This is a genomic window from Aminobacter anthyllidis (assembly GCF_018555685.1).
In the GTDB taxonomy this organism is placed as follows: domain Bacteria; phylum Pseudomonadota; class Alphaproteobacteria; order Rhizobiales; family Rhizobiaceae; genus Aminobacter; species Aminobacter anthyllidis.
On the sequence record NZ_JAFLWW010000014.1, the window covers coordinates 1 to 55,750 of the forward strand.

Annotated in this window: 56 protein-coding genes, 5 pseudogenes and 1 riboswitch; of the genes and pseudogenes, 41 read left to right on the plus strand and 20 right to left on the minus strand. The window is 60.5% G+C overall.

Going from position 1 to position 55,750, the window contains the following annotated elements:
* Positions 1–479: 479 nt before the first annotated feature.
* The 4 genes from J1C56_RS30020 to J1C56_RS30035 all read left to right on the plus strand — a co-directional run bounded on the left by J1C56_RS30020 (position 480) and on the right by J1C56_RS30035 (position 2,741).
* Positions 480–1,205, plus strand: coding sequence for a LuxR family transcriptional regulator (locus J1C56_RS30020; RefSeq protein ID WP_214393610.1), 726 nt, complete (start codon positions 480–482; stop codon positions 1,203–1,205).
* 100 nt (positions 1,206–1,305) lie between these two features.
* Complete coding sequence (locus J1C56_RS30025) at positions 1,306–1,938, plus strand: acyl-homoserine-lactone synthase (RefSeq protein WP_214393611.1); 633 nt, start codon at positions 1,306–1,308, stop codon at positions 1,936–1,938.
* Between the two features lies 1 nt (position 1,939).
* Positions 1,940–2,191: a transcriptional regulator domain-containing protein gene (locus tag J1C56_RS30030; RefSeq protein ID WP_064987292.1), complete on the plus strand. Its 252-nt coding sequence runs from the start codon at positions 1,940–1,942 to the stop codon at positions 2,189–2,191.
* 121 nt (positions 2,192–2,312) lie between these two features.
* A complete protein-coding gene (locus J1C56_RS30035; RefSeq protein ID WP_246592158.1) occupies positions 2,313–2,741 on the plus strand; it encodes a DUF2285 domain-containing protein in 429 nt (142 codons plus the stop codon).
* Positions 2,742–2,770: 29 nt separating this feature from the next.
* Here J1C56_RS30035 and J1C56_RS30040 read toward each other — a convergent pair whose 3' ends face one another.
* A complete protein-coding gene (locus J1C56_RS30040; protein WP_027033327.1) occupies positions 2,771–3,022 on the minus strand; it encodes a DNA -binding domain-containing protein in 252 nt (83 codons plus the stop codon).
* Positions 3,023–3,147: 125 nt separating this feature from the next.
* Between J1C56_RS30040 and J1C56_RS30045 the strand changes: the two genes are divergently transcribed.
* The 3 genes and pseudogenes from J1C56_RS30045 (at position 3,148) to J1C56_RS30055 (ending at position 4,169) form a co-directional block, all read left to right on the plus strand.
* Positions 3,148–3,360 carry a helix-turn-helix domain-containing protein gene (locus J1C56_RS30045; protein ID WP_027033328.1) on the plus strand — a complete coding sequence of 71 codons (213 nt, stop codon included), beginning with the start codon at positions 3,148–3,150 and terminating at the stop codon, positions 3,358–3,360.
* 215 nt (positions 3,361–3,575) lie between these two features.
* Entirely contained in the window at positions 3,576–3,821 is a 246-nt protein-coding gene (locus J1C56_RS30050) for a helix-turn-helix domain-containing protein (RefSeq protein ID WP_080680407.1), read from the plus strand.
* Between the two features lie 68 nt (positions 3,822–3,889).
* Positions 3,890–4,169, plus strand: a pseudogene (locus J1C56_RS30055) (helix-turn-helix transcriptional regulator).
* Here the strand turns inward: J1C56_RS30055 and J1C56_RS30060 are convergent.
* Both J1C56_RS30060 and J1C56_RS30065 read right to left on the minus strand, forming a co-directional pair.
* Positions 4,127–4,427, minus strand: a pseudogene (locus J1C56_RS30060) (transposase); the annotation flags it as partial. The pseudogenes J1C56_RS30055 and J1C56_RS30060 sit on opposite strands and share 43 nt — an antisense overlap.
* 341 nt (positions 4,428–4,768) lie before the next feature.
* Positions 4,769–4,906 (minus strand): hypothetical protein, encoded by a 138-nt coding sequence (locus J1C56_RS30065; protein WP_214393614.1) that lies wholly within the window; start codon positions 4,904–4,906, stop codon positions 4,769–4,771.
* Positions 4,907–5,104: 198 nt separating this feature from the next.
* On the opposite strand from J1C56_RS30065, the gene J1C56_RS30070 reads away from it, so the two are divergent.
* The 4 genes from J1C56_RS30070 (at position 5,105) to J1C56_RS33365 (ending at position 9,733) form a co-directional block, all read left to right on the plus strand.
* Positions 5,105–6,442: a serine hydroxymethyltransferase gene (locus tag J1C56_RS30070; RefSeq protein WP_214393615.1), complete on the plus strand. Its 1,338-nt coding sequence runs from the start codon at positions 5,105–5,107 to the stop codon at positions 6,440–6,442.
* Between the two features lie 58 nt (positions 6,443–6,500).
* Positions 6,501–7,676 carry a methionine adenosyltransferase gene (metK, locus tag J1C56_RS30075; RefSeq protein ID WP_214393616.1) on the plus strand — a complete coding sequence of 392 codons (1,176 nt, stop codon included), beginning with the start codon at positions 6,501–6,503 and terminating at the stop codon, positions 7,674–7,676.
* Positions 7,677–7,776: 100 nt separating this feature from the next.
* Positions 7,777–8,769, plus strand: a complete 993-nt coding sequence (locus J1C56_RS30080) for an adenosine kinase (protein ID WP_214393617.1) — start codon at positions 7,777–7,779, stop codon at positions 8,767–8,769.
* Positions 8,770–9,133: 364 nt separating this feature from the next.
* Complete coding sequence (locus tag J1C56_RS33365) at positions 9,134–9,733, plus strand: cold-shock protein (protein WP_214393618.1); 600 nt, start codon at positions 9,134–9,136, stop codon at positions 9,731–9,733.
* Positions 9,734–9,990: 257 nt separating this feature from the next.
* Here J1C56_RS33365 and J1C56_RS30090 read toward each other — a convergent pair whose 3' ends face one another.
* Positions 9,991–10,455 (minus strand): Ros/MucR family transcriptional regulator, encoded by a 465-nt coding sequence (locus tag J1C56_RS30090; protein WP_214393619.1) that lies wholly within the window; start codon positions 10,453–10,455, stop codon positions 9,991–9,993.
* 244 nt (positions 10,456–10,699) lie between these two features.
* Here J1C56_RS30090 and J1C56_RS30095 point away from each other — a divergent pair, with 244 nt between their 5' ends.
* Together J1C56_RS30095 and J1C56_RS30100 are read left to right on the plus strand one after the other, a co-directional pair.
* Entirely contained in the window at positions 10,700–11,002 is a 303-nt protein-coding gene (locus J1C56_RS30095) for a DUF982 domain-containing protein (protein WP_214393620.1), read from the plus strand.
* 271 nt (positions 11,003–11,273) lie between these two features.
* The gene (locus J1C56_RS30100) at positions 11,274–11,522 is read left to right on the plus strand and encodes a DUF982 domain-containing protein (protein ID WP_214393621.1); all 249 of its coding nucleotides are present in this window, start codon (positions 11,274–11,276) and stop codon (positions 11,520–11,522) included.
* 722 nt (positions 11,523–12,244) lie between these two features.
* Here J1C56_RS30100 and metE read toward each other — a convergent pair.
* From metE to J1C56_RS33825, 6 genes and pseudogenes are all read right to left on the minus strand, one after another.
* Positions 12,245–14,575: a 5-methyltetrahydropteroyltriglutamate--homocysteine S-methyltransferase gene (gene metE / locus J1C56_RS30105; RefSeq protein WP_214393685.1), complete on the minus strand. Its 2,331-nt coding sequence runs from the start codon at positions 14,573–14,575 to the stop codon at positions 12,245–12,247.
* A gap of 116 nt (positions 14,576–14,691) precedes the next feature.
* A riboswitch (cobalamin riboswitch) is annotated at positions 14,692–14,891 on the minus strand.
* 274 nt (positions 14,892–15,165) lie between these two features.
* Positions 15,166–15,459 (minus strand): annotated as a pseudogene (locus J1C56_RS30110) (cytochrome P450); the annotation flags it as partial.
* Positions 15,426–16,658 (minus strand): cytochrome P450 family protein, encoded by a 1,233-nt coding sequence (locus J1C56_RS30115; RefSeq protein ID WP_214393622.1) that lies wholly within the window; start codon positions 16,656–16,658, stop codon positions 15,426–15,428. The pseudogene J1C56_RS30110 and the gene J1C56_RS30115, both read right to left, overlap by 34 nt.
* Positions 16,659–16,755: 97 nt before the next feature.
* Entirely contained in the window at positions 16,756–17,448 is a 693-nt protein-coding gene (locus J1C56_RS30120) for an OmpW/AlkL family protein (RefSeq protein WP_214393623.1), read from the minus strand.
* 124 nt (positions 17,449–17,572) lie between these two features.
* On the minus strand, positions 17,573–17,890 hold the full coding sequence (locus J1C56_RS30125) for a hypothetical protein (RefSeq protein WP_246592160.1): 318 nt from the start codon (positions 17,888–17,890) through the stop codon (positions 17,573–17,575).
* A gap of 7 nt (positions 17,891–17,897) precedes the next feature.
* Positions 17,898–17,996, minus strand: a pseudogene (locus J1C56_RS33825) (IS5-like element ISRso1 family transposase); the annotation flags it as partial.
* Between the two features lie 231 nt (positions 17,997–18,227).
* Between J1C56_RS33825 and J1C56_RS30130 the strand changes: the two are divergent.
* The 4 genes from J1C56_RS30130 (at position 18,228) to J1C56_RS30145 (ending at position 22,407) form a co-directional block, all read left to right on the plus strand.
* A complete protein-coding gene (locus J1C56_RS30130) occupies positions 18,228–19,103 on the plus strand; it encodes an AraC family transcriptional regulator (protein ID WP_214393625.1) in 876 nt (291 codons plus the stop codon).
* Positions 19,104–19,175: 72 nt separating this feature from the next.
* Complete coding sequence (locus J1C56_RS30135) at positions 19,176–20,267, plus strand: threonine aldolase family protein (RefSeq protein ID WP_214393626.1); 1,092 nt, start codon at positions 19,176–19,178, stop codon at positions 20,265–20,267.
* Between the two features lie 381 nt (positions 20,268–20,648).
* The gene (locus tag J1C56_RS30140; RefSeq protein ID WP_214393627.1) at positions 20,649–21,104 is read left to right on the plus strand and encodes a GNAT family N-acetyltransferase; all 456 of its coding nucleotides are present in this window, start codon (positions 20,649–20,651) and stop codon (positions 21,102–21,104) included.
* 334 nt (positions 21,105–21,438) lie between these two features.
* Positions 21,439–22,407 (plus strand): omptin family outer membrane protease, encoded by a 969-nt coding sequence (locus J1C56_RS30145; RefSeq protein WP_214393628.1) that lies wholly within the window; start codon positions 21,439–21,441, stop codon positions 22,405–22,407.
* A 122-nt stretch (positions 22,408–22,529) separates the two neighbouring features.
* Here the strand turns inward: J1C56_RS30145 and J1C56_RS30150 are convergent, their stop codons facing one another.
* Genes J1C56_RS30150 through J1C56_RS30160 form a run of 3 tightly spaced genes read right to left on the minus strand, consistent with a single transcriptional unit; the run spans position 22,530 to position 23,370 of the window.
* Positions 22,530–22,934: a hypothetical protein gene (locus tag J1C56_RS30150; RefSeq protein ID WP_214393629.1), complete on the minus strand. Its 405-nt coding sequence runs from the start codon at positions 22,932–22,934 to the stop codon at positions 22,530–22,532.
* A 5-nt stretch (positions 22,935–22,939) separates the two neighbouring features.
* Entirely contained in the window at positions 22,940–23,152 is a 213-nt protein-coding gene (locus J1C56_RS30155; protein WP_214393630.1) for a hypothetical protein, read from the minus strand.
* A 50-nt stretch (positions 23,153–23,202) separates the two neighbouring features.
* Complete coding sequence (locus tag J1C56_RS30160; protein ID WP_214393631.1) at positions 23,203–23,370, minus strand: hypothetical protein; 168 nt, start codon at positions 23,368–23,370, stop codon at positions 23,203–23,205.
* A gap of 1,288 nt (positions 23,371–24,658) precedes the next feature.
* Here J1C56_RS30160 and J1C56_RS30165 point away from each other — a divergent pair.
* Complete coding sequence (locus J1C56_RS30165; protein ID WP_214393632.1) at positions 24,659–25,114, plus strand: GNAT family N-acetyltransferase; 456 nt, start codon at positions 24,659–24,661, stop codon at positions 25,112–25,114.
* 282 nt (positions 25,115–25,396) lie between these two features.
* On the opposite strand, the gene J1C56_RS33830 is transcribed toward J1C56_RS30165, so the two are convergent.
* The 5 genes from J1C56_RS33830 to J1C56_RS30190 form a co-directional block, all read right to left on the minus strand.
* Positions 25,397–25,852, minus strand: coding sequence for an aldehyde dehydrogenase family protein (locus J1C56_RS33830; protein ID WP_420797447.1), 456 nt, complete (start codon positions 25,850–25,852; stop codon positions 25,397–25,399).
* 100 nt (positions 25,853–25,952) lie between these two features.
* On the minus strand, positions 25,953–26,909 hold the full coding sequence (locus J1C56_RS30175; RefSeq protein WP_214393633.1) for an ImmA/IrrE family metallo-endopeptidase: 957 nt from the start codon (positions 26,907–26,909) through the stop codon (positions 25,953–25,955).
* Positions 26,906–27,433, minus strand: coding sequence for a helix-turn-helix domain-containing protein (locus J1C56_RS30180; RefSeq protein WP_214393634.1), 528 nt, complete (start codon positions 27,431–27,433; stop codon positions 26,906–26,908). The genes J1C56_RS30175 and J1C56_RS30180 overlap by 4 nt, the downstream gene beginning before the upstream one ends.
* Positions 27,434–27,449: 16 nt before the next feature.
* On the minus strand, positions 27,450–28,097 hold the full coding sequence (locus J1C56_RS30185) for a hypothetical protein (protein ID WP_010913796.1): 648 nt from the start codon (positions 28,095–28,097) through the stop codon (positions 27,450–27,452).
* Positions 28,094–28,300 (minus strand): ribbon-helix-helix protein, CopG family, encoded by a 207-nt coding sequence (locus J1C56_RS30190; RefSeq protein ID WP_010913797.1) that lies wholly within the window; start codon positions 28,298–28,300, stop codon positions 28,094–28,096. The genes J1C56_RS30185 and J1C56_RS30190 overlap by 4 nt, the downstream gene beginning before the upstream one ends.
* 147 nt (positions 28,301–28,447) lie before the next feature.
* Between J1C56_RS30190 and J1C56_RS30195 the strand changes: the two genes are divergently transcribed.
* From J1C56_RS30195 to J1C56_RS30205, 3 genes are read left to right on the plus strand one after another with little or no spacing between them, the layout of a single operon-like run.
* Positions 28,448–29,104, plus strand: a complete 657-nt coding sequence (locus J1C56_RS30195) for a multiubiquitin domain-containing protein (protein ID WP_246592161.1) — start codon at positions 28,448–28,450, stop codon at positions 29,102–29,104.
* Positions 29,079–30,269 carry a ThiF family adenylyltransferase gene (locus tag J1C56_RS30200; RefSeq protein ID WP_214393636.1) on the plus strand — a complete coding sequence of 397 codons (1,191 nt, stop codon included), beginning with the start codon at positions 29,079–29,081 and terminating at the stop codon, positions 30,267–30,269. The genes J1C56_RS30195 and J1C56_RS30200 overlap by 26 nt, the downstream gene beginning before the upstream one ends.
* Positions 30,269–30,670: a ubiquitination-like system serine protease family protein gene (locus J1C56_RS30205; RefSeq protein WP_246592162.1), complete on the plus strand. Its 402-nt coding sequence runs from the start codon at positions 30,269–30,271 to the stop codon at positions 30,668–30,670. Before J1C56_RS30200 ends, J1C56_RS30205 begins: the two co-directional genes overlap by 1 nt.
* Here J1C56_RS30205 and J1C56_RS33535 read toward each other — a convergent pair whose 3' ends face one another.
* Positions 30,671–30,889: an aldehyde dehydrogenase family protein gene (locus tag J1C56_RS33535; RefSeq protein ID WP_338001534.1), complete on the minus strand. Its 219-nt coding sequence runs from the start codon at positions 30,887–30,889 to the stop codon at positions 30,671–30,673. It lies immediately after the preceding gene.
* Between the two features lie 907 nt (positions 30,890–31,796).
* On the opposite strand from J1C56_RS33535, the gene J1C56_RS30215 reads away from it, so the two are divergent.
* From J1C56_RS30215 to J1C56_RS30285, 16 genes and pseudogenes are all read left to right on the plus strand, one after another.
* Positions 31,797–32,687: an ArdC family protein gene (locus J1C56_RS30215; protein ID WP_214393638.1), complete on the plus strand. Its 891-nt coding sequence runs from the start codon at positions 31,797–31,799 to the stop codon at positions 32,685–32,687.
* Positions 32,688–32,804: 117 nt separating this feature from the next.
* Entirely contained in the window at positions 32,805–34,037 is a 1,233-nt protein-coding gene (locus J1C56_RS30220) for a tyrosine-type recombinase/integrase (RefSeq protein ID WP_214393639.1), read from the plus strand.
* The gene (locus tag J1C56_RS30225; protein WP_214393640.1) at positions 34,034–35,398 is read left to right on the plus strand and encodes a tyrosine-type recombinase/integrase; all 1,365 of its coding nucleotides are present in this window, start codon (positions 34,034–34,036) and stop codon (positions 35,396–35,398) included. The genes J1C56_RS30220 and J1C56_RS30225 overlap by 4 nt, the downstream gene beginning before the upstream one ends.
* A gap of 26 nt (positions 35,399–35,424) precedes the next feature.
* Complete coding sequence (locus tag J1C56_RS30230) at positions 35,425–36,399, plus strand: tyrosine-type recombinase/integrase (RefSeq protein WP_246592163.1); 975 nt, start codon at positions 35,425–35,427, stop codon at positions 36,397–36,399.
* Positions 36,400–36,483: 84 nt separating this feature from the next.
* Positions 36,484–36,612: pseudogene (locus J1C56_RS30235) on the plus strand (antirestriction protein ArdC); the annotation flags it as partial.
* 199 nt (positions 36,613–36,811) lie between these two features.
* Positions 36,812–37,231, plus strand: coding sequence for a DUF2958 domain-containing protein (locus J1C56_RS30240; RefSeq protein WP_214393641.1), 420 nt, complete (start codon positions 36,812–36,814; stop codon positions 37,229–37,231).
* Positions 37,232–37,310: 79 nt separating this feature from the next.
* The gene (locus J1C56_RS33190; protein ID WP_246592164.1) at positions 37,311–38,282 is read left to right on the plus strand and encodes a ParB/RepB/Spo0J family partition protein; all 972 of its coding nucleotides are present in this window, start codon (positions 37,311–37,313) and stop codon (positions 38,280–38,282) included.
* A complete protein-coding gene (locus J1C56_RS33195; protein WP_246592165.1) occupies positions 38,212–39,042 on the plus strand; it encodes a hypothetical protein in 831 nt (276 codons plus the stop codon). Before J1C56_RS33190 ends, J1C56_RS33195 begins: the two co-directional genes overlap by 71 nt.
* 227 nt (positions 39,043–39,269) lie before the next feature.
* The gene (locus tag J1C56_RS30250; RefSeq protein ID WP_214393642.1) at positions 39,270–40,244 is read left to right on the plus strand and encodes a hypothetical protein; all 975 of its coding nucleotides are present in this window, start codon (positions 39,270–39,272) and stop codon (positions 40,242–40,244) included.
* Between the two features lie 417 nt (positions 40,245–40,661).
* Positions 40,662–41,843 (plus strand): 5-demethoxyubiquinol-8 5-hydroxylase UbiM, encoded by a 1,182-nt coding sequence (gene ubiM / locus J1C56_RS30255; RefSeq protein ID WP_214393643.1) that lies wholly within the window; start codon positions 40,662–40,664, stop codon positions 41,841–41,843.
* Between the two features lie 425 nt (positions 41,844–42,268).
* Positions 42,269–42,877 carry a nodulation methyltransferase NodS gene (gene nodS / locus J1C56_RS30260; protein ID WP_214393644.1) on the plus strand — a complete coding sequence of 203 codons (609 nt, stop codon included), beginning with the start codon at positions 42,269–42,271 and terminating at the stop codon, positions 42,875–42,877.
* 979 nt (positions 42,878–43,856) lie between these two features.
* Positions 43,857–44,453: a NodA family N-acyltransferase gene (locus J1C56_RS30265; RefSeq protein WP_214393645.1), complete on the plus strand. Its 597-nt coding sequence runs from the start codon at positions 43,857–43,859 to the stop codon at positions 44,451–44,453.
* Between the two features lie 55 nt (positions 44,454–44,508).
* Complete coding sequence (gene nodC, locus J1C56_RS30270; RefSeq protein ID WP_027033365.1) at positions 44,509–45,783, plus strand: chitooligosaccharide synthase NodC; 1,275 nt, start codon at positions 44,509–44,511, stop codon at positions 45,781–45,783.
* A 49-nt stretch (positions 45,784–45,832) separates the two neighbouring features.
* A complete protein-coding gene (gene nodI / locus J1C56_RS30275) occupies positions 45,833–46,855 on the plus strand; it encodes a nodulation factor ABC transporter ATP-binding protein NodI (protein WP_006328887.1) in 1,023 nt (340 codons plus the stop codon).
* A gap of 3 nt (positions 46,856–46,858) precedes the next feature.
* Positions 46,859–47,647, plus strand: coding sequence for an ABC transporter permease (locus J1C56_RS30280; RefSeq protein WP_010913823.1), 789 nt, complete (start codon positions 46,859–46,861; stop codon positions 47,645–47,647).
* A gap of 302 nt (positions 47,648–47,949) precedes the next feature.
* Entirely contained in the window at positions 47,950–49,971 is a 2,022-nt protein-coding gene (locus tag J1C56_RS30285; protein ID WP_214393646.1) for a carbamoyltransferase family protein, read from the plus strand.
* Positions 49,972–50,408: 437 nt separating this feature from the next.
* Here J1C56_RS30285 and J1C56_RS30290 read toward each other — a convergent pair whose 3' ends face one another.
* Entirely contained in the window at positions 50,409–50,711 is a 303-nt protein-coding gene (locus J1C56_RS30290) for a PLP-dependent transferase (protein ID WP_246592166.1), read from the minus strand.
* A gap of 320 nt (positions 50,712–51,031) precedes the next feature.
* Between J1C56_RS30290 and pdxR the strand changes: the two genes are divergently transcribed.
* From pdxR to J1C56_RS30310, 4 genes are all read left to right on the plus strand, one after another.
* Positions 51,032–52,501, plus strand: a complete 1,470-nt coding sequence (gene pdxR / locus J1C56_RS30295; protein WP_010913827.1) for a MocR-like pyridoxine biosynthesis transcription factor PdxR — start codon at positions 51,032–51,034, stop codon at positions 52,499–52,501.
* A gap of 504 nt (positions 52,502–53,005) precedes the next feature.
* Positions 53,006–53,665: a chitooligosaccharide deacetylase NodB gene (gene nodB / locus J1C56_RS30300; RefSeq protein WP_214393647.1), complete on the plus strand. Its 660-nt coding sequence runs from the start codon at positions 53,006–53,008 to the stop codon at positions 53,663–53,665.
* A gap of 497 nt (positions 53,666–54,162) precedes the next feature.
* Complete coding sequence (locus tag J1C56_RS30305) at positions 54,163–54,786, plus strand: FMN-binding negative transcriptional regulator (RefSeq protein WP_214393648.1); 624 nt, start codon at positions 54,163–54,165, stop codon at positions 54,784–54,786.
* Between the two features lie 27 nt (positions 54,787–54,813).
* Positions 54,814–55,464, plus strand: a complete 651-nt coding sequence (locus J1C56_RS30310; protein WP_027033372.1) for a LysE family translocator — start codon at positions 54,814–54,816, stop codon at positions 55,462–55,464.
* Positions 55,465–55,750: the final 286 nt, after the last annotated feature.

Here is a 55,750-nt window from a genome sequence, read left to right on the forward strand (position 1 = left end):
CAAGATCTTCGGCCGCCGCGGCACCGCTTAACTCGGCGACCATATCGCCCCTCGCATGTTCCAATGTCATGGCGCGAAAACTCCATGTTCATCGGCCTATTGCAAGGTGCCTTGGCGCATCGCTTACGGTGTACCTCCCCGCCGGCAGGGCGCCTTTTTTGACGCGCTGGATCAGGGTGATTGTCGCGCGCCCGCAATCGAGAGTTCGAGAAGGAGGTCAGCAGCATGTCTGGATGGCACATCGAACTTCGATATTTCTATTACACCATGGCAACCACCCGACAATCGCAGCTTCCGACGCGCGGATACGGCAGCCGGCGTCGAGGTCGCACGCACCTCGTTTCATATGATCGAAGGTCCGGGGAGTAGCCACCGCGGTGAATTTTCTCCAGCGTCAAATTCTCAGGGCGAGCCTTTTCGCCTTAGCTGGCAAGAACCCCGAAAGTCCCAAGTTTAATTGAAAACAGCCGCAGGAGAAAATGCAGCTCGTCTTCGAAACTTTGCTGGAACAGTTGTCTTTGAGCGTTGATGAAGTCGACTTCCACAACGCACTGGCCAGCGCCGCCGGCGCCTTCGACATTCCCGCATTCGCCTATCTGTCTCTGGTGTCTGATCGCGTCACAAAACCCAGGCTGATATCGAACTATCATTCTGGCTGGACGTCGCACTACTTGCGCCACCAATATGAAAGGATCGACCCGGTCATAGAATGGGCAAGATGCAGCGAATATCCCTTTCAGTGGGGACCGGATTTCGGCCATGCCGGCATTTCAACGCGACAGCAACAGCTTTTCGATGAGGCTGCCGAATTCGGCATCTGCTGCGGACTGACGATACCACTTGTTGATCGCCGCGGCGGTGTCGCTGCGATGACTTTCGCGGCAGACAGGCTCGATCCGACCTTCCTGCGCGTCGCCGAGAAGTATGAGCAGGCGCTCGAGATTATGGCGATGTGCTTTCACATTGGCGTTCGCCGCAAGCTTTCGGGTGGTCTGGCGGTGGATGGTGTTTCGTTGACGCCCCGTGAGTACGAATGCCTGGAGTGGACGGCGAAGGGCAAGTCCGCCTGGGAGATCGGCTGTATCTTGGGGATCAAGGAGCGCACGGCCGCTTTCCATTTGGACAATGCCAAGAAGAAGCTCGGCGTGCGCACCAAAAATCAGGCAGTGACACTGCTGGCCTCCTCACGATCATCAATTCTCTGAGGGACAGAATCCCTCTTTGATCTACCTGTGCAAATGCACAGGCAGTCGCGGCATGAAGGTTCGCCTCCAATGGCAGGGTCATACCTGCGAGGAGACCATCATGATTGAGCTTATTGCGCCCGGCTGGTACGGCGCCTTTGCCGACGAACTTCCCGAAATGCACCGCCTGCGCTACCGCATCTTCAAGGAGCGGCTCGACTGGAACGTCCGCACGACGGGCGGCTTCGAGATCGATTCATTCGATTCCCTGAAACCGCACTATCTTGTGTTGCGCGATTCCGCCAGTCGCGTCGGGGGCTGCGTACGCCTCCTGCCCTCGACAGGGCCGACGATGTTGCGAGATGTCTTTTCGAGGCTGTTGGAGGGGAGAACGGCACCCGAGCAACCGAGTGTCTGGGAAAGCAGCCGATTCGCCCTTGATCTTCCACCGTCTGCACCGAAGGGCAGTGGGAGTATTGCTGTCGCGACCTATGAACTCCTCGCTGGCATGATCGAGTTCGGTCTGTCGCGGCAGCTCACCCATATTGTCACGGTTACGGATTTGCGCATGGAGCGAATCCTGCGTCGCGCCGGATGGCCGCCGGCCCGGATCGGTCCGCCCCCGACAATCGGCACCACGCGCGCCGTTGCCGGCTGTTTGGATGTCTCAGAGGCGAGCCTTGCTGCGGTCCGCCACAGTGGCAGTCTTGGCGGTCCCGTCGTGTTGGCGCCGGTGCTCTGCACGGGCGCCTGACATGGCTATGATAGGTAATGACGCCGACTGGCCGGACTGGCAGGATGAGAAATCTTATCGCTATACGCGGCACCTGACGCGACGCGGCTGGGCCTGGGAATTCCTGCGGCGCAATCCGGCCTTTCAGCGTGACTGCAGGCACGCGCTTGAGCACGCAGAATTTGCAGAAAGGTGGTTCGAGGTAGAAGTGGTGAGATCGTCGCTCGATCTCACGCAGTGGGGACTCCTGTTTCGCAAGCTCGTTGAGGCCTGATGCGGTTGTGTTCTGGTGCTCCCGCCAATGCCCGCATGTCCTGCCGGTCATTGCGAAAAAGGCACTGTCGCCCGAAACGCTTTCGTTTGATCTCGCTACATTGCCATGTCGGGCGTCACTCATGATCTCGGCGGACGGTCGACAGCACGTCATGCTGCGAAATGCTCACCGGGACCTCCAACTTGTCGTGGAGGGCGCGGAGGTTTTGCGCCCCGTTCGGCTTTCCGTCGACGCGATCTGGCCCGCCGATCGGATGAGGCAGCACCTGAATGCGCTCGAATGCCTCAATGCTTTTCACGCGACCGGACAACTTCCCGACAGGCTGTTTCCGCCCGAAGCGCGCGCCAGCCGTCTGCGCTTTGTTCTTCAGGCGCTCGACGGCTCGCTAGGCGGGGCATCGCATCGCCAAATCGCAATGGCCCTGTTGGCTCGACAACGCGTCCAGGCCGACTGGACGGATCCGCGCAACCACCTTCGCGATCGAATCCGCCGTGCCGTCCGGCGCGGTCACATGCTCATGGATCGTGGCTATCGGGATTTCCTCGTCTAAGATGATTGGAATAGCTCACCTGGAGCCGGTCAGCGCGCGAACAGTTCTTTGTATCCAGTCGTAACCATCCAGTTTGCCCGATCGAGATGGCTGCGAACCGCCATTCGGGCACGTTCAGGTTCTCGCATCGGATCGATGCCGAGGACGAGCTGTGCCATCTCGTCTTCGCTGGCATCGTCGGCGGACGCGTCCAGGAGTCTCATATAGATGGTGAAGTGCTCATTGTCGTAAGCGGTCAGGCTGTCCGACCAGGGGACTTCGTCTTGGACTTTGCGTTTCATCGCGACCCTCTTGCCGGTTTGGGGTTTGTTGTGATCGGGCACGGTTTCTCCTCGGTTGGCTCACCATAGCGAATAGGAACGATCGTTCCTAGAACGATAGTTCCGGTTCTGGTCCCTATCTCGCCATGGACCTCACGGAAGTCATGGCGATCAACATGCGTCGTTTGCGCCATGATCAGGACCTGACGCAGGAAGAATTGGCTGCCCGCGCAGAGCTGAGCATGCGCTATGTGGGCTCGATCGAGCGTGCTCGGGTTTCCGCAAGTGTCAGTGTGCTTGGCCGGCTCGCAAAAGCGTTTGACGTTGATCCTTGTGAGTTGATTAGGCCGCCGCAGTAACAAAGGCGATCAGTCCATCCCGGATTGCCGAAATCGATCTGGATGACGCGCAACCGCCGCCCATGAACTGAGCCCGCTTTTCTTCGACATGGTCTCGACCATACAGTTTGCTCCATGGCGCGGCTTGCCTTGTGGATTGCAAATATCTCCTAAAATGGGATAATCCGAAACTGGGATTAGTCGATGAGCCGGTTCCCTTCTGGCCGGTTCATCTGATGCCGAAATCCCTTCGATCGCCCCGCCAACGCCGGCTGCTGGAACAGCTGATAGCGGCGCGCAAGAACAAGGGCTTAACCCAGGCCAAGGTTGCCGAAGCGCTTCGCCGCCCGCAGTCTTTCGTGGCCAAGTATGAGGGCGGTGAACGTCGCATGGACGTCATTGAGTTCCTCGATGTAGCGGAAGCGCTCGAAATCGACCCTTGCGAGGTTCTCGCACGTGTGCGTCGCTTGCGTGACCGATAGCTTGTGCTGCTTGGCAAGCGACAAGTCACCAAAATCGTAGCCCTGGATTTGCTGCCCCCCGGCGGCAGATGGTTCGGGCACATCGATGGCATAAACTCAATGCACGCAGGATCAGGGAGAAGGCCGGCTTGACGTAGGAGCAGCTTGCCGAGACCTCCGGCTTCAGCCAGCAGTACATCAGCGGGCTGGAGAAGGGCAAAAGGAACCCACCATCGTCACGCTTTATGAAATGGCCCAAGCCCACGGTGTCAGCCATTCGACCTGGTGCGACCTGACAGACCAGGACTAAGCGCTATTTGGAAATGGCGTCGACGCGCCGCCGACATTTCGACCGCATCCGTCGTGTAGATGATGCTGCGCACACTCTCGGGATAGGCGAAGAACGGCACGACGTGCTGCCAGTTGCGTCGCTGGGTCTGAGTGATCGCCGGTCGCCGACCCCAGTCGCCCGCCCCCAAATCCTCCGGAGCCTTCATGCCGGCTTCGGCGTCCGCGGCCCGGTCAATGGCGCTGAGCGTCGGCACGACGGGTTCGCGACTTCCGGGACACGAACTCAAGCAGATGGCGGATCAGGTGCACGATGCTGGTTAGCACTGGGAGAGGTGGCGCCGATTCCCTCCCGCTTGGCCAGGCAGTTCGCCAGCTTGCCGTCTTACCAGCACCTCGCCAATCTCGTTGCGTTCTTGTTTAGGTTGTAACAGATCCTTCAAAGAAATTCATCGAATCTTTGCGACCACAAATCGCTGTAAATGGTACGCTCACCACAACTTTCAAGTTCAGTAGCGGCAGAAATCTGGTGTGTTTATATTCCGCTGCCGAACAGAATTTGCGAAGAGCCCGACATGACAAAGCGAGCAGGACGAGGGGTTCGGTTCTTCTATTTGGCGCCGTGCTGACCAATGATGATACTTGTCGATCGCCTAATGACAGCAGCACATCTTGATCGCCTACGGATCCTGGGCCTTTGCGCGCATGCCGACCTGACTGTCCGCGAACTGGCGGAGATTCTCGATCTTCGTCGGGAGCGTGTTGCGCGACACGTCCGGATGCTCGCCAGAGCCGACTTTCTTTGCGGCAACGGACAACGTCCTTTGTCCTCATATCATCTCAATGCAGGGGGCAAGGACGGAGGGTTGGTTCAATTCTTGGTCGATCTCCTGCCCCACGACGATGGGTGTCATAAGCGGGACCTGGAGCGGCTCGAGGCGGTACAAGACGCGTGGTCGAAGGAGACCGCTGCTTGATCGTGAAAAGATCTGCCCAGATGGGAGCGCGAAACTACCATGAAGAACTCCACTGACCTAGCCATCGCAGAGCCCGGCAAATCTGGATGGTCTTCCTTGGTCCACGTCGATTGCCATGTTCACGAACTGCTTCTGAGACAGGAGCGGCAGGAGCGGACGACGCTCAAACTCATCGCATCTGAGAATTTTGCCTCCTCAGCCGTACTGGAAGCGACCGGCTCGATCTTCGCGAACAAGTATGCCGAGGGGTACCCGGGTGTGCGCTACTACGCCGGAAACGAGATCGTCGATGAGCTTGAGACCCTTGCGATCCAGCGCCTGAAGACGCTATTTGGCAGTGAACACGCCAATGTGCAGCCTTATTCCGGCTCGCCGGCCAATCAGGCTGTCTATCGTGCGCTTTTGAGCCCCCATGACAAAGTCATGGGCTTGCCTCTCCCCGAAGGCGGCCATCTGACTCATGGTTGGTCCGTCAACTTTTCCGGCACTGATTATCAACGCGTCCCCTATGGGCTGCACGAAAAGACGCAGCAAATCGACTATGACCGCTTGCGCGAGACAGCCAGGCGGGAACGGCCGAAACTGATTTGGGTCGGCGGAACGGCCTATCCGCGTGCCTTTGACTACGCGGCAATGGCAGAAATCGCTCTGGAGGCCAACTCCTATCTCGTGGCCGACATTGCGCACATCAGCGGCCTGATTGTCGCCGGAGCGCATCCGAATCCCGTGGCCCATTGCGACGTCGTCACCAGCACGTCTCACAAGTCGATCCGCGGCCCCCGTGGAGGCTTTATTTTATCAAAGAATGAAGATCGCTATCAGGCGCTCTATCATCCCACGAGCAAACACAATCTCGCCAAACGGATTGATCGCGCGGTGTTTCCTCAACTGCAAGGTGGGCCGCACATGAATATCATCGCCGCGCTAGCTGTTGCTTTGCAGGAAGCCGCGACCCCCTCTTTCCGCACCTGCGGTCACCAGATCGTCAAGAATGCCAAGGCACTGGCCGAGGCGCTTGTGGATCGTGGTTATGACCTGGTCACCGGCGGGACCGACAATCACATGCTGATCCTTGATCTTCGGGACCGGCCGCTGTCAGGCAAAGCCTATGCCGAGCGCCTGGCAAGGGCAGGCATCATTACGAACTTTAATATGGTGCCGGGCGACCCGCGCGACCCGACAGTCACAAGCGGGATCCGCTTGGGGTCGCCGGCAGTGACGTCCATGGGCATGCGCGAGGGGGAAATGGTGCAGATCGCCGCTTTTATTGATTTGGTCTGCCGCCAGCCCGACGACCAGGAAGTTCATGCGCGCGTACGAAGAGACGTTGCCGACTTCTGCACTGCGTTCGACGTTCCCGGCATCAGCGACCGGTAAGGCCGCCCCAATCCCGAAACTCCCACCTAACTCCAAAAACTTGAAGCGAGGACATTCCATGACCAGGCAGTTCGTGTTCTCTTCCGAATCCGTCGGCGCGGGACACCCCGACAAGATGGCAGACAACATCTCCGATGCCGTCCTCGATGCCATCCTCCGCACCGACCCGAAGGCGCGCGTCGCCTGTGAAACATTGGTGAAGACAGGGATGGTCGTTCTGGCTGGCGAGATCACCAGCCACGCGCAGATCGATTACAGCCAAGTTGCCCGCGATACGATTCTCGATATTGGATATGATGACGATGCGATCGGCTTTGACGGTCGTCGTTGTGCCGTCGTTCTGGCCCTTACCGAGCAGTCGCCCGACATAAGCCAGGGCGTTGACGAAGGACGAGGGCAGGATCTCGAGCAGGGGGCGGGGGATCAGGGCCTCATGTTTGGATTCGCATGCAACGAGACGGATACATTGATGCCCTTGCCGATCCAACTCGCTCACCATTTGACGAAAAGACAGGCAGAGGTCCGGAAAACGGGACAGCTTGGCTGGCTGCGTCCGGACGTGAAATCTCAAGTGTCCGTACGCTACGAGGGTCTCCGCCCGCTGGCGCTGGACACCATCGTCCTCTCAACGCAACATGACGCGGCGGTCTCCCAAGATACAGTCCGCGAAGGCGTCATTGAGGAGATCATAAAACCGGTCCTGCCAACCCATCTGGATACTTCGGAGATCAGATTTCTGGTCAACCCAACAGGGCGGTTCGTGGTCGGTGGGCCTGCCGGCGACTGCGGCCTCACTGGACGCAAGATCATCGTCGATTCTTACGGTGGAACGGGGCGTCACGGCGGCGGCGCCTTTTCGGGCAAGGACCCATCCAAGGTTGACCGCTCGGCGGCCTATGCGGCGCGGTACGTCGCGAAGAATATCGTTGCCAGCGGACTTGCGGAGGTCTGCGAGGTTCAGCTTGCCTACGCGATCGGCGTGGCCAGTCCGGTTTCTGTGATGGTCAACACCTTCGGAACCGCAAGAATCGAGGAAAAAAGGATCGAGTGCCTTGTTCTTGAGCTTTTCGATCTCCGACCGAAAGGCATCATCAAGATGCTTGATCTCTTGCGCCCGATATACCGCAAGACCGCGACGTACGGACACTTCGGCCGTGAAGAGCCTGAGTTCACCTGGGAGAAGACGGACAGAGCCGACGACTTGCTGCGTGGAGCAGGACCGGCAGCTGCGTGAGGGCCGCTGGATCAAGCGCATGCGGCAACCCATTTCAACTCGCTAGACCCGCGCCTGGCCGGCATAGCAGAAAGCCGGTGGGTAGTTGGCGGAGACATTGATGCCGGATTATGACGTGCTTTGCATCGGCAATGCCATTGCCGACATCATCGCCCAGTGCGACGAGGAATTCCTCGAGACCAACGGCATCATCAAGGGCGCGATGAACCTCATCGACACCCATCGCGCCGAACTACTCTACAGCCGTATGGGCCCGGCGATCGAGGCCTCCGGCGGCAGCGCCGGCAACACGGCGGCCGGCGTTGCCAGCTTCGGTGGACGTGCCGCCTTCTTCGGCAAGGTTTCGAACGATCCGCTCGGCGAAATCTACGCCCATGACATCCATGCCCAGGGCGTTGCCTTCGACACCAAACCGCTCGAGGGCCAGCCGCCGACGGCGCGCTCGATGATCTTCGTCACCCCCGATGGCGAGCGTTCGATGAACACCTATCTCGGCGCCTGCGTCGAACTCGGGCCGGAAGACGTCGAGGCCGACAAGGCGTCGGGCGCCAAGGTTACTTATTTCGAGGGCTATCTGTGGGACCCGCCGCGCGCCAAGGAGGCGATCCGACAGACGGCGAAGCTCGCACACGAGGCCGGACGCGAAGTGTCGATGACGCTGTCTGATTCGTTCTGCGTCGACCGTTACCGAGATGAGTTCCTCGACCTGATGCGCTTGGGCACCGTCGACATCGTCTTTGCCAACAGCCACGAGATCAAGTCGCTCTACCAGACATCGTCCTTCGACGAGGCGCTGGCCAGGATCCGCAAGGACTGCAGAATAGCCGCCGTGACGCGATCGGAAAAAGGCTCGGTCATCGTGCGCGGCCACGAGACCGTGGTCATCCAGGCAACCGCCATCAGGGAGCTGGTCGACACAACGGGCGCCGGCGACCTCTATGCCGCCGGTTTCCTCCATGGCTACACACAGGGCCGCGACCTTAAGACCTGTGGCGACCTTGGCTCACTGGCGGCCGGACTGGTCATCCAGCAGATCGGTCCGAGACCACGGCAGAATTTGCGCCGCGAGGCCGAGCAGGCGGGGTTGATCTAGCCGGACGATCCAACGACGAGCTGCCGTCTCCTCTCCTGCAGGCTGTGCGCGGAAAGTGCGTGTAGATCGAAATGTCGGATGCGCATCCGCGTGAGACGCAGCCGCTGAATGTCACGATCGAACGGTCGATGACACCCTCCTGCGAACCTTCTGCCGTGAGATGTAGAGAAGCGTTCGGATCAGCAGCTCGACCTGTCGCATATATTGCGCACCCGCAATGGTCCACCTCGTGTGGCAAAGGTCGGCCGGATCGTGATGCGATTGAGCGGATTAGCGGCCAACTGATGAATTGACATCAACGCATCGCCCGATTGAGATTATCCTGCCGGGAGCGCAGGGCGTTGTTCAAGCCAGTCGGACGATCATGGGCAAATATAAGGACCATCGTGAGCCACGCCGGCATCGTCATGACGATGAGACGGTTTCTTTTTCCGAACGATCTGCCGAGCCAAGCTACTTTCAGCGTTCGTCGATCGTAACCGCGGACCCTGTCGACGCCGAAGTGGTGTGGTTCAACACCAGCAAGGGTTTTGGCTTTGTCAAACTGCCGGAGGGCACCCAGGCCTATCTGCACATCCGGGTGCTGGAGGCGGCCGGGAGCCGCGGTGTTTCCGAGGGAACGCGTCTCAGGGTCATAGCGGAAGAAAGTCCAAGAGGTCATCAGGTCGCGCAAGTGCTGGAGGTAGGCGGTCAGACCGCGAAACCTCAGGTACCTACGCGTTGCACTAGAGAGTCCACCGCCGGGACGAGCGCCCAGTTGGAGAGCGAGGGCACGGTCAAGTGGTACAATCCCCAAAAGGGCTTCGGCTTCATTGCACCTGAAAACGGTGAGAAGGACATCTTCGTTCATGCCACCGCGCTGACCCGCTCAGGACTGAGCATGCTGATGGAGGGTCAGAAGGTGTTTGTCCAATGCGGGCAGGGCAAGAAAGGCCCGGAAGTTCGGAGCATTCGCCTCGCTTAGAGCCAAATGCGTTGGCCTACCGAAATCGTCCCTCAGACAAAGAAAAAGCCCGCTACCGGGAGGAGGTGGCAGCGGGCTCGATTTAGAATGAGACGCGGGAGGAGGTGCGCCCCATTCAGGGTCGGCGCCACATCTGGGAGGAGTAGATGGCCGACAACATGATCATACCGATAGCCCCGGATATTGCAACGCACAAATTTCATCTCGCGAGTGCGAAATGATGCCGGATCCCCTTAGCCGATCCTGAAAAAGTGCGGTCAGGCTGCGGCTTTCTTGCGGGGACGCTTGGCAGGTGCCGGCGTTTCCGGTTCCTTCGGCTTGCGGCCCAGACCCATGGTCTTGGCCAATGCCGAGCGCGCCGCAGCGTAGTTCGGCGCCACCATGGGATAATCCGCCGGCAGCCCCCATTTCGCGCGATATTCGTCGGGCGTGAGGCCATAGTGGGTGGCCAGGTGACGCTTGAGCGACTTGAACTTCTTACCGTCCTCAAGGCTGACGATGTAATCGGGCATGACCGATTTCCTGATCGGTACGGCAGGCTTGAGAGCTTCCGGCTTTTCTGGTGCGGCACTACCTGCAGTGCCTTTCAATGCGATGTGGATCTGGCCGATAAGCCCAGGCAGTTCACCGACGGGAACCGGATTATTCGAAACATAGGCTGAGACGACATGGGCGGTGAGTTCGATGAGGTTGTCGGCTTTGCTCTCGGTTTCTTCGGTCATGAAAACGCTCCTGCGGAATTAGACTAGCCGGTTAAGAATCACTTGATAGCTTAATAGTGACGACCGCGTTTGATGGCAACCAAGCCATTGCATGATGTGTTGGCGGATCGATACACACCCGGCCGCAGGCGCGGATCTTCCTCTTGAACCGTCATCGCCCTGACAACACATTGTGCCATGGTCGCCGTGTCGATGCGGCGCCTCTTCACCGCAAATTGGCTATTTAGAAAGTTGGGAGGAACTAATGAACGCTGAGGCTTTCAGCAGCCCGCTTTTCGTGAGGCGCGCAACCCACATCATCCAGGAGATTGCCGGCCTTGCGGATGCAATCGATTTTCTCAATGAATGGCCGGAAGATCGCAGAGACCTGATCCACGAAGCCGCCCTGAGGGCATGCTACGATGCATACGATGGGCGCAAGCCGGTAAGCACGGCGCGCAATGCGTTTTTCGGCTTTGCGAAGCGGGTCGCCATATTGGAAGATGCAACCTCCGCGATGCAGTGGATCGCCGCCGGCAGATCGGGCAGTGGAAAAGTGCAGGTGTAGACATCGACGACATGTTTGAGACTGGCGAGGCGCGTCAAACAGTGCACTATGTCCAGGTTTCACAGCTAGACCACGCGAATGAGAAGCAGTTCCTCACCATCGACTGCACAACCGCAGATCGCACGCAAGCTGACCATGGCCGGACGCGCCTCATGGCGATCGCTTGCCCGCCAATGGCCAGGCTCAATGGCGCAGGTGCAGCGGTCGCGTTCGGCTGAGTCAAGAAATGCGATCCGGGCTATTTGCCGCATAGTGGCTGTGGAGGAGGGGGATGACCGGGTTGGTCAGATTTGAGAGGCCAGTCGTTGTCCAGGTTAGCCGCCGCAGCTCGGAGCGTGTCGTGTTCGACGTCAACGACGCGGCCGCTATCTTGCTGCGGGATCTGCATCATGAGACCGATAAACGCAGGATCGCGATGGACACCTGTCTGCAGGTGTTACGCGGTAAGACCCATCCACCAGCCGCTCGACGAGCTTTCGTCGCAGCCGCGCTCGAAGCACGCATTCTGCGCAGTGATTGAGACTTGGGACGCCGCTCGTGAATTTCGGCCGTCTGCACATCGCTATTGAGCGCGGTCCAAATACCTCTGCCGGCATCCGCCAGGAGCAAGCCAACCCCGCAATTTCCGCGACGGCTTTCCTGGTCCGGCGCCGGATCTTGACCATCAAAACAGAAGGGGTCCGCGTGCCAGCTGCGGCCGCTCGGCTTCGCCGTCGCGGTGATCGTGATTGCAGCCAGAGGCAGACAGAGCCATCGAGCGGCAATTGGCCCGTTACGGATGGCACAGCGTCGACGCCGCCTCAACAGTCTGCAGAAGTGCCGTTTGAACCTTCCCCAGCTTAGCCCTGAATCCGGTTTCCCGGAACACGCTCCGCGGACCGGCGCCGCGTGATCGCTGATGCTTCTCCCGATGGTCGGGACCGGGGGGTTCGGCGACCAAGGTCGGGGAGACGATAGTGACACTGGATGATCCCAATACGGAATAATCCGAAACTGGCTGGCGGTGAGCCGTCTCGTTTCTGGCCGGCTCATTTGGGGCCCAAGCCTCCTTCGATCACCCGCCAACGGCGGCCTCTGGAACAGCTGACTTCGACGCGCCATGGCAAGGGCCTCGGCCAGGCCAAGGTTGCCGAGGCGCTTCGTCACGGGCAGCTCGACTGCCTTGGGTGCGCCGGATGGACTCACCCCAAGATTGCCCGGTGTGTGGCGTTGCCGCTCACCGCCGGCGAGGGGCACCGAGCCCTACGCGGTCTGCGCTTTTTCGCGAATTGCGCGTGCTGCAGCCACCATATTCATCAGGGCAGGGCGGACCTCCTCCCATCTGCGCGTCTTGAGACCGCAGTCGGGATTCACCCACAGTTGGCCATCCAGCAATCGCTCGCGCGCAAGCATGATGAGGTTGGAAATCTCGCCCACTTCCGGGACCCGCGGCGAGTGAATGTCATAGACACCAGGACCGATCCCGTTCGGATACTTGAAGCTTCGGAGCGTATCGAGCAGTTCCATCTGCGAGCGCGAGGTTTCAATGGAGATCACATCGGCATCCATTGCGGCAATCGCGTCCACGATATCGCCGAACTCGGAGTAGCACATATGGGTGTGGATCTGGGTCGCATCGCCGACCGCCGTTGAAGCCAGCCGGAAGCATTCGACGGCCCAGTCGAGATAGGCCTGCCAGTCGGCCTCGCGCAGCGGCAAGCCCTCGCGCAGTGCGGCTTCGTCGATCTGGATCATCCTGGCGCCGGCCTTTTCGAGGTCGCTCACTTCATCGCGAATGGCGAGCGCGACCTGGCGGCAGACGGCTGAGCGGGCAAGGTCGTCTCGGACGAAGGACCAGTTGAGGATCGTCACCGGGCCGGTAAGCATGCCCTTCACCGGCTTCGGCGTCAGCGACCTTGCATATCGCCACCAATGTACTGTCATCGGATTTTGTCGCGACACATCGCCAATGATAATCGGGGGTCGCACAAAGCGCGAGCCATAGCTCTGCACCCACCCATGTTGCGTGAAGGCGAAGCCGCAGAGCTGCTCAGCGAAATACTGCACCATATCGTTGCGCTCGAATTCGCCGTGGACCAGCACATCGAGTCCGATCTCTTCTTGCCAGCGAACGGCGGCTTCTATCTCTTTCTTCAGGAACGCCTCGTAGTCGACGTAACTCAGCTCGCCCTTGGCATGAGCTGCCCGCGCCTTGCGAACCTCGGCTGTTTGCGGGAAGGAGCCGATCGTCGTGGTGGGAAAGGAAGGCAAGCCAAACGTGTCGGCCTGAAGCTTGCAGCGCACGGCGAATGCGCTCTTCCGGCGCGTCATGCCGACCTTGATGCTGGCGACCCGGCCTTCGACGAGCGGATCATGCACCTTCGCGGATGTCGCGCGAACGGCGGCAGCCTCAGCCGACGCCTCCAGTTCGGCGGCGACCGCGTCCCGGCCTTCGGCCAGGGCACGGGCGAGCACGACCAGCTCGCCGGTCTTTTGCGCCGCGAAGGCGAGCCACGACTTCACATCCGCATCGAGTGCCGTCTCCATGTCCAGGTCGATCGGCACATGCAGCATCGAGCAGGACGGGGCAATCTCCACGCGGTCCAGCGGCCAGCCGGCGACGATCGGCTTGATGCGGTCAAGTATGGCAGGCAGGTTCGCACGCCAGACGTTGCGGCCGTCGATCAGCCCGAGCGAGAGCACAAGTTCCTTCTGCGCGAGCCGGCCGACGGTCTCCAACTGCTCTGGAGCGCGCACGAGATCGACGTGCAGTCCCGCCACGGGCAGAGAAATTGCGGTCTCGAGATTGTCTCCCAGCGATCCGAAATAGGTAGCGACCATGATCTTCAACTCGGGTGCTGCTTTTGACAGCCGGCAGTAGGCGAATTGGAGCGCATCCCGTTCGTTGGGAACCAGATCGACCACGAGCGCCGGCTCATCGATCTGCACCCAATCGGCTCCCGCGAGCTTCAGCCTCCGCAGGAGCTCCTCGTAGACGGGCAGCAGCCGTGGCAGGAGCGCGATAGGGTTGAAACCTTCCTCAGGTGACTTCGCCAACTTGAGAAAGGTAACCGGTCCAAGCAGGACCGGGCGCGTGTGGATGCCGAGCGCCTTGGCCTCGAGGAAATGATCGACCGGTTTCGCCGACGAGAGGGCAAAGCTCTGATCGTCCGTAAGTTCCGGCACAATGTAGTGATAGTTGGTGTCGAACCATTTGGTCATTTCCATCGCGGCAAGGCCATGCCCGTTGGCCGCATGCTCTTCACCGGCATGTCCACAATCAGCGGCCTGACCTTGGTTGCCGCGCGCCATGGCGAAATAGGTATCGAGTGGGACCTCGCCGTCAGTCCAGGCGTATCGTGCCGGCACGGCGCCGACCATGGCGACGGTGTCGAGCACATGGTCATAAAGCGAGAAATCGTTGGACGGGATTTTCGACACGCCGCGATCGTGCTGCTCCCTCCAGCTGGCGGCGCGTAGCGCCTTCGCCGTCGCGAGCAGGTCGGCAGCGGGAGATTTTCCGGACCAGTAGCTTTCAAGCGCGAATTTCAGTTCCCGCCGTCGACCGATACGCGGCACGCCGAGCGTTGCCACAGGAATGCGTTGAGAGACAGTCATGCCATACCCCGATGGTTGGGGCGTGGGGACAAGGAACGCGCGAGCAGGCGGCACGAAGCCGGGCTACTGCGACCACCGAGACACCCCGCCCGTGGACGTTGTTCGTCGTGGCAGGTCTCCTGGCTCGCGGGTCAAAGCCTCTGCCCGTCTTCCCGAGGCCGTTCGCCTCAGTGACACCAATGGGCTTGGCTCGCCGCTAACAGTTGCGGGGGCAGCGCCGGCATCACACCGGCTTCCCTCTTAGCTCCGCTACGGCAGTGCCGCGCGGAGAACCATGACATACGCACAATCACAGCCGCTTCGCTCCTTGTCAATACATATAACGAGATGTTTATGTGATGATGCGAATAATGCCCTTGCGCTGATCGGTCTCTTTCGCCCAAAGCCGCATACGATGCGGCCTCTCATCAGTGCAGGCTCGGAGAGGTCCTTGTCCCCATCGGCGACGCCGGATCAGATCGAGGTCGCCGGGCTCAAGGGCGTAAAGTCGGGCCAGGTCTTCACGGTCCGCCGGGAATCCCGGTAGTTGTTCCCCGCTCGGCTTTGCTCAGCGTGCTTGCGCATTCGCCCATCAGCCCGCTGATGACCACGTCCGGTAGCGGAAAGGAGAGGTGGCGCTGCAGGTCGGCGGGTTGGGGCTGGGCCGTCAGCGTCTCGAACAACTGCGTGGCGATCGCCTCGACCTGCTGCGCGAGCACCTTCACCCTGCGGTTGCTGAAGGCCGGCGTCACGATCGTGCGTAACCGGGCATGCTCGCCCCCCTCGTGCGAGACCAGCCATCCCGGCGAACCGAGAATCACCGAATCCGGCGTGAATGCCGCACTCTCTAAGCGACGGAAGGGCGGAAGCTGACCGGCAGGCGCTGCGGGCAGCGAATGACGTAAGACGGCATGTAGACGACGTCCTCCGCAGCGATGGTCAGCGCCAGATCCTCCAGCCGCCCGAACAGCGCGGGGAAGGCGCAGCGCAATTCCAGGCGCGCCAGCGCAGCGCCCAGGCAGGAATGCGGCCCCTCGCCGAATGACAGGTGCGGGTTGTGCCGCCGGGTGACATCGAACCTGTCGGCGCCGGGACCGAAGGCCTTTTCGTCCCGGTTCGCCGCATGGAACGCCATCAGGACGGCATCGCCGCGGCGGACCATGCATCCGTCGATCTCCACGTCCTGGGTGGCATAGCGGAACGGCAGATTGGCAGCTGAGCTGCCCCAGCGCAGGATCTCCTCGATCGCCTGTGACCACGGAACTTGGCCGCTGCGCACCAGGTGCAGTTGCTGCGGATGCGTCAGCAATGCCAGCACGCCATTGCCGATGACGCCGGCGGTGGTCACGAAGCCCGCAGAGAGCACCATGAACAGCATGTCGATGAGCTCGGTGTCGGAAACGAGCTCGCCATTGTCACGCGCGACGATCAGGGCCGAAGCCAGATCATCGCCGAGCTGGCCCCGCTTGAGCGCGATCAGGCGACGGAAGAACTCCGGGATGCGCTGCCGCGTCTGTCGCACCTCTTCGGCTGTGGCGGAGGTGTTGGCCAGGCTGTAGGTGAGCGCGACGATCTCTTCGCGCTGTTCGTCCGGCAAACCGAACAGTTCGGCGATAACGTTGGTGGGCAGCGGAGCGGCGAACTCGCACATCAGATCGGCACTGCCGCCGCGCTGCGCCATCTCGGCCAGGAGTCGATCGACGCATTGTTCGACCCGTGGCGCCAGCAAGGCGATACGACTGGGCGCGAAGCTGCTGGACAGCAGGCCGCGCAAGCGGCGGTGATCGGCGCCATGCGCCGTGGTCATGTTGTCCACTTTGCATATCCCGATCAGCGGATGATCCTCGGGAATCTCGCCGTCCTGCAGCGCCCGCCACTGTCGCCAGTCCTTGTTGAAACGCTGGTCGGAAAGCATCTGCCTGAGCGTCTGGTGACGGGCTGCCGCCCAGGTCACCACATCGCCTGGCAGCGACACTCGCGCCATCCCCCCCTGCCGCAGAATCGCAGAAGAAAGACGATCAAGTTGCGTGGGAGCGGCCGGCACACCGATCACGTCGCAATGATCGTTTTCTACGCGCATGCCAACAACTCCTTTAAGAACCATCGCGGGTCCACTTCTCGGCACGGAAGATCCGCGCGCGGACTTCGAAAAGTGCCCCTTCAGGGTCCTTTCGACATTAGAAGCGGTAGGTGAGACCTGCGCCTACCAGCCAGGGATCGAGCTTGGCCTTGCCTGTGAGCTTCGTGCCGGCGACAGTGACGTCGAAGTCGGGCTTAAGGAAAAGCTTCTTCACGTCGAAGTTGACGCCCCAGTGCTGGTCCACCATGTAGTCGAATCCGACCTGCAGCGCGGCGCCGAATGTATTCTTGACCTTGAGATCATCGGCGCTGCCGGCTTGCTGATGATAGAAGATCGTATAGTTCACGCCCGCGCCGATATAGGGCTTGAAGGCGCCGAAATCGGTAAAATGATACTGCAATGTGAGCGTGGGCGGCAGCAGCCAAACCTTGCCGACCTTGCCCAGCCCGCCGATCGCACCTTGGCCATCGATGTTGGCATAGGTGGTTCCGAGTATGAGTTCGGCGGCGATGTTGTCCGTGAAGAAATACGAAATATCGAGTTCCGGCGTTAGCGTGTTCGAATAGGAAAGACCGGAGCCGGGCACCGCATTGACATAGCCCGAATCCTCGGTGATCACCCCCAACGCACGCAGGCGGATCTGCCAGGGGCTTGGCGCTTCCGCGACGCAGGCTTCTGCCTGCGGGACGCTCGCGGCTTGCCCAACATCTGCCGCGCCGGCCTGTCCCGCAACGATGAGGACGACAGCCGCTGTCATTGCCCGCGCCACGCCAATTCGCGCTCTCGCCATACTTTTCTCTCCTTGATCTTCAGAAGCGACGCACTGCGCCTTGATTGAATCCTGCTCGCATCAATCGAAATGACGGAGCGCTCATGCGGGATAGCCCCCGCATATGTCGTGCCAAATGAGAAAATCATTGCAGAACAACGCGATCATTCTGATAGCGCTGTGTCTCATGTCCGACTTCGTCGAAGATCCGACAATAAGTGCGGCCGTAGCCGCCGCCGGGTAGCAGTTCGTCAACATCGGCCGCCAGTTCGTTGGCATGCTCGTACTCGGCTTCGAGTTTGGCGTATTCTGCGTTCAGCGCCTTGATCGTCGCCTGCTGCTTCGCCGTCAGGCCGGGGAACGTTCCAGCCAGCTGGCGCAGTCCGTGGGCGTGTCCGTAAGGTCGTCTCGACCGCGACCGATAGGGGCGGGAAATCCTTTGGCAGCATGCGCCAGCCGCCATCCGATCGGGCCATGTAGCGGATCGCGTTGAAGACCTCGCGCAGGTCCGTCACCGCGCGCCACCCGGTCTTGGCCGCGCCCGGCAGGAACGGTTTATCCGCGACCATTCCTCATGCGTCAGATCGGAGGGGATAGCGCTTGGTCTTCTTCTCGATATCGGCCATCCGGCCATACGTCGCTCGGGTCCACATCCTAAGCTTGAGACACGATTAATCCCGCCAATCCGCTGCCCGCCCTGCAGCAGGCCCCTCTTCGGGCGGCAATTAATCCTGCTTCGGTTTGAAATTCGCTACGAGAGCACGATATCGTTGTGATGACCAACCTGGATTGATCATCAAGTGGCCGATACCGCCATAGAATGCGGCGAAAAGGCGCGTAGTCGTTCTGAACCCCCGGGCCGGCCGCCGCGCAATCGTGCGGTGATGAAGCACTTCGATGTCCTTGGCGGGCTCGATTACCTGGCGGCCGACTATCACCGGCAAGATTTCTCCAAGCATCTCCACAACGAGTACCTGATCGGGCTGATCGAGCGGGGCATCCATGATGTCTGGTGCCGAGGTGAGGTTTGGCACGCCGGTAGCGGCACCGTCGCGACCTTCGCGCCCGGCGAACCGCATTTCGGGGGTGCTGGTGACGATCTCGGCTGGAGCCAGAAAATCTTCTACATGCCCGAAGGCCTTATCCGGCAAGTCCTTGAGGACAGCGGCCAAAACGAACCCGGAACGATCGACTTCAAAAGCCCGTTCCAGGAGAATGCCCCAGTTGCACATGGCCTCAGCGCGTTTTGGCGCCTGCTTGAACATGGGCATAGCTCGGCACTGGAGATCGAGGAGTATCTGATCCGTTTCCTGCCCCACGTCTTCGCAGAGGCCGGCGGGTCGCGCGTTGCTGAGCCAAAATTCGTGCCACCGAGGTTCCGCGACGTATGTGACTTCATCCATGCCCACTTTGACGAAGTTCTGCAGCTCGCCGCCCTGGCCGCCCTCGCCGGATGCTCCAAGGCGACGCTGATCGATGGCTTCAAGGCGCATTTCGGGTTGCCCCCCACCCGCTACCTCATCCAGGTCCGCATCGACGAGGCGCGACGGCTGCTGAGGCGAGGTCAGCACGTCGCCGAGGTCGCCGTCGCGGTCGGGTTCGCGGACCAGAGCCACCTGACCCGGCACTTCAAGGCGGTGCTGGGGGTGACGCCGGCGCGTTACCTCTCGGTTTGAATATCGTTCAATAAAGCGCGCGGCGAAACCGTCTAGCTTTGACGCTCAATGGATGAAACGAGCGTCAAGACTATGAACGAAAGCAAGCAGACCCGCCCCCGCGGCTTCACCAGCGACAACATCGCCGGCGTCTCCCCCGAGGTGATCGCAGCCATCACCGCGTGCGCGTCGGGTCAGGCGCTTCCCTACGGCAACGATGAGCTGACGCATACCGTCGAGCGCCAGCTCGCCGAGGTGTTCGAGCATGCGGTCGACGTGTTCCTCGTTTCGACGGGGTCGGCGGCGAACGCGCTGGCGCTCGCGGCGATTACGCCGCCATGGGGCAGCATCCTCTCGCACGCCGACGCACACATCAACCGCGACGAGTGCGGCGCGCCGGAGTTCTACACCGCCGGTGCGAAGTTGGTGCAGCTTCCAGGCGAGGCTGGCAAAATCGACATCGACGCCTTGGCGGCCAATGCAACGCGCATGGTGGGCGATATCCACTCGGTCCAGCCCTCCAGCGTCAGCATCACGCAGGCGACCGAGATGGGATCGGTCTACGCGCTCGACGAGATCAAGGCCATCAGCCATATCTGCCGGTCAGCGAACCTGCCGCTCCACATGGACGGTGCTCGCTTCGCCAACGCCCTCGTCACTCTGCGCTGCTCGCCGGCCGAGATGACGTGGAAGGCCGGCGTCGACCTTGTGTCATTTGGCGCCACGAAGAATGGAACGTTTGGGGTCGATGCGGTCGTCTCGTTCCGCGGAGATCTCGCGAGCACGATCGCCTTTCGCCAAAAGCGGGCCGGCCAGTTGAGTTCCAAGATGCGCTTCATGGCGGCGCAAATGGACGGTTATCTGAGGGACGGTGTCTGGCTTCGCAATGCGACCCATGCCAATGCGATGGCATCGGCGCTCGCGCGGGGGTTGGCCCTGGTGCCAGGCGTGAAAATCCAGCAGCGTCCCGAGGCCAATATCCTGTTCTGCCGACTTCCCACGTCCCTGATCCGGGGGCTGCTCGACATGGGATTCCGCTTCTACCATGATCGCTGGCAGCCCGGGATCGTGAGGTTCGTCACCTCTTTCGCGACGACCGGGGCCGACGTGTCCGACTTGATCGGCGCGGCAACCAGCCTCTGCGCACCGGTCGGCTCGGCTCGTGTTCCGGCTGGCGCCGAATGAGTTGGCGACCGTCGAGCGCTCTCGCCGCCCGTCACGGATGTCCTCTTTGCTCGACTGCATTGTCCGAGCGTTCTGGCCGCACGAGCATCTCAGGCTGTATCTTTTGTCTCAGGCCCTTTTCGACTTGTAGCTTCATCTTACCTCGGCAAGGCGGCTTCACCGTGCGGTCACGAAGTAACCAGGTTGATTTGCAGGTCCCCTATCTGCGCAATTCACCTCAAGTCATCCGGAACACTGCATGCTTGTAATATATATTTTGCGTTCTTTTATCATATTTTTGATGAAAAATGCTGTTCACTCGTCCGAGTTACTTAAAAGAGTGAGTCGAATCTGCGCGGATAGCAGCATCAAACGGGATTTTGACCACTAGCAGGAGAAAATATGCCTTCCATATCTACTCGCCGCGCCAACGCAACGGACGCAGGGACGGTCGTCCGTTTTATTCACGCGCTACTCGATGAACTCACTGGCGGGAAAGCTCCCGCGCCCGACGACGTGAGACAAAGCGCGGAGATAATGCTTGCCGACGCTGGCGTGGTCGCAGTGATCGCCACTGCAGATGACGAGCCGGTCGGCATCATGGTGCTGAATGAATGCACGGCGATCTATGCAGGCGGTAAGTTCGGCTATATTTCGGAGCTGTATGTTCGACCCGAAAAGCGCTCCAAAGGGATTGCCCCTCATCTGCTTGAGGTCGCCTCGCGGGAAGGCCGTGCGCGTGGTTGGAAGCGACTTGAGCTTGCAGCGCCCAGGCAACCAAAATGGAAGCGCACGCTCGATTTCTATCTGCGCAACGGGTTCGAGGAACTCGGCCCTCGGCTCTGTCGGATTATCTAGACTAGAGAGTTTGCTATGGGCTGCTCAAAGCAACCTGCACGATCTCAGCGGGTTGAGGTCCGGCGTGGTCGCTGCCTGACGCTGCAATCGTACCAGCGCCGTCATCGCAAATGTGTGCCTCGGATAATGCAGGGTTCCCGTCACGCCGGCCGCCCGGAACGCATCGGCAAAAACCGCCGTCAATCGGGTCACGCTAACGGCGTTTCCTTGAGACAGAGCCGAGGGCGGCAATTTTGCCACCTACAGGGGCGCTGCATAGACGACCGCACCTGAGTTGCCCCCCGGTTACGCTGCGTATAGCCGAATGGCGGATCATTCCTATGAGGGTAGTCCTATGAAATTGAAAGCGAAAGTCTTTGGTGGAGCGGCAGCGTTGCTCGCTGCCTGGCCGGCGATGGCCAGCGACGCGGTGGTGAGCGAACCGGCGCCCTACAAGCCCAATTTCTCTTTCGTCGGCGGCGTCGGCGTCATCGACATCGAGGCCAACGAGCTGGTCTATCGGGGTCCCGGCAGCGGCACCAAGCAGAGCCACCTTATTTGGGAAAGCACCTCTCCGGTCATTTCAGCCGAGATGACGGCGCGCAGCGAGGCCGGCTGGACCGCCAAGCTTTCCGGCCAGATCGCCTTCAGCGGCGACAGCTACATGGAAGACTATGACTGGAAGCCGAAATTCTCCGCCAATGATAGCTGGAACGACTGGAGCGACCGTTCGCGCTTTTCCGAGACCGATCTTGATCACTTCTATTCGGCAACCGTGGCGCTCGGCCACGACTTCCAGGTCAGCGACCAACTGCTGATCAACGTCAACGGTGGCTTCAAGTACACCTCGGTCAAGTGGACTGCCTATGGCGGCTCCTACGTCTCCAGCTATCAGGGCTTCCGGGATTCGGTTGGCGACTGGCCAGGAGGCGCAAAGGTCATCAGCTACCAGCAGAAATTGCCGGTCGCCTTCGCCGGCATCGATGCGACCTATGTCCAGGACCGCTGGAACTTCGGCTTTGCGCTGAAGGGCGGCATGACCTTTTCGGTCGGCGCTACCGATCATCACTGGTTGCGTGACCTGCGCTTCGAGCAGGATTTCGAATCGGCGCCGGTTCTGATGGTCGGCGGCAGCGTCGGCTACCAGTACAACGAGCGGACCAGCTTCTTCGTCTCCGGTTCCTACGAAAAGATGTTCACCGCTCGCGGCGACTCCAACTACTATGACATTGCGACCGGCGCGGAGACTGGCGGCCACTACGACTCGTTTGGCGGCGATTTTGCCGCGGCGACGGTGATGGTCGGCATCAAGACCTCGTTCTGATTGAACGAGTTCGACCGGAACGCCAAACCGATGTCCGCACGGCGCAGAAATCTGACGCGCCCGCGCGCCTGACGGCGCGTGCCGGGTGCTCGTGAACCGAGCCCGCTTTTTCTTCGCCAGGCTCAGGCGGTCTCGGCCATCCGGCTTCGCCCCCTGGCGCGGGCAGCCGGTTCCGGGCCGTAGCGGGTAATCAGATATTCCCGGTTCTGGCTGAGGGACTGAAGATGATTGGCGGTTTTCGCGCGAAGGCGCAGCCCCGCTTCGAGGGTGTGCTTCGCCCGTGCCGCTAGGTCGTGTTGCATCTTGCGGATTTGATTTGGATCGTGGCCACGGTGCAGCAAAAGCGCGGTCAGATAGAGTTCGATCGCGTGGATGGCCGATAATCTGAACGGCGCTCTGGTGAGCGGTTTTCCGGGTCTGCCGAGCGGAAGGAGCAGGTGTGCCCCCTTTCGGTATTCTTCCGCCAGTGCATGGATCTGATGCGGGGAGGCGAGCTCTCCCGGGTATTTGGTTTCTGTCATCGCCATTTACGCTAAGCCCATCCGACATGATCCTCTTTGGAAAGTCTCAGAAACAGATCGTACCAGAACCGATATTCTGGATCATCGCCATTGCCAGACACTTCCAGGGCGCAATAGGCGACCGACGTGGTAGGGTCCTTGCTGTGCTTTTCGATCGCGGCTTCTATCGCCTCGTCTTCAGTTAAGAGTTCCCAATTTTCAACAACGCCGTCGTGGCTTCGCATATCCGCCTCAATCCGGTCGCCTGTTCTCGGCGAACTGTTTCATGCTTCTCCTAAATACGGTCTTTGAGGGCGTCGATGCCGACGAGAGCTTTCCGCCGACGCGCAATGGCCTCAATTAGCAGGGCCTCTAATTTAGCGTTATGCGCATCGACCTGTGCTTTTGAGCGTCCGACATACTCGCGCAGGGTTTGCTCTTGGCTATCGATCTCGCGTTTCAACGTCTCCGCGTCGTTGCGGCCTTCCGTGCCAATGACGATGCGGTTGCCTCTGACGAGACCATGGGGCAACACACTCGAATAGGGATTGGTCTTGAGCGAAAAGAGAGCTGGATCGCCCGTAAATGCGAAGCTGCGGGTCGCGCGTACTCCGTCGATCGTGCTCCACCATCAAAAACGTCATGGACACGCACACGCGCCTCGCTCACGTCCTTTTGGGGATTTTCGAAGTCTACCTGCAGTGGTTCGACCCGAGCACTTGGCAGATGCTGCTGGGCGATCTCGGAATCGGTCTTCCCTAAGTCCGTTTTGGAGACGGTCTTGCGCACGTGCTCATCAACCGCGCCAACCTGAGCCCGTAGGTAATTGTCCAAATCGTTGTTGCGGAAAAGTGCGTCACCGATAATCATGTTATCCCTCGTTATGTTTGATAAGGAAATTATGTCATACATACTTGCGGTTGGATGATTGATTCAATCCTCCTAACCCCAAAAATTCATGGCGGGTGTGGTCTCCGGGAAATGATTCGGATCGGCCTTAGCAACCAAATCTTACGTCATTTCAATGGCTTGCACCGCATCCGCCAACCTACCATGAATTTTTCGGGTTAGGACGCCGCTCATGAATTTCGGCCATCTGCGCATCGCTATTGATCGCGGTCCGAATTCCTGTGCCGGCATCCGCCAGGACCAAGCCAACCCCCCGCTCTTTCCGCGACGGCTTTCCTGGTTCGGCGCCGGATCTTCACCACCAAAATACAAGGGGTCAGCCGGCCAGCTGCGGCCACTCGGCTTCGCCTTCGCGGGGATCGTGATTGGAAACAGAGGCAGACCGGGCCATTGAGCCGGAGTTGGCCCGCTACAGATGGTGGAGCGTCGATGCCGCCTCAAAAGTCTCCAGAAGTGCCGTTTGAACCTTCCCCCAGCTTGGCCCTGCATCCGGTTTCCCGGAACACGCTCCGCGGACCGGCGCCGCGTGATCGCTGATGCTTCTCCCGATGGTCGGGACCGGGGGGTTCGGCGACCAAGGTCGGAGAGACGATAGTGACACTGGATGATCCCAATACGGAATAATCCGAAACTGGCTGGCGGTGAGCCGTCTTGTTTCTGGCCGGCTCATTTGGGGCCCAAGCCTCCTTCGATCACCCGCCAACGGCGGCCTCTGGAACAGCTGACTTCGACGCGCCATGACAAGTGCCTCGGTCCATTGGTCAGAGTTACTTAAAAGCGTGAGTCGGACCTGCGCGGGGTGGCAGCATTAATCGGGATTTTGACCACTAGCAGGAGAAAATATGCCTTCCATATCTACGCGCCGCGCCAACGCAACGGACGCAGGGACGGTCGTCCGTTTTATTCACGCGCTACTCGATGAACTCACTGGCGGGAAAGCGCCCGCGCCCGACGACGTGAAACAAAGCGCGCAGATAATGCTTGCCAACGCTAGTGTGGTCGCAGTGATCGCAACTGCAGATGACGAGCCGGTCGGCATCATGGTGCTGAATAAATGCACGGCGATCTATGCAGGCGGTAAGTTCGGCTATATTTCGGAGCTGTATGTTCGACCCGAAAAGCGCTCCAAAGGGATTGCCCCTCATCTGCTTGAGGTCGCCTCGCGGGAAGGCCGTGCGCGTGGTTGGAAGCGACTTGAGCTTGCCGCGCCCAGGCAACCAAAATGGAAGCGCACGCTCGATTTCTATCTGCGCAACGGCTTCGAGGAAATCGGCCCTCGGCTCTGTCGGATTATCTAGACTAGAGAGTTTGCTATGGGTTGGCTCAAAGCAACCTGTCGCACAATGTGACAGAATGCGAGCGGAACCATCCTGATGCTACGGCCGAATGATCGATCTCGCAGGTTAGGGCACCTCGGTGCATTTGCATCAGCGTTTTGGCTTTGGACTTCCTCACGTTCTGCGACGAGGCGGGCCTTGTGACGCCTCTGGCGATCGACCTCCGTTTCGGCTTCAAGCATACGCTTCAGCAAAGCGGCGTTCTCGGTGACCAGCGCCGCTCTTCGATCTGCAGAACCTGGATCAGTCATCCTGCTGGGCGAGCTGCCGGGCCCGCTCGGCTGCGGCCTTGTTCCAGACGGCGGTCCGAGAATTTGAGCGTCTGATGAACGGCTTCAGGGCATGCGATAAGGTCGCCTCGGCAGTAAGCGTCACCGCGTCCTTCGTCTCGCTCTTCACTATGAACACATGGTTGCAGTCCTGCTGGTGGAACGTGAGACCAGCGGAGCCGTCATCGCCAGCAACCGGTCGAATTGAGGCGGGAAAATTCCACGGCGCGATCGTACCAGCAACGCCGGTCGGCTGCTTCAGCACCAGCATGCGCCGGTCCGCCGAGGGCGGGGGGAGATCATCTCGCCATAGACGCGATTGGCCTTCGGCGTACCATTGCAGATACGCGGGCCGCGCGAGACTTCCGAACTGGCTTCGCAAGCGACTTGCCCATCTCCGCCGCAAGAATGGCAGCAAGGCGGACGGCATGGTCGATGATCAGCTGATGCCAACGCCACAGCATGTCGCGGGCCGCAAGCGGCCGCCTTTGTGCTGTCATCTGGCACTTGAAATAACCGTCTGTTGGTAGTCAGGCTGCCCTGTAGCCGACGGGGGAAATGCGTTGGTGTTTCTTCTTGTAGATGCAGTAAGTGAGCAAATCATAGGTATTTGAGAAGCTGTGCAACCAGAATATGTGGGGTTCGCCGTTCGCATCACAAAAGATGCTTTCGCCTTCGCCCACCGGACCCCGCTTTCGGCTGGTTGCGTGATCGCAGATCGCGGAATAGGCAACTTCAGTGGTGATTCCGGGAAAGTGCTCAGCAAGCGCTTTCGATCTCGGGAAATAGGCTACATTGTCGATCCCAGCCTTCTCGCAGATATCTCTGTGATAGGGATGCCGGCTGACAACGCCGAAGGCAGGAAAGTCCGGATCGCGTTCGCAAACCATTTGCCAAAGCGTCGTCGTAAGGGTGTTCCCGTAGCGCTTGCGAAGCTGCTCGATACTCTTCCATTCAAATGAGCAGTCCAGCGCTTCGGGACGAAATCTTCCCCCGAGAAACAAGAGACGGCGCCCGCCATAATTGGCTTCCGCCTCCATTGCCTGATGGAATGTCGGGTTCAGCGTGGACTCATTGTCGCCCAGAAGCAGGGAGCGATGCCAAGGCAGAAGATCATGTATAATCTCATGGGCGATGAGGAAGCGTCGCTTCAGCTCGGCTACGTCATCATCGATGAAGATTCGCTTGTCGCCTTCCTTCAGCATAAGGATACCACGAAGGCCATATTGCTGGACCACATCGACCATGCGCTTGGCGGTACTGGTGATCTCGTTCCCAGCGATTCGCGCCCGGTGGGCGATCTCATCCAGTAGGCTCAAATTCGCTTTGCTATAATAGGTAAGGTCAAGCTTTTGCAGCGCGCGTACCTGCTCGAGCCGTAACGGGGGCTCCGGATTGCCGAGATCACGTAGCAGACGTGATATGTGCTCATGGATATCTCGGCGCTCAAAGTCCCCGATTATCGGCTCAATCGCGGACATGGTCATCCATTCTTCTTATCGATTGACGCCAGTACCTTGACGAAATCGTTGAGGTCGCGCCTTTCAGCCTGGCTTAGCTTCGACAGGTCGTCCGAACTCGCGGCAAAACGATGCGCCGCTTCGGTGAGATTATCGTTCTGCGCAGACGATGCCGCGGTCAGCTGTTCTACAGCACGTGCTGAAACCCCAATGAACTCGGCTAGCTGATGAACGGTACGCGGGCCTGGAACATAGCAGGGATCCTTCTCCACCTTCTCCAATTCCGCCGCATCAACACGAATTTTGGCAGCCAACTGCGCAATGCTCAATCCGTCCTTGCGTCGAAGCTGATGCACCAATTTAAACAGCACAACAGTTTTGTGTTCAGAGGCAGCCGAAGGCTGCCCCGCAGTTGCTTGATGACGAGACTTCTCCTGCATAAGACGCTCAAGCGGAGCTGCATCGCGCAGCGGGAGTCCCGCGTCGCAATCGACATCTGGATCATGTTCGATATGGCTGCGTAGCCAATCGGCAGTGAAATGTAATTTCATGGTCGACTCCTCTTTGCTAGTGTTGCACGGATAGGAAAGTCGCAGCATCGCTGCTGGAAAGCTCGAAGTATCTCAGCCCTTTATGCACTCCTTCGCTATCCGCTCCAAGATCCGTCATTCCGATCGCATCCCGGTAGAAAACTTCTGCGCCAGGAAGGGAATGCAGACCGATCCGGCCACCAAACTCTTCTTCCAGGCTCAAGCTGACGGCCGTGCCAACGAGCGCACGCCCCGCACCCTTGTAAGTCGGCTCAGCAACCAGCTTTGGTCGATTCCATGGCGCCGTCGCCAGAAACTCCACGTAGATCAGCGGCACTCGCTGATGCTCGGGATGGCGACTGAAGCAGTCTTGGCCACCTTTGCGCGTCATCATGATGGCCTGTGTGCTGCCACCACATTCGAGCACGAAGAAATCGAACAGGAACGGGTCGTTCAGCGCTGCCAGCGCCTTCTTGCCCCATTCCCAATGGGCGTCTTCGGCATTGACCTCCGCTAGAGTCTGAAGAGAGGCCTTGGCTTCCCTGCGACGCAGCTCAAAAAGCGGCCGCCAGCGTCCTTCGATATGCGCCAGATTCGTGCTGTCCAGGCCATGATACAGATCTGCATCTTCGAACCGGCCTGTTGCGCGATTTAAGAGAAAGACGCGATCGATCAGCTCTTTCATAGAACCATCAGCTCTACTTTTTCTGACTTATCCGCGCTTTCGACAAACACCTTTTCGCCACGCGCCAGTCGATCGTCGACGGATTTGTAGAGCCGCAGCGCCTGACGAACGAGCGCGGTTTTGGACAGCCCTTTTTCTTCACACATGGTTTCAAGGACGCTCATTTCCGCGTCCGACAAGTTAAGCGTCATCGTGCGCTTCATAGGCGCCTCCTAACCGGTGTTTTTTATGTAGCTATAAAGTCCATAATTGTCAATCAAAAAATGAGGATAAAATAGCTATTAACTAGCTAGACATTGGCTAAAAATTGCATATATGTCTTGTGCAGAATGAGAGACAAGGAGGCTTCGATGCCTGACGTGACGAACTTTACATTCAAGCTGGACGGCCGCGTGGTGGCTACCAATGACGCCATCATTTCTGGTCGCGAGGTCCGCGCCCTCGGTGGGCTTGATCGGCCCAGCGACTATATTCTCATCCAGATAGCGGACAGGACATCGCGTTCGATCGGCCTTGAGGAAGCGATCGACTTCAGGGAGATGCCCCACTCTGAGTTCCTTTCATTCCAAGGCGACAGGGCCTTTTCTTTCACCGTCAACGAGCGTGGCTGGGAGTGGGGATCGGCGACAATCTCCGCGGCCGACATCTATCGCTACGCGAGCATCGACGAGGATCTCGAGCTGATCCTGGACAGCGCCGGCGATACGGTCATTCCCGCTGACGGCGCGGTGACTCTTGGCGGACAGGGCGTGGAGCGCATCCGCAGCCGCGAGGCGAAAACGGTGATCATCAAGGTCAACGGTCGATCGCGCACGGTACCAAGGAGAAAGCACAGCTATCGCGAGATTGCACTGCTCGCCTACCCCGACGCCAACTTTGAGAAGTTCAAGTACACGATCACGTACCTGAAAGGTGTCCACGGCGCGGAAGGTGATCTGGTGGAGGGCGAGAACATCGAAGTCAAGAACGGGATGGTCTTCAATGTCCGCCGATCTGATAAGTCGTGATCCGCATCTGAAGCGGCTGCTGGACGAGGGGTTTGAGCTCGAGATGCGCGAGCTCGTTCTTCTCCTCGTTCACAGCGTCCCCTACGTGAAGCGCGACAAGTCGCTTGGCCGCGGCACGCTTGTCTGCACTCTGTCGCTGGATACCCAAGGCTTGACCTCGACTCCACAAACCGACCACACCATGTGGTTTACCGGAGAGACGCCGTGCCATCGCGATGGCACGCCGATGACCAATATCATCCACAACAGCAACGAGGCGACTGTCGGATCCGACATCAAGGTCTACCACTATTTCTCGTCGAAGCCAGAAGGGACCGGCCAGTATGCCAACATTTACGACAAGGTTGTCACCTACGAATCGCACCTCGGCGCCGCCGCGCGGTCGCACGACAAGACCGCCAACGCGCGCACAGGCGTCACGCTAGCCAGCGCGGAGGACGATAGCCCCTTCGCGATCCCCGATTCTGCGTCAGCCCGCTATGGGATCGTCATCGCCAACCGCAAGCTCAAGGGCCGCATTGCAATCATCGGCCTCGGCGGCACCGGTGCCTATCTGCTCGATCTCGCCGCCAAGACCCGCGTTGCCGAGATCCACATCTACGACGATGACCAACTTCTCAACCACAATCTTTTCCGTTCGCCCGGTGCTCCCGAACTGGCGCTGGCGAAGAATTTTCCCCGCAAGGTGGATTATTACGCAGCGCTTTACGCGCGCATTCACAAGGGCGTGAAGCCGCACGCCACCAGGGTCAAGGCTGACAACATTGACGAATTTGCGGGTTATGACTTCGTCTTTGTCTGTGTTGACAAGGGATCCTCGCGGCGCGTGATTGCCGAAGGGCTGGTTCGCCTGGGCATCCCATTCGTCGACACTGGCATTGGTCTTGGGCTCGACGATAATACGCTCGACGGTTGCGCACGGGCGACTTTCATTGCCCCCGGCACGCCGTGGGCGGAGGTGGCGACCCATCTGTCGTTCGGTGATGACGATGAAGAGGCCGATGTGTACGGAACCGAGATCCAGACCGCCGAGCTCAATGCGTTGAACGCGATCATGGCGATCATGCGCTGGAAGCGCTGGCTGACCTTCTATCGTGACGAGCGCAACGAAAGAAACGCGACATACATGATCGAGGGCAACAACATCACCAACCGGGGGGCATGATGGCTCGGGTGGATCGACTTACAACGGTGTTTGTCGAAGACATTCCCGAACAGCTGGAAGACGGGGTTCTTTACGTGTCGCGCCAATGCCACGTTGCCCTCCACAATTGCGCCTGTGGCTGTGGCGAGGAGGTTTCGACACCGCTCGTTCCAACCGAATATGACCTTGTCATGGAGGACGAGGGCGCTTCGATCTGGCCGTCGATCGGCAACCACGACTTCCCTTGTGGCTCACACTACATTGTCAAACGTGGCCGAATCCATTGGGCGGGCAAGATGTCTCGCGAGCAGATCGAAGCCGGCCGCGCCTATGACCGCCTTCTCAAGCGCGGCGCCCAGCCAAAGGGCCTCGGGGCCATCCTCGCATGGATCAAGCGCCTGTGGATCAAGTTCATCGGCTAATCAGCTGCGGCCGATGGCATCGCCTTTGCAAGTATAGATCAGGTTGACGACGCCTTCGGGAAAGCCGGCCTCCGCCGCGAGCGCAATCATCGCGCCTGCAACATGCGGCGTCTGTTCGGCAGGTTTGAGGATGACCGCGCAGCCCGCCGCCAGCACCGGCGGGAGACAGCGCGCGACCATCGAGGCAGCAACGCCGACCGGCTGCTTGACCGCCAGCATGCGCCAGTCCGACGAGGGCGGGGGAGATCGTCTCGCCATAGACACGATTGGCCTTCGGCGTACCATTGCAGATACGCGGGCCGCGTGAGGGACTTCGAACTGGCATCGCCAAGCGGCTTGCCCATCTCCGCCGTAAGAATGGCAGCAAGGCCGACGTTATGGTCTATGATCAGCTGATGCCAGCGCCATAGCATGTCGCAGCACTCCCGGCCGTCATGGCCGCCCATCCAGCCTGCGCCATATACGCTTGGTCGACCGCTGCGCGCCTCCTCGACCCCATGTCGGGAAATTTCCCTCAGCACGTCGCCAGTGGATGGATCAAGACCTCGGAAATTCGCTCGCCGGGCGGCGTGCCCAGTGCCGGCATGCGGTCGATAGCGCCGAACAGCTATGCAGATTTCAGGTGGCGCATCAGCGTCTGGCACAGAGGCACGCCTGGCGGGGGCACCGGGCGTTGAGCCCTGCGAGCTGACAAAACCGCAGCGTAAAGCATGGCGTCCAGGCTTCCGCCAGCAAGCGGCAATCTGCCGGCACTTGATGGCGCCCGCGCGCCTGACGGCGCGTGCCGGGTGCTCGTGAACCGAGCCCGCTTTTTCTTCGCCAGGCTCAGGCGGTCTCGGCCATCCGGCTTCGCCCCCTGGCGCGGGCAGCCTGTCGGCTGCTGACGGTCGCCGCCCTGTCGGCCGGCGCGGTTTGTTCGTTGGCCGTTCCCGGCGGCGCGGGGTGGGCGGCACTCCCTTCTAGGCCCGCCGCGGCATCCCGCAACCCTTCGCTTGCGCTTCGGTCCTCCTCTTCGTTCCGGTCCTTCGGATGCGGTCCGCCTCCGACGGCGGGCCTTTCCGGTCGCGTCTCGCCGCCACCCCACTTGCGGGGAAAGGCGCGGGATTGAAGAGCGGAGGACCAGACGATGCGTGCAAAACACAACCGTTGCGGCAGCCGAGAGGCTGGCGCGGGCAGGGGCGGGCGCCCGGGCGCCAGCCTTTATCAGGAGATCACGGACCGCATCATTGCCGAACTGGAGCGCGGCACCGTGCCATGGGTCAAGCCATGGGGCAGCGCAAAGGCCGACCTCGGCCTGCCCAGCAACGGAGCCACCGGGCGCCGCTATTCCGGCATCAACATCCTCATCCTGTGGGGCGCCGTCATCGAGCGCAGCTATCCCGGCCAGAACTGGCTGACCTTCCGGCAGGCGCTTGCCCTTGGCGGCAATGTCAGGAAGGGCGAGCGCGGCACAACAATCGTGCATGCCGACCGCTTCGTCCCAAAGGGCGAGCAGGAGCGCGCCAGGACAGACGGCGACGAGCCGCAGGCGGTGCCATACTTGAAGCGCTTCACCGTCTTCAACGTCGCGCAGTGCGACGGCCTGCCCAAGCACCTTTATGGCAACGCCGAACCGCTGCCCGAACGCGAGATCGTCCCCCAAGCCGAGGCGCTTATTCGAGCAAGCGGCGCGGATTTCCGCATCGGCGGCGATCGCGCTTTCTACATGCCGGGCACCGACACCATTCAGGTGCCGCCGCAGCCGGCTTTCTTTCAGCAGATCGACTATTACCGCACCTGCTTGCACGAACTTGGCCACTGGACCGGCCACCCGGCGCGGCTGGCGCGCGACCTCTCCGGCGCCTTCGGTTCCAAGACCTATGCGCGCGAGGAACTGGTTGCCGAAATCACTGCTGCCTTTGTCTGCTCGACGCTCGGCATCGAGCCGACCGTGCGCCATGCCGACTATATCGGCACATGGCTGAAGTTATGCTCACCTCGCCATAACTCCAGTAATCGCGAGGTGTCGATAATGTGAAGGAACGCAGCTTAAGCGCGTGAATCCCGCGCAATTGCGCCAAAGAGCGGCAGGCTTTGCTCCGCATTATTTCCCGGCGAACCTCGGTGGTCAATTTGACCAACCGAGGAGCCAAGGATGTCGAATACCGATCGCGAACTGATCGCCGAACTCAGGGTCGTACTGACCCGCCAACGATATAGCCCGGTGGTGGTTGGGAACTATTGCGCCCATGCGCGCGGGTTCCTCGACTATCTTGCGCGGCGGAATATCCTGGTCGCGGATGTGTGCGAAGCGCAGGTGGCGCAATATCTGCGGCATGCGATCGCGCTGTTCCGGAAACGCCGTGGTCGATCTCCGGGGCCGTGCTGGCACTCGATCCCGCGCTCCGGAATCCACGCGCTGTTGCGGCTTGCGCAGGGCCAGTGGCCGCCCGCACCAAAAGTTACATGTGCGGCCGACGAGGTGCGGCTTACGATCTGCGACGAATACGAGACCTGGCTTCGCGAAGAGCGCGGCCTTGCCCGGCCCAGTATCGTCGCGCTGTTGTGGGAGGCACGGCACTTCCTGGCCTGGCAGCTTGAACGCTGTGGCGCCGAAAGCCTGATGGTCCTGAACGTCAGCGACATTGACCATTACATGGACATGCGTGCACTGAAGCTGACGCGCAAATCGTTGAAGGACGTGGCGGAGCGCCTGATCTCATTGCTGCGGTATCTCCACCGAACCGGGCGAACCTCGCTCGATCTGTCGCCGCACGTCATCGCACCGCTGCTCTACGCCTATGAGGGGGTCCCCTCGATCCTGGAACGGGATCAGATCGCTGCCGTGTTGGAAAGTGCGAGGAAAGATACGACACCAGTGGGGCTGCGGGACCATGCCATCCTGCAATTACTCGCAACATATGGCTTGAGGTCGAGCGAGATACGCAATCTGCGGCTCGAGGACATTGACTGGCGGGCGGAATCGATCCGCGTCCGGCACACCAAGACACGGGCTTGCTCGTTCCTGCCCCTGATGGCGCCGGTGGGCGAAGCGGTGCTCGCCTATCTGCGCTCGGGGCGGCCCGATACCGACGTCCGGGAAATCTTCATCCGCACGCGCGCGCCCTATCGTAGGCTCGGGATGCTCGGTAGCGCGGTTCGGCGGCGGCTCGGCGATGCCGGCGTCAAACCGTGCGGTAAGAGCGGGCCGCACATCTTCCGCCATGCCCGTGCGGTCGAAATGCTGCGAGCGTCGGTGCCGCAGAAGGTCATTGGCGACCTGCTAGGCCACCGTTCAACCGAAGCGACGGCACCCTACCTCAAGCTCGCCACCGAGGATCTCCGGGCTATCGCACTCGACGTGCCGGGATCGGAGGTGCTGTCATGACGACATGGCCTGATCCCGAACGGCGGTCGATCGCGCGTTATCTAGCCGGTCTTGGCCTGCGCAGCGCGAACAGCCGCATTTATTACAAGCAGGTGCTCCACAGCTTCCAGGACGTCGCCGAGCGCCACGCCGAGCTCAACCAGGACGTGCTGGCGGACTGGTTGCGTGCATGGTCCGAGCGCTGGGCGGCATCGACGCAGCTGCACCGTACCCGTATTATCGATCGGTTCCTCGATCACCTGGTGCAGACCGGGGTCATCAATCGAAGCCCCGTCGTTGCCCTGCGCGAGACGTGCAATATCAAACAGTGCAAGCCCGTCTGGCGGGCCCTGGCGTCGGACACTCCGGACCGTGCCCTTGCCGAGCTGCGTCAGCCTCGGCCGTTTGGCACCGTGCTGGGCGGAATGATGGCCGAACATGTCGCGCTAATGCGCAACAGGGGTTACAGATACAGCACCCAGCCCGTGTGGCTCATGCGGTTCGACCGGTTCCTGCAGTTGAACCCTGCCCTTCGGGATGAGCCGATCGAGGTGATGCTCGAACACTGGGCGTCGGCGAAAGCCACGCGCAACCACGCCGCGGAATGCGAAAAGCTGAAGCGCGTCCTTGCGAAGATACTCCGCTACCGGAATCCGTCGATCCCGCCGCGCCGACCGGACCCACGCCCAGAAAAGGAAGTGGCGAAGCAATGGCGCAAGCCTCATATCTACTCACCCGCCGACGTGCGGCGGATGCTCGATATCGCCCGTTCCTATCCGTCGCCACGGGCGGCGCTTCGCCCGCTGAGCATCTACACCATGCTGTTGCTGGCCTATTGCGCGGGTCTGCGGCGAGGTGAGCTCGCCCGCCTCGATCTGGGTGACGTCGACCTTCAGGGTGGCACGATCACGGTTCGGCAGACCAAGTTCTTCAAGACCAGGATCCTGCCGCTTCCCGACAGCGTGATGGCCGAGCTTCGGGCCTATATCGTTGCACGGCGCCGTGCCGGAGCATCGCAGGACTCACGTTCGGGCCTGTTCTGGCACGAGCAGCGCGGTGCACGTTACACAAAGGAGGCCATCGCTTGGCTGCTCGTCGATGTCATCCGCCGGGCCGAGCTGAAACCACCGCAAGGGCGAACGGGGCCGCGCTTGCACGACCTGCGCCACTCGATGGTCGTGAACCGGATCCTCGAGTGGTATCGGACGGGCATCAACCCGCAGGAGCGCTTGCCTTTCCTTGCGACATACCTCGGCCATCGGGACATCAACTCCACGCTGGTCTACATCACCGTCACGCAGGACCTGCTGCACCTTGCAAACGAGCGGTTCCGGGCGGTGGGCGCACCATGCCTCAACCTGAAGCGGGAGGTGCAGCCATGATTAGGGCAAACCCGTTCCCGGAACTGATGCGGGCGTTCTTCTACGAATGGCTTGTCGAGCAACGCAACGCATCCATCCATACGGTGCGATCCTACCGCGACACCTGGCGGCTGTTCCTGCGGTTCGTCGCGCAGCGCGCGGGAAAGAAGGTTGCGATGATCACGCTGGCCGATCTGGCCGCCAGCGAGGTCACTGGGTTCCTGAAGCACGCCGAACACGAACGCGGCGGCACGATCGGGACGCGCAACTGTCGGCTTGCCGCGATCCGCAGCTTCTTCAACTTCGTGGCGACCAGGGATCCCGCGTCGATCGCGCAGTGTGTCGATATCCACAACATCCCAGTCAAGCGGGCGCCGGTATCGGAACCCTGCTATCTGGATCCGGCAGAAGTGGCGGCGATCCTTGCCCAACCAGACCGTTCAACACTCGAAGGCATGCGCGATCATGCGTTGCTCTCGTTCCTCTACAACAGCGGGGCACGGATACAGGAGGCGCTCGACCTATGTCCTGAGGCGATCCGGTTCGACACGCCCGGCTGCGTGCGCCTCCTTGGCAAAGGTCGCAAGGAGCGCATCTGCCCGCTCTGGCCGGAAACCGCGGTACTGCTGAAAAAGCTGCTGGAGCGGCAGCCGCGAGCGCCAAACGAGCGGATGTTCGTCAACCGCTACGGCGAACCGCTCAGCGCCTCGGGCGTCCGGTTCAAGCTTGCAGCCTATGTGACGGCGGCCGCCGCAATCGCGCCAACGCTGCGAACCAAGCATGTGACGCCGCACAGCTTCCGCCATGCCACCGCCGTGCACCTCGTCTCGGCAGGCGTCGATGTCACGGTGATCCGCAGCTGGCTCGGCCATGTGAGCCTCGACACCACCAACCACTACGCCAGGGCCAATTTAGAAACGAAGCGAAAAGCACTGGAGCAGGTCGACGTTCCGGCAACAACGGGACGTCCGCCGTCATGGAAGCAGGATGTGAGCCTGCTGGCCTGGCTCGATACGCTCTGAAATAATGCGAAGGAATGTGGCCGGAAACGGTGCAAAACCGCGCATCCAGCTGCGTTCCTTAACATTATCGACACCTCGCGATTACTGAAGGTGCTGCGCGAGGACAATCGCGCCATCTTCCGCGCCGCCAGCCTTGCCTCCAAGGCCGCCGATTTTCTTCTGGGCTTCAACGCCGAGGCCCAAGGCGCGCAACAAGACGAGATCGCGGCATGAGCGCGCGCGATCCCGACACCCTGCGGACCGAGCCAACGCCGCAAGGCGAGCAGACGCTCATTCCCGATGTCCAGCCACCACGCGCGACCGCCTGCCCGTTTGGCCGACGCGCCCGCGCGCGCAGCGCAAAAGCCGCTCGATATCGGGCTGTTCGATGACGCCAGAAATCAACGCGACCTGTTTTGAGAGGAGTTTTGCCATGATCCTGATTACCGACGACCTATGCGCCCGGCTGCTCGCCAATGGCGCAACCGACACCGAAACCGACCATGTCCCGGTGGTCAAACTGTTCGATCCGACCGGGCCAGCAACCTGGCTTCTCACTGAACTCGACGCCGACGGCGACACCCTTTTCGGCCTTTGCGACCTCGGCTTCGGCTTCCCCGAACTCGGCAGCGTCAGTCTTGCCGAGCTTGCAAGCGTCAAGGGGCGGCTTGGCCTCGGCATCGAGCGCGACCTTGGATTCAAGGCGCGCTTTCCGCTCTCCGTCTACGCCCAGGCAGCGTACAGCGCCGGCCACATCACCGAAGCCGACCGACTGCTGCGACAGGCGGCAGAAGCCCTTGGCAACGCCCATTCCAAGCTTCCGCCCGACACGGCGGAACAGACGCGCCGCTAGGCGCGAAAACCGTCCCGCCGCGCCGGCTTGCAGCCTCTGCGGCGGGACAATTCCACCCCTCAAACGAAGGAGACAAACCATGCAACTTGCCCACATTCCGCTTGATAAGCTCAACATTTCCGCGCTCAACATGCGCCATTCCAAACGCGCGCCCGACGTGTCGGACATCCTGCCATCGGTTCGCGCGCGCGGCGTCCTGGTGCCGCTTCTGGTGCGGCCCAACGGCACGCCGGAAAGCTTCGAGATCGTCGCCGGCCGGCGCCGCTATTTCGCCGCGAAGTCGCTCGCCGACGAGCGCGGCCAGCGCAATGCCTTGCCCTGCGCCATCATGGAAGACGGCGACGACGCCGACGCGCTCGAGGCCTCGCTGATCGAAAACTTCGCCCGGCTCGATCCCGACGAGGTGTCGCAGTGGGAGACGTTTTCGCGGCTGATCAAGGAGGGCCGCAGCGTTGATGACATCGCCGCCACCTTCGGCATCACCGAGCTTCTGGTCAAACGCATTCTGGCGCTCGGCGATCTTCTGCCCAAAATCCGCGAGGCCTATCGGCGCGCCGACATCGACGCCGAGACGGCGCGCCATCTGACCATGGCATCGAAGGCGCAGCAGAAGGATTGGCTGGCGCTTTATGCCGATCCCGAGCAATACGCGCCGCGCGGCCACCAGTTGAAACAATGGCTGTTCGGCGGCCAGTCGATTTCCACCAAGATGGCGCTGTTTGCCCTCGAGGATTATCCGGGCCTGATCGTCTGCGACCTGTTCGGCGAGGACAGCTATTTCGCCGATGCCGACCTGTTCTGGCAAAAGCAGAACGAGGCGATCGCCGCCAAACGCGATGCCTATCTGGAAGCCGGCTGGCCCGAGGTGGCCGTGCTCGAACCGGGGCAGCATTTCCAGTCATGGGACTACGAAAAGACGCCAAGGAAGAAGGGCGGCAAGGTCTTCATCTCAGTCTCGCATCGCGGCGCGGTCGAGTGCCATGAGGGGCTGGCTGTCGCGCAAGGAGGCCCGCCGCGCCCGCGCGCAAGGCGAAGCCGGCGCGCTCGATGAAATCCCCGCCAAGCCGTCGCGGCCGGAACTCACCGGGCCGATGCAGAACTATGTCGATCTGCACCGCCACGGTGCCGTGCGTACCGCCATGCTCGACCATCCTTGTGTCGCGCTGCGCCTGATGGTGGCGCATGCCATCACAGGTTCGGGCCTGTGGCAGGTTCGCCGCGAGCCGCAGCGCACCGCCAATGAAGCGGTGGCGGCAAGTATTGCCGCGTCCAGGGCCGAAGCCGCCTTCGCCGAAAAACGGCGCGCGGTGCTTGCGCTGCTTGGGCAGGCCGACGAGGAGGGTGCGATAGCCGGCGGCAATGGCGACGCCTTTGCGCTTGCCGCAGTCTTTGCCCGTTTGCTGCCACTTTGCGACGACGATGTCATGCGCGTTCTCAGCCTTGTCATGGCCGAGACGCTCGAAGCCGGCAGCGCCGTCGTCGAGGCGCTCGGCAACCATCTGGGCATCGACATGGGTGCGTGGTGGCAACCGGACGACGCCTTCTTCGACCTGCTGCGCGACAGGGAGATCGCCAATGCGATGCTGGCCGACCTCGCCGGCAAGCATGTCGCCGACGGCAATGTCGCCGAGAAGGTCAAGACGCAAAAGAAGATCATCCGCGATTGCCTCGCGGGCGAGAACGGCCGCGAGAAAATCGACAACTGGCTGCCCAACTGGATGAAATTCCCGGTCGAAAGCTACACGAAACGCGGCGGCTTCCGCACCGCCGATCAATGGGCGAGCGTCCAGTCGCTGTTCGTCCGCCAATAGCTGCCAAGCCGGGCGGCGGCGCTTGTCAAGTGCCGCCGCCCCGTTTGCCTGCCGCTGGAATATTGGCTGATGCGCACGGCGATCCGAACAGCATGTGCCACGCGCAAGGCTATTGTGCGTTGCACAAAAACCGACGCGCGCCTACACGTCCTTCCGTTGCGGGAATCGGGCTTGGACCAGCGGCGAGGCAATGCTTCGTCGATATCGCATTCAGCTGAGGACCCTTCATGACCCTTTCGAGCCCTGACAAATCTGGCGCCACCAGTCTCGAGGCCATCGCGCGAAACGGCGGCGTGCTGCGCCGCATCGCCGTGCGCATTCCGACCTATCTGTCGGACATTCGCGAGAACCCGGCATGGCTGCCGATGTTCGTGCTCGCCCGCACCATGCCGGCCCGCCGGATGCACTGGCGTGGGGCAAAGCCGGTTCGCGTGTCGCAAAAAGCCCACGACACCATGTTTGCCGGCGTCGATCGCCAGGACGTTGTCGAGGCGCTGCGGTCGGACGGGCTGTTTTGCGGGCTCGTCCTGCCGACTTCCATCCATAAGGAGATCGCCGCCTTCGCCCGCTACACGCCTTGTTTCGGCAATTTCGATCGCCGTCTCGAATTCATGGCTGAGGACCATGCCGAGGCCGAGAAGCGTTTCGGCTGCTCGCTGCTCAGCGGCCACTTTTTCGAACATATCCTCGGCTGCAAGGCAGCGGTCGCCATCCAGAACGACCCGCTGCTGCTCGACATCGCCGCGCATTATCTGGGCGCTCAGGCGAAATTGATCACCACACGCGTCTGGTGGAGCTTCCCGACCAGCCAGGCTTCCGACGCCGACAAGAACCGTGCCTCGCTTGGCAAGTATCATTTCGATCTCGATGACTGGAGGATGCTGAAATTCTTCTTCTATCTGACGCCGGTCGACGAAGGCACCGGCCCGCATGTTTATGTGCGGGGCAGTCATAACCGCCGCGCCATCAAGCATCAGCTGACGCTGCTTGTCGGCCATCCGGCGCAAGAAGTTCTCAAGGTCTATGGCGATGACAGCCCCGTCACGCTGACCGGCGAAGCCGGTCTCGGTTTCGTCGAGGATCCGTTCGGCTTCCATATGGGCACCGTGCCTTCGCGCACGCCACGGCTGATGATGGAAGTCGGCTTCGGCGTCTCCCCGCCCTCGCGCCGGCGCTTCCATGGCGAGCCGGTTATTCGCTGATCTCGCAAAAGTCCTGAAACAGCCCTCCCAGGTCAGACGCTTGTTCTCCCCTGGGCTGGCTGGTGCCATGGCGTCGTCATGGGATCAGCTGGCGCATGACTGGATTGGATCGATGTCATCTGACGCCGGTTGGGCCTCGACTGACCCAGATCAAGGCCACGCCCTTGTCGGCGTGGTTTGATCGCCCAGTCCTTCACGGGAAAAACGCATGTGCTGACCGACAGCCTGGTCGTCGCTCCCATCATCTTGACAATCCAGATCATACGGCAGGCAAATGACGCTTCACCAGCCAGGAACCGACGTGAGAAACGCGCTTGAGGCGATGCGGGCAATAGATCACAGCGCAATCGATGCACGACATGCGGCTCGACTCCCCCAACATCTCACGAAGAGAACCGACGCGCTGGCGGCGCGCTGATGGCCGGCTGTGACGACAGCTTCGACATTATTGTCGTGGGCGCCGGGCCGGTCGGACTTTCCTTCGCCGCATCGCTTGCCCATAGCCAGCTCAAACTGGCGGTTGTCGAAGGGCAGTCCCTGGAAAGACTGGCAAGTCCGGATTTCGACGGTCGCGAGATCGCGCTCACCCACGCCTCGATTGGAATCCTTCGCGAGCTCGGCGCCTGGGATGTTATCTCCGCTTCGGACAAGTCACCGCTTCAAGGCGCACGCGTCCTCAACGGATCGAGCCCGTTTGCGTTGTGTTTCGATTCCCCCGGCGGATCCGCGGAACCACTGGGCGTTCTGGTCCCGAATTGCCAGATCCGCGATGCCCTGTTCAAGATCATCCGCTTGCGGGGCCATGCCCGGCTGCTGTGCGGCCACTCGGTCGTGCGTGCAACAAACAGCCGTCAAGGAGCAGTGATAACGCTCTCCAATGGCAGGCAGCTGAGCGCTCGGCTTCTCGTTGCAGCCGATTCGCGTTTTTCCGCCACCCGCAATCTGCTCGCCATCGGCGCCGATATCAATCGGCTTGGCAACTCGATGCTGATTTGCCGGGTGAGGCACGAGCGCCCCCACCACCAGATTGCGATCGAATGGTTCGATCACCATCAGACGGTGGCGATGTTGCCTCTCGCGCCAGGCGTGTCGTCGCTGCTTTTGACTTTGCCCTCAAACGAGGCCGACGGACTGCTTGCCCTCGACGACGAGTTGTTCCTGAGGGAGTTGACAAAGCGCTGTCGAGGGCGCCTCGGCAATATGAACCTGGCAAGCCAACGCTATATCTATCCGTTGGCCACGACCTGGGCGCACAGGTTCCGGGCGCCGAGCGTCGCATTGATCGGCGACGCTGCCATTGGCATGCACCCGGTGACCGCGCATGGCTTCAACATCGGCCTCGGCGGCCAGAAGCAGCTCGCCCGCGGTATAGAGACCGCATGGCGCGACCGTCGCGACATTGCCGATCCCGACATGCTCCACAGATATGAAAGCCGACTGCGCCTGTCGGCGGCGCCGCTCTACCATGCTACGAATATCCTCGTCGGACTCTACTCAAGCGAGCATCCGGCGGCACGGCTTGCAAGGCATGTGGGGCTGCGCCTCGGCCAACATCTTCCCTTTGTCCGTCATGGCATTGCGGCCATGCTGAGGCGGTAAACCCCAGTCACCATAATGTCAGCATCAGCGTGCGGCGTCGTAGCAGGCGGGCGCGTGTGGTTCGACGTGAACGGTCGCGGCTGCGCGGGATCAGCTTGATGAAGACGGGGCTGCTCTAATACCGCGAGCTCTTCCATCGCGGATCGTCAACGTGTCAATCGCCGTGGGTGTGCGGAATTCCCCACCGCCGCAAAGCGTTTGTCGGCCGGCGTCACACAGAAGTGGACCCAGCCACGCCCAATTCCGCCTTCGATGTGTTCAGCGCGTGGATGGTTGTCATCCAAACAATCAATTTTGCCAATCCTGCCGACCCTATTAGGAGCGTGACCGAAATCAACTGCCTCGGCCCGCAGTACGGTCCCGACCCTACCGACATCTGACGGCATTTGCAGCGCCGGTGATTGCTGCCTTAGCTAGGTGCGAATTTGACCCATAAAATCGATCATGAACTGCTGAATCGAGAAATGGCCGCAGACGACCCATGGCGGCTCGATGGCAACCCGTTCGAGCGGGAGCGCCACACCCAAATTCTCCGGTTGTCACTTGCGCAAGGTCGAGTCGCAAATGCGCTCGAAGTCGGGTGCGCTGCCGGCGCTTTTACGGAGCGGCTAGCCCCCATTTGCCAGCGGCTCACCGTGATCGATGTCGTCGAGCCAGCGATTACGCGAGCACGTTTACGCATGAAGGAGACGCCGCACATCAGCTGGATAATTTCCGATGTTCAACAGTTTTCGAGTGATGAGCTGTTCGACCTGATCGTCGTTGCGGAGGTTCTTTACTACGTCGGAGACCTCGTTCAGATCCGCGCGGCAGTCCGCAACCTGGTAGGTCTGCTTGCGCCAGGCGGGCAGCTGGTTTTCGGATCGGCACGTGACGCCAATTGCCAACGCTGGGGGCACGCTGCTGGTGCAGAAACCACCATCGCCATGCTGAACGAATCGTTGACCGAGATCGAGTGCATCGAGTGCCGGGGCGCGTCGATCAATGAAGACTGCCTGTTGGCCCTCTTCCGAAAGCCGATTTCCACTTCCTGATGAAACAGTTGGAGACGGCTTCACCCAATAAATGACTCATAAATACCCAAATGGAGCGAAGTCCTTATTTTGCATGGCTCTTTCGGCCCAGGCGGGTGACGATCCCTAGCCGGGAAAGCGGCACTCCTCGTCGGGGGCCGTCGGTCCCGTGTCCCGCCTTAGCCGGCGCTATGCTGACACTCCTACGGCTGCCCTTTTAACCGATCTCGTCGTTGCAGTCAGTCCCGCGTCCCGGCGCTTCGGCCGGCGCAAATGCTGACGCTCCTTGCGCTGCCTTTTCTGTGTGCGGCGATCTTTGATCCCTCGCACGGAATGAAGACTTAGGGGCCAGCTCCTTCGCGCACTTCAGGCCTCAGGTGCTCAAGCTGGGTGTTCCAGTCGGCCAAAACCTCAAACAATTCGTTCGAAGTAGCGCCATCCGGGCGCGCCCTCCTTCCCGCTCTCCAGGTGCTTTCACCGACAGTCCGGTTGACCGGCAACACTCGAAAGCATTGACCAGACGATTCCTGTTGGCGAGCGCGACCATCGCGCCATTGGCATGCCGCCTTGCCGCAACTTGTCGAGCCAGAGCTTCGCGGAACCTGTTTGCCGCCGGCGATCCAGAGCTGCGCGATCGCCATGCATCATCAGCGTGCGCCAACGGTCGCCGCGTTTGCTGAGAGCCTAACAGTCAGGCCATCCTCCACTTGATCGCTGCTTCGGCACGGGCGCAGCCACGCGCTGGCGGCGCTCTTGAATCAGGTTGTGTCACCGACAGCTGCCATCGGTGCCGCCGCTTATCGGGCCAATCGAGCACGACCAGATGGTTCAGATCAGGGCCTTTGAAAGGCATGGTTTTAACATCCATAGCGTGGATGCTCGCGATCTAAACAATCAATTTTACCAATCCGGGAGGGTCGTTCATAGACCCATGACATGCACCGCCATTGCTCTACCGCGTGAGGTGCACAAAAGAACCCGAAAAAGAGGAAGTCTTCGCATGCGCCCTGACGTGCAGTGGAGGTTATGCTGGGAAAATGAGTTGCAGCTTCCCGATCACCTCGAACTCTCTGAGTTCTTCCGGAAGACCTATGAGCCGACCGGAGCCTTTAATGGGAAGCAATTCGCAGGCGGTCGAAGTTGGGCCGGTGCAAGGCCGGAGCTCCGCGCAATCGGCTATGATGTGCACGGGATAGCGGCTCACATGGGCGTGCTGCGCCGATACATCAAAGTTGGCGACGTTGATCTGCTGGTCGCTGAACTCGGTCTATACGGGGTGCGTCCGGATCTTGAGGGGCTGGGAATCGCCCATTCGATTAGCGTCATGTATCCAGTGCTGCAGCAGCTTGGCGTTCCATTCGCTTTCGGCACGGTTCGGCAAGCGCTCCGGAACCATGTTTCGAGGTTCTGCCGCAAAGGCTTGGCGAACATTCTGACGGGCGTTCGCGTGCGTTCAACCCTCCCGGACGTGTACCCCGATCTGCCTTCCACGACGCGAGTCGACGACGACGTACTCCTCATGGTGCTCCCAATTGGACGCTCGATGAGCGAGTGGCCGGCCGGCACTTTGATCGATCGGAACGGTCCAGAGCTATGACCGCGGATCTGTTATCCGCTCGCTTCCTCAAATTCACAGAAAAATCTGACATCTCATGACCCTGTTTGCCACAGCCAGTACTGTTGCCATCTGCTCTTATGCGCTGCTGTCGACCGTCTACAAAACCGCGCAGGTGTTTTATACCCTGCCTACAAACGTACCGCCGACCTCGGGCGACCCGCCCGGCGGTGAGCCTTGGCCGAGCGTCGATGTCATTATCCCGTGCTACAACGAGGCGCCTCGCACCCTCTCGGACTGCCTGGCTTCCATTGCAAGTCAGGAATACGCCGGTAAACTGCAGGTCTATGTTGTTGATGACGGTTCTGCAAACCGCGATGCCCTCGTAGGTGTACACGAGGAATACGCGGGCGACCCGAGGTTCAACTTCATTGCGCTCCCAAAGAATGTCGGAAAGCGCAAGGCGCAGATTGCCGCCATTCGCCGCTCGTGCGGCGATTTGGTGCTGAATGTAGATTCGGACACGATACTCGCGCCGGACGTCATCACAAGGCTTGCGCTGAAAATGCAAGATCAAGCGGTCGGCGCCGCCATGGGCCAGTTGGCGGCTAGCAATCGCAGTGAAACTTGGCTGACGCGGTTGATCGACATGGAATACTGGCTCGCCTGCAACGAAGAGCGGGCAGCGCAGGCTCGGTTCGGTGCCGTCATGTGTTGCTGCGGTCCGTGTGCCATGTACCGGCGATCCGCGCTTGTTTCGCTGCTGGATCAGTACGAGACGCAGCGCTTTCGAGGGAAGCCGAGCGACTTCGGCGAGGACCGCCACCTTACGATCCTGATGCTGAAAGCAGGCTTTCGAACAGAGTATGTCCCGGAGGCCGTCGCGGCAACAGTCGTTCCCAACAGCATGGGTCCCTATCTGCGCCAACAGCTTCGCTGGGCCCGGAGCACTTTCCGTGACACGTTGCTGGCGTTCCAACTGCTGCGCGGCCTTAATATTTATCTCACATTGGACGTGATTGGCCAGAATATTGGCCCATTATTGCTCTCTTTGTCGATTCTGGCGGGGCTCGCGCAATTGGTAACGACAGGTACTGCGCCTTGGACAGCATGCCTGATGATTGCAGCCATGACTATAGTTCGCTGCAGCGTGGCAGCGTTTCGTGCGCGCCAACTTCGATTTCTCGGTTTCTCGCTCCACACACTCATCAACATCTTTCTCTTGCTCCCGTTGAAAGCATACGCGCTGTGCACATTGAGCAACAGCGATTGGTTGTCGCGCAGCTCTGCGGCCAATGTGACAGACACTGGCGGCACCAGTTCAAAGCCGAACTTGGTGGGATCTGACGCAGCTTACAGCGAACAGCAATAGTCACGTGATCTCAGGTGGAAGAGTTTTGAGCCAGGACCAGAAACATCAAGTGTTGAAGCGTAAGTTGGGCCCAGAGGATTTGCGGCGATTCGAGACTCCTGCGATCGAACGGGAGTCTCACGGGCAGACAAGCGCGAAAAGCTCCGTGCCTGACTCTCTGTCGACCGTGGCAGTCGATTTTGCCGGCGTAACCAAGTCGTATGGGAACAAGATCGTTGTCGACGAACTGTCGTTCTCCGTTGCGTCGGGAGAGTGTTTCGGCCTCCTCGGACCAAACGGGGCGGGCAAAAGCACGATTGCGCGTATGCTCCTCGGCATGACATGCCCTGACGCGGGCACGATCACGGTGCTCGGCGTCCCGGTGCCGGCGCGCGCTCGGCTGGCACGCAGGGGCATTGGCGTGGTCCCGCAATTCGACAATCTTGACCAGGAATTCACCGTACGCGAGAACCTGTTGGTGTTCGGACGCTACTTCGGCATGAGCACACGTCAGAGCGAAGCGGTCATCCCGTCGCTTCTCGAGTTCGCTCGCCTCGAGCGCAAGGCGGATGCGCGCGTCTCGGAACTGTCCGGCGGCATGAAGCGATGCCTGACAATGGCGCGGGCGTTGATCAACGACCCCCAGCTCATTGTGATGGACGAGCCGACCACCGGCCTCGATCCGCACGCGCGCCACCTGATCTGGGAGCGACTGCGCGCCCTGTTGGCACGCGGCAAGACCATTATCCTGACGACGCATTTCATGGAAGAGGCTGAGCGATTATGCGATCGGCTGTGCGTGCTCGAAAAGGGCCGCAACATCGCCGAAGGCGGCCCGCAGGCGCTGATCGACGAGCATATCGGATGCCAGGTCATGGAGATTTATGGCGGCGATCCGCACGAGTTGCTGTCGCTGGTCAAGCCACATTCCCAGCGCATCGAGGTCAGCGGCGAAACCCTTTATTGCTATGCGCCAGACCCTGACCAGGTGCGCACGCAACTGCAGGGGCGAGCAGGTCTGCGTCTTCTTCTGCGTCCAGCCAATCTCGAGGATGTTTTCTTGCGACTGACCGGGCGCGAGATGGAGGAGTGAACGATGATTGAAGGTTTTGCGGCGGCGCTGCCGGCCAATGCGTGGAACTGGGTTGCGGTATGGCGCCGCAACTATCTGGCATGGAAGAAAGTCGCACTCGTGTCGCTTCTCGGTAACCTTGCCGATCCTATGATCTACCTTTTCGGCCTAGGCACCGGCCTCGGCATAATGGTCGGCCGCGTCGACGGTGCGTCGTATATCGCCTTTTTGGCGGCCGGCATGGTCGCGGTAAGTGCGATGACCGCATCTACCCTGGAAACATTGTACGCGGCTTTCGCCCGCATGCATTCTCAACGCACATGGGAAGCCATGCTGTATACGCACGTTACCCTCGGCGACATCGTTCTGGGTGAACTGGCGTGGGCAGCCACCAAGGCCTTCATGGCCGGTACGGCTATTACCATCGTCACCGCAACCTTGGGCTATGCCGCCTGGCCGTCCGTCCTCTATGCGCTGCCAATCATTGCTCTGACAGGGTGCGTATTTGCGAGCCTCGCGATGATCGTCACCGCACTTTCGCCCAGCTACGATTACTTCGTGTTCTACCAGACGCTTGTCCTCACACCTATGCTGTTCCTGTCGGGCGCCGTTTTCCCATTGAACCAGCTGCCTGGCGCCTTTCAGCAGATAGCGCGGTGCATGCCGCTGTCACATGCGATCGACCTCATTCGTCCGGTTATGCTTGATCGCCCGATCAGCGGCATCGCCCTGCACGTCGGTGTGCTCGGCCTGTACGCGCTGTTGCCATTCTTCCTCTCGATGGCGCTGTTGCGCCGCCGACTAATGCGCTGACGAAAGAGAGTGAGATAAACAATGCGCTACGGACTTCGTGCTGCAAATAAAAACGACATCGCAACGCAAATCGGCATCCAACCCAGGGTCTTCGTGGCATCCACTCAATCTCTCAACGTTATGGAACGCCCGGGACCTCGATCACAGGATCTCATGTTGATCCAGGCGTAAGAGAATTTCTTTGAGGTTGGTGATGTCTGACTGGCGTTCGCGGCGGCGAACGACAACGCAGCCTGTGTTTTTGATCAAACGGCCTTGAGACAGGCCAATTCAGTCTTCCTGTACGATAAACGGAGAGCGAGATGCTGTGTCTAGGATTGAGCGGCGGATTAGACAAAGTCTATGAAAACCGATTCCAGATTGCGAATACATTCATGCACGATGGCGCTGCGGTGCTCGTCCGAGACGGACACGTCATCGCGGCCGTAGAAGAGGAGCGCCTCAATCGGATCAAACACTCCAACAAGCTCCCAATCAGTTCGGTTCAATACTGTCTTTCAGCCGCTGGGGTTCAGCTCAGCGAAATCGATCATGTGGCGTACTACGCTACCGAAGCCTATTGCAACGCCATGCTCGAAAACATGCTTGCTTCCGAGCCGAACGCCTCCATTCCGTTGGATGCCAAATTTTTGGTGCAGCAGCTGTTGGCGCAGGAGTTCGGTAGCGAGCTCGACCCTTCGCGTATCTCATTCGTAAGTCATCATCAGGCGCACGCCGTGAGTGCTTTTGCAATGTCGGGCTTCGAGCAAAGTCTGATTTTCGCGATTGATGGCTCTGGTGATTTCCAGTCGGGTCTTGTGGCGGTAGGATCTGGTGCTGAAATTTCGCAACTCGCGACTTTCCCAGAGAACAATTCCCTTGGGCTATTTTATCTCGAGGTGATCCGGTATCTCGGCTACGGCTTGTTCGATGAATATAAGGTAATGGGGCTTGCCCCCTACGGCGATCCCGTTCCCTATCGCGAGCTTTTCGAGCAGTTCTATGAACTGTCTGCAAACGGCGAGTATCGCGTCCACCTGGACCGCATCGGTCCGACTTTGCTTCGCACCATTCAGGTCCGGCAAAAGGGAATGCCATTCACTCAGCAGCACAAAGATGTGAGTGCGTCGTTACAGGAAGCACTCGAACGCATCGTGTTTCACATTCTTCGGCATCATCGTGAGGCCACCGGGATGACGCGGTTGTGCCTGGCCGGCGGCGTTGCGCACAATTGCTCCATGAACGGCAAGCTGCTCTATTCAGGACTTTTCGAAGACATCTTCGTGCAGCCCGCGTCGCATGACGCTGGCTGCGCATTGGGCGCTGCATTAATCGTGTCTGGTGAGCTAGGCCGCCCCGCGCCGCGTGCGCGACTGCAGGAGGTTTATTGGGGGCCGGATCTCGCGAGCGATCACGCTGTCGAAGAGGAACTAAAGGCATGGGCGGGGCACCTGGAGTTTGAACGCACTGAGGAGGTGGCGGATAGGGCAGCCGAGTGGATGGCCGGTGGCGCCGTGATCGGCTGGGTGCAAGGTCGTTCGGAGTTCGGGCCGCGCGCGCTCGGAAATCGCAGCATTCTTGCCGACCCCAGGCCCGCCACAAACAAGGACCGGATCAACGCCATGGTCAAGAAGCGGGAAGGGTATCGCCCGTTCGCCCCATCAGTGCTGGAGGAGGATGCGCGCGAATTTTTCGACCTCCCAGGCAGTGCGTGCGAATTTCCCTTCATGAATTTCGTGGTCCGTGTGCGCGACTCCAAGCGTGGTTTGCTCGGCGCCATCACGCACGTCGACGGTACGGCTCGGCTGCAAACAGTATCGCGCAAGGCCAGTCCGGCCTACTGGGACGTCATCAATGCCTTCAAGCAGCGCACTGGCATCCCAATTCTGCTCAACACGTCCTTTAACAACAATGCCGAGCCGATCGTGGATTCAGTTGCAGACTCGATTGCCACGTTCCTGACGACAGGGTTGGATGGACTTGTGGTCGGGCCGTTCCTCGTCAAAAAACGGGCCACAACGCTGGAGGATTGGACTGCGCTCGCGGTTTCATTGCCGCCTTATGTATCCCTGTATAAGGTCCGCGCTCACACGGCGCTGGATCGCCAGGAGACCGTCTGCGAAATCCGAACGGATCACTCCAGCCGTGACGGTGTGCGTATTTCACATGACTTGTTCGATCTGCTGACGCGGATCGAAGGCGAAGCCGTGCTGGCGGATCTCCTCGATACAATTACGCTGGATCAGGCCCAGCGCGAGGCTCTCACAGGAGAACTGCGACGGTTGTGGGAGCAGCGCCGCGTTCGCATGCGTCCCTCGCAAGCTGCTCGCGTCCATCAAAACTGATGCCAATCGCTGGACGACAGATAGCAGTTGCCGAAACACCGGTCTGTCCAAGCATCTTCATATGACTGTGCCCAATCCATCGGCTGAGGCAAGGATCCTGACGATTGCATCTGCTCGCGAGCATGTCATGTTCAACCCATCTAACCCTTATGGCAGTCGAGGATCAGTAATGGATTTGCTTGCCGGTGGCCCAAAACAGCACCAATTTGTCGTTTCTCGACGGCGGAGCCGGTTCGGTGACTGCCTATGGTCTCCGGCATCAGCCTGGTGTTCCGCATAGCGGACGGGACCTGCGAGCGGGCTGCGCCGCTCGCGGGATAAGGCGGCCGCCCTACGGCGCGCCAAGCCGGCATATTCGTCGTTGAGATGCTTTTTGGCCAAATGCGTTGGTGGGGCGACGATCATGTCTTAGCGCGGCTTGACCCTTCGCCCTCCAATTATGACGCCATTGCGGATTTCGCCGGCGCTTTCTTCAGGACTCGAGATCTGTTGGTCAAGGCCACCCGCGCGGTTAGCGTTGGCGATGCCCGACGTCTGCTTTCGGGCAATCGCCTGATCGGGATGCGAGTCGAGGAAGGGGAGCTCACCCAACCCACGGCCGAATGCCCGTCGCGCACCTGCGCGATCGCAAGCGCCGTGGTGCTGTGCCATTCCATGCGAAGCGTGAGAGTCTTTTTCAGCCCGCGCAGAACCAGGAAGGCCGACATGGTCGGGAGCGCCGCGCCGGTGATGTAGCGCAAGGCCGTTTCGTACAGCGTGTGGAGGGGTTCCGCGTCGCCGAGGATTGCGCCGCCAAGGCTGCGGCCTCATTCGCCGCAACACCTTCAATCGTAGGTCGAGTTCAGGAAGGCGCGTGGTTGAACGGCATTGGGAAAACCAGCCGGATCGTAGCCGTGATGGATCGCGCGGGTAGCGAAGCCGAATTTGGCATCGTTCGCAGATGTGCCACTTTCCGGTCTTGGATTGCGGTCTCGGGCATCGGCTTCAGACGTGCTCTTGGCTTTCGGAAGGAGTGGCTGCAAACTGGTTGATATGGAATGTCCAGTTGGCAGGAAAAGAAATGGTCCAGTCTCCAGGTCCCGGTGCTTCAACCCGCTCGCATGGCATGGGCGCGCGCCAGATCTACGAAGCGCTTCGCGAGCAGATCCTCAGAGGCGTTTACGGCACCGGCAGCCAGCTGCCGTCCTCCCGTGGTCTCGCCGAGGAACTTGGAGTCTCGCGAACGACCGTCACCGTCGCCTACGAGCAGCTGGCCGCGGAAGGTTTCATCGACATCCGTCAAGGCGCGCGCCCTCGTGTCGCATCCTCACTGCTGGGACATGAGCTGACCGCCAATCCCCCAAAACGGTTCGGCCCGGTTCACTTGTCAAGCTATGGCGAACGGCTGCGTGGTACTCCGCGCTGGCCGGATTACCTGCCGAACACGCTGAAGGTTGATTTCCGATATGGCGTCCTGGCGCCCTCAGATTTCCCCGCATCGGTTTGGAAGCGCGCGATGAACGCGGCGATGGCGCAGCGGCCGGCACGGCTCGCCTATGACGATCCGTGCGGTTCGAGCCGGCTCCGCCAAGCGCTTCAGGGCTATCTCTGGCGCGCCCGTACTGTGCGCTGCGACCCCGAGCAGATCGTCATCGTCAATGGTTCGCAGCAGGGCCTCGATCTCTGCGCGCGCCTGCTGCTCGACCCCGGGGACAGCTTCGTCATCGAGGACCCCTGCTACAGGATGGCGCGCCAGGTCTTTGCCAGTACAGGTGCCACGCCCGTTCCCGTCGAGGTTGACGATCACGGCATGCAAACGGAGCAACTGGCGGGGGTCGCGGCCCGGCTGGCCTATGTGACGCCCTCGCATCAGTTTCCGCTCGGCGGCGTCATGCCGATCCCGCGGCGGCATCAGCTTCTGGAATGGGCGCGGGAGCAGGGCGCCTATGTCATCGAGGACGACTACGACAGCGAATATCGCTACGATATCAGCCCCGTTCCCCCGTTGCATAGCCTCGAGGATCATGGGGCCGTCATCTACCTCGGCACCATCTCCAAGACGCTCTCGCCGATGCTGCGGATCGGTTATCTCGTCGTCCCGGCGGAATTCCTGCAGGTTTTCGAAACCGCCAAGCAGCTTGCCGACCGGCATTCTCCGATGGCGGGGCAGGAGTCATTGGCCTCTCTGATCGAGAGCGGTGGCTATGAAAGCCATGTGCGCCGCGTGCGCCGCATCAACGGCGAGCGCCGGGAGGCATTGCTGACCGCCCTGAAGCGGAGTTTTCAAGGTCGGATCGCCGTCCAGGGGGCAGAGGCTGGACTGCACGTCGTCATATGGTTCAACGACCTGCCGCGATCGCGTGAAACGGCGTTGGTCGAAGCTGCCCAATACGCGGGTCTGGGTCTGCACCCGATTTCGCCGCTTTATCATCGGCAGTCGGGAGCAGGCGAAGCCGACCGCGTCGGGCTTGTCATGGGCTATTCCGCCCTGAGCATCCGGCAGATCGAAAAAGGCGTCGAGATGCTGCGGGACGTCGTCGCTCGACTCTGAGACGCTGACGGTTCCGCACGCGGGTTAGAACGCATTCGCGGCCGCTCATCGTAAACAGTTCATCGTTGAAATAGTCGCGCGGCCGGGCGACGGCCGCGCTCATGGACGGCTGACATGATGCTGCTGCCGCCGTGAGGTTGCGCGCGATCCACGCCTTTGTCTCATCTATCCGCAACGTGGATGCTTGTCATCGAAACAATCGATTTTGCCGATTCGACAGAACGTCCCATAGGAAGAATTCAAGGATGCAGCCCTAAGGAGATTGTCGATGCATGCGTTGGCTCCGAGGAGCATTTTCTGGTGTGTCCCTCCTGGTCTGCGCCGAACATCAAGCGAGCCGATCCCCTTTTCGACCAGGTACATCGGTGATCGGCGCAAGCTGCATCGCGTCGGCTCTTCGCGACAAGCTCCCTCCGATAGCGTAGGCCCCTACCTCAAGGATCGGGGTTATGCCGATTGCGAATGGCCGACCGGTACAACAATTGACCGCAAGGGTTCGCAGCTATGAGGCGTCTCGATGACAGATGGGAGGTGCAGAGTGAATGCGCTGACGGCACCGGGCGTCGAAGCGTTTATCTGACGTTTGACGACGGTCCCAATCCATGTTTCACACCACAGATACTCGATGTGCTGGCGCAAAATCGGGTGCCAGCGACATTCTTCGTCATTGGTGCTTACGCCGCAGAGCATCCGGATCTCATCCAGCGAATGATCGCAGAAGGGCATGAGGTAGGCAACCACACGATGTCTCATCCGGACCTGTCCAAGTGCGGCTTGGGCGAAGTGCAACGTGAGGTATTTGAGGCGAACCAGGCCATCATGCTAGCATGCCCGCAGGCCTCGATCCGCTACATTCGCGCGCCATACGGCGCCTGGAGCGAAGAAGTGCTCACTGCCTCAGAGATCGCGGGGCTGGCGGCCCTTCATTGGTCGATCGACCCAAGAGACTGGTCGCGCCCCGGCACCGACGCGATCGTCGATGCAGTGCTCGCCTCGGTACGCCCCGGCGCAATCGTGCTCTTGCACGACGGATGCCCTCCCGACGAGTCGACACGGAGCACTCAAGCCAGTCTGCGCAACCAGACCGTTATGGCGCTGTCCAATCTGATTCCTGCATTAGATGCCTGGGGATATGAAATTCGCTCGCTTCCAGAACATCACTGAAATGCGAGATCGCATGGACCTGCTTTCCCAGCCAGTACCTGTGTGGTCTCGCTTATGAAGGCTTACAGGCCGTTTACGCCCTGCGAACAAGCACTTCGTCGACATCGGACGAACGGGTCGGCTCCGACAGTTGGCTAAGCGTAGACGTCTGTTGTCACCTGCTACGATGAGGACCCGCGCACGCTCTCGGCATGGCCCAGCACCGCCGGTAGGTTCACTCTTCGACGATTGTTTGAATGTATGGTTCACTTCGCGTTGGATCAATTTCATTGGGCTTGCCGCAGGCTCACATAGCGCGACCAAGCGGGATCGCTGGCTGCGTCCAAAAGGTTTGGCAAGCAATTCGCATACCGTGACCGGCACCGGGGGATTCCGGTGCTCCGATGCGGCGCGAGATGCCAACTTTCCCCAACTGGACCGCCTCAAAAGCTTCTGACTGGCTGTTTCCAATATGCCAGCTTGCCAGTATCTGACCTGGTAACGCAAGGAGTTTCGCGATGTACATCCCTCCCGCTTTCCGCGACGACGACAAGGAATGCCTGCGCGCGACCATTCGCGCGGCGCTGCTGGCGAACTTCGTTACCGTCACGGCGGAAGGGCCGCTCGCAACGCCACTGCCCCTCTTCCTTGACGAGAGCGAGGGCGAGCACGGCGTGATCTACGGGCACCTGGCGAAGGCCAATCCCCAGTGCCGTGTTCCGCCGCTGGGCGACGGCTTGGCCATCTTCATGGGGCCGGACGCTTACGTGACGCCGGCATGGTATGCGACCAAGCGGGAAACCGGGAAGGTCGTCCCGACCTGGAATTACGTCGCCGTCCACGCCTATGGCCCGGTCGAGTTCTTCGAGGAAGCGGGAAGACTGCTGGACGTCGTGAATCGGCTGACCGACCACCACGAGGGCGAGCGCGCCTCGCCTTGGGCCGTGTCGGACGCGCCGCCGGATTTTGTACAAGCGCAACTCCGCGGAATCGTCGGCCTGCGCATGCCAATCACGAGGTTGGAGGGCAAGCGCAAAATGAGCCAGAACCGGAACGCGGCCGACCGCGCTGGCGTGGCGGCGGGCCTTGCGGCGAGCGAGCGGGCATCTGACCGCGACGTCGCCGCTCTCATCCCAAAATAATCATGAACTTCGTCGGAATCGACCATCATGCCAGAACTGACCCCACTCGCCCTGTACCTCGCCGCGGCCTCCGTGCTCGCCATCACCCCCGGTCCGGGCATCTTCTACGTTGCCGCGCGCACGCTCGCCGGTGGTCGTCGGGAAGGTATCGCTTCCAGCTTCGGCACGGGGTTGGGGGGCATGATCCACGTCCTCGCGGCAAGCTTAGGTGTTTCCGCGATCGTGCTCGAGAGCTCGGAACTGTTCTCCGCATTAAAGCTGTTCGGCGCGGTCTACCTCGTCTGGCTCGGCTTTCGCACCTTTCAAGCCGCCCGCCTCAAGGGAGCGACTGGCGGCGATGACGGCGCCGCAGTGGGTCCAGTCGGACCCCGGCGGGCGTTTCGTGAAGGGGTACTGGTCGAGGCGCTCAACCCGAAGACGGCAGTCTTTTTCCTCGCCTTCATTCCGCAGTTCGTGAATCCGAGCGCAGGGCTCGTGGCTCTGCAATTCGCGGTGCTTGGCTCCGTGTCCATTGCGCTCAACACGCTCGCCGACATCGTGGTTGCCGTCGTGGCCAGCGGCATTCAAGACGGCGCGGCAGCGCGTCCCGGGTTGATCCGCCGCCTGAGGGAGGCGTCAGGCGGCGCGATGATCGCGCTGGGCGTCGGCCTCGCTCTGGCGAAACACCCTGCTGCCTGACTTTGAATCTGATCGATTGGGCATCTTTCAGGGTTGGCGGGTACCTTGCGGAAGCAGTTGGAAGGCTGCGAGCCAGTTCGGTCATTGCACCTATTCAAGCCATGTCTCAGGAGGCGCGGCACCGCCGTTTGGGTGAACGTCGGCTCATAAATGAGAGAAAAACATAGCGTGAGAGAAACGTGAGTACGACTGCCTCGCCTCGCTCATGCCCATCATTTCGGACCTCGCGAATCAACGCACGGTAGAAGCCAGTCAGCCGAGAATGACGCCCGTTTCATGGAAGGAA

Coding starts and splice junctions, on each gene's coding strand:
- J1C56_RS30020 (WP_214393610.1), top strand. CDS start 480: ATGCAGCTCGTCTTCGAAACTTTGCTGGAACAGTTGTCTTTGAGCGTT.
- J1C56_RS30025 (WP_214393611.1), top strand. CDS start 1,306: ATGATTGAGCTTATTGCGCCCGGCTGGTACGGCGCCTTTGCCGACGAA.
- J1C56_RS30030 (WP_064987292.1), top strand. CDS start 1,940: ATGGCTATGATAGGTAATGACGCCGACTGGCCGGACTGGCAGGATGAG.
- J1C56_RS30035 (WP_246592158.1), top strand. CDS start 2,313: ATGATCTCGGCGGACGGTCGACAGCACGTCATGCTGCGAAATGCTCAC.
- J1C56_RS30040 (WP_027033327.1), bottom strand. CDS start 3,022: ATGAAACGCAAAGTCCAAGACGAAGTCCCCTGGTCGGACAGCCTGACC.
- J1C56_RS30045 (WP_027033328.1), top strand. CDS start 3,148: ATGGACCTCACGGAAGTCATGGCGATCAACATGCGTCGTTTGCGCCAT.
- J1C56_RS30050 (WP_080680407.1), top strand. CDS start 3,576: ATGCCGAAATCCCTTCGATCGCCCCGCCAACGCCGGCTGCTGGAACAG.
- J1C56_RS30070 (WP_214393615.1), top strand. CDS start 5,105: ATGAAGAACTCCACTGACCTAGCCATCGCAGAGCCCGGCAAATCTGGA.
- metK (WP_214393616.1), top strand. CDS start 6,501: ATGACCAGGCAGTTCGTGTTCTCTTCCGAATCCGTCGGCGCGGGACAC.
- J1C56_RS30080 (WP_214393617.1), top strand. CDS start 7,777: ATGCCGGATTATGACGTGCTTTGCATCGGCAATGCCATTGCCGACATC.
- J1C56_RS33365 (WP_214393618.1), top strand. CDS start 9,134: ATGGGCAAATATAAGGACCATCGTGAGCCACGCCGGCATCGTCATGAC.
- J1C56_RS30090 (WP_214393619.1), bottom strand. CDS start 10,455: ATGACCGAAGAAACCGAGAGCAAAGCCGACAACCTCATCGAACTCACC.
- J1C56_RS30095 (WP_214393620.1), top strand. CDS start 10,700: ATGAACGCTGAGGCTTTCAGCAGCCCGCTTTTCGTGAGGCGCGCAACC.
- J1C56_RS30100 (WP_214393621.1), top strand. CDS start 11,274: ATGACCGGGTTGGTCAGATTTGAGAGGCCAGTCGTTGTCCAGGTTAGC.
- J1C56_RS30115 (WP_214393622.1), bottom strand. CDS start 16,658: ATGCGCGTAGAAAACGATCATTGCGACGTGATCGGTGTGCCGGCCGCT.
- J1C56_RS30120 (WP_214393623.1), bottom strand. CDS start 17,448: ATGGCGAGAGCGCGAATTGGCGTGGCGCGGGCAATGACAGCGGCTGTC.
- J1C56_RS30125 (WP_246592160.1), bottom strand. CDS start 17,890: ATGGCGGCTGGCGCATGCTGCCAAAGGATTTCCCGCCCCTATCGGTCG.
- J1C56_RS30135 (WP_214393626.1), top strand. CDS start 19,176: ATGAACGAAAGCAAGCAGACCCGCCCCCGCGGCTTCACCAGCGACAAC.
- J1C56_RS30140 (WP_214393627.1), top strand. CDS start 20,649: ATGCCTTCCATATCTACTCGCCGCGCCAACGCAACGGACGCAGGGACG.
- J1C56_RS30145 (WP_214393628.1), top strand. CDS start 21,439: ATGAAATTGAAAGCGAAAGTCTTTGGTGGAGCGGCAGCGTTGCTCGCT.
- J1C56_RS30150 (WP_214393629.1), bottom strand. CDS start 22,934: ATGGCGATGACAGAAACCAAATACCCGGGAGAGCTCGCCTCCCCGCAT.
- J1C56_RS30155 (WP_214393630.1), bottom strand. CDS start 23,152: ATGCGAAGCCACGACGGCGTTGTTGAAAATTGGGAACTCTTAACTGAA.
- J1C56_RS30165 (WP_214393632.1), top strand. CDS start 24,659: ATGCCTTCCATATCTACGCGCCGCGCCAACGCAACGGACGCAGGGACG.
- J1C56_RS33830 (WP_420797447.1), bottom strand. CDS start 25,852: ATGCCGTCCGCCTTGCTGCCATTCTTGCGGCGGAGATGGGCAAGTCGC.
- J1C56_RS30175 (WP_214393633.1), bottom strand. CDS start 26,909: ATGACCATGTCCGCGATTGAGCCGATAATCGGGGACTTTGAGCGCCGA.
- J1C56_RS30180 (WP_214393634.1), bottom strand. CDS start 27,433: ATGAAATTACATTTCACTGCCGATTGGCTACGCAGCCATATCGAACAT.
- J1C56_RS30185 (WP_010913796.1), bottom strand. CDS start 28,097: ATGAAAGAGCTGATCGATCGCGTCTTTCTCTTAAATCGCGCAACAGGC.
- J1C56_RS30190 (WP_010913797.1), bottom strand. CDS start 28,300: ATGAAGCGCACGATGACGCTTAACTTGTCGGACGCGGAAATGAGCGTC.
- J1C56_RS30195 (WP_246592161.1), top strand. CDS start 28,448: ATGCCTGACGTGACGAACTTTACATTCAAGCTGGACGGCCGCGTGGTG.
- J1C56_RS30200 (WP_214393636.1), top strand. CDS start 29,079: ATGTCCGCCGATCTGATAAGTCGTGATCCGCATCTGAAGCGGCTGCTG.
- J1C56_RS30205 (WP_246592162.1), top strand. CDS start 30,269: ATGGCTCGGGTGGATCGACTTACAACGGTGTTTGTCGAAGACATTCCC.
- J1C56_RS33535 (WP_338001534.1), bottom strand. CDS start 30,889: ATGCTGGCGGTCAAGCAGCCGGTCGGCGTTGCTGCCTCGATGGTCGCG.
- J1C56_RS30215 (WP_214393638.1), top strand. CDS start 31,797: ATGCGTGCAAAACACAACCGTTGCGGCAGCCGAGAGGCTGGCGCGGGC.
- J1C56_RS30220 (WP_214393639.1), top strand. CDS start 32,805: ATGTCGAATACCGATCGCGAACTGATCGCCGAACTCAGGGTCGTACTG.
- J1C56_RS30225 (WP_214393640.1), top strand. CDS start 34,034: ATGACGACATGGCCTGATCCCGAACGGCGGTCGATCGCGCGTTATCTA.
- J1C56_RS30230 (WP_246592163.1), top strand. CDS start 35,425: ATGCGGGCGTTCTTCTACGAATGGCTTGTCGAGCAACGCAACGCATCC.
- J1C56_RS30240 (WP_214393641.1), top strand. CDS start 36,812: ATGATCCTGATTACCGACGACCTATGCGCCCGGCTGCTCGCCAATGGC.
- J1C56_RS33190 (WP_246592164.1), top strand. CDS start 37,311: ATGCAACTTGCCCACATTCCGCTTGATAAGCTCAACATTTCCGCGCTC.
- J1C56_RS33195 (WP_246592165.1), top strand. CDS start 38,212: ATGAGGGGCTGGCTGTCGCGCAAGGAGGCCCGCCGCGCCCGCGCGCAA.
- J1C56_RS30250 (WP_214393642.1), top strand. CDS start 39,270: ATGACCCTTTCGAGCCCTGACAAATCTGGCGCCACCAGTCTCGAGGCC.
- ubiM (WP_214393643.1), top strand. CDS start 40,662: ATGGCCGGCTGTGACGACAGCTTCGACATTATTGTCGTGGGCGCCGGG.
- J1C56_RS30265 (WP_214393645.1), top strand. CDS start 43,857: ATGCGCCCTGACGTGCAGTGGAGGTTATGCTGGGAAAATGAGTTGCAG.
- nodC (WP_027033365.1), top strand. CDS start 44,509: ATGACCCTGTTTGCCACAGCCAGTACTGTTGCCATCTGCTCTTATGCG.
- J1C56_RS30280 (WP_010913823.1), top strand. CDS start 46,859: ATGATTGAAGGTTTTGCGGCGGCGCTGCCGGCCAATGCGTGGAACTGG.
- J1C56_RS30285 (WP_214393646.1), top strand. CDS start 47,950: ATGCTGTGTCTAGGATTGAGCGGCGGATTAGACAAAGTCTATGAAAAC.
- pdxR (WP_010913827.1), top strand. CDS start 51,032: ATGGTCCAGTCTCCAGGTCCCGGTGCTTCAACCCGCTCGCATGGCATG.
- nodB (WP_214393647.1), top strand. CDS start 53,006: ATGAGGCGTCTCGATGACAGATGGGAGGTGCAGAGTGAATGCGCTGAC.
- J1C56_RS30305 (WP_214393648.1), top strand. CDS start 54,163: ATGTACATCCCTCCCGCTTTCCGCGACGACGACAAGGAATGCCTGCGC.
- J1C56_RS30310 (WP_027033372.1), top strand. CDS start 54,814: ATGCCAGAACTGACCCCACTCGCCCTGTACCTCGCCGCGGCCTCCGTG.